General features: G+C 62.6%; 37 protein-coding genes and 1 pseudogene (1 of these 38 only partly in view). 19 read left to right on the top strand and 19 right to left on the bottom strand.

The annotated features are described in order from the left end of the window. Positions 1 to 31: 31 nt before the first annotated feature. The gene (locus CA951_RS16920) at positions 32 to 1,174 is read left to right on the top strand and encodes a DNA cytosine methyltransferase (RefSeq protein ID WP_256973843.1); all 1,143 of its coding nucleotides are present in this window, start codon (positions 32 to 34) and stop codon (positions 1,172 to 1,174) included. Between the two features lie 71 nt (positions 1,175 to 1,245). Continuing rightward, positions 1,246 to 2,319: a DNA cytosine methyltransferase gene (locus CA951_RS16915; protein ID WP_256973842.1), complete on the top strand. Its 1,074-nt coding sequence runs from the start codon at positions 1,246 to 1,248 to the stop codon at positions 2,317 to 2,319. A 37-nt stretch (positions 2,320 to 2,356) separates the two neighbouring features. On the opposite strand, the gene CA951_RS16910 is transcribed toward CA951_RS16915, so the two are convergent. The 3 genes from CA951_RS16910 to CA951_RS16900 form a co-directional block, all read right to left on the bottom strand. After that, complete coding sequence (locus CA951_RS16910) at positions 2,357 to 3,247, bottom strand: DUF6339 family protein (protein ID WP_087557939.1); 891 nt, start codon at positions 3,245 to 3,247, stop codon at positions 2,357 to 2,359. Next, complete coding sequence (locus tag CA951_RS43800; protein WP_218780501.1) at positions 3,247 to 3,864, bottom strand: hypothetical protein; 618 nt, start codon at positions 3,862 to 3,864, stop codon at positions 3,247 to 3,249. Before CA951_RS43800 ends, CA951_RS16910 begins: the two co-directional genes overlap by 1 nt. A 344-nt stretch (positions 3,865 to 4,208) precedes the next feature. Continuing rightward, positions 4,209 to 6,347: a helix-turn-helix domain-containing protein gene (locus tag CA951_RS16900; protein WP_087557937.1), complete on the bottom strand. Its 2,139-nt coding sequence runs from the start codon at positions 6,345 to 6,347 to the stop codon at positions 4,209 to 4,211. A gap of 358 nt (positions 6,348 to 6,705) precedes the next feature. Here CA951_RS16900 and CA951_RS16895 point away from each other — a divergent pair, with 358 nt between their 5' ends. From CA951_RS16895 to drmB, 4 genes are read left to right on the top strand one after another with little or no spacing between them, the layout of a single operon-like run. Beyond that, entirely contained in the window at positions 6,706 to 11,511 is a 4,806-nt protein-coding gene (locus CA951_RS16895; RefSeq protein WP_087557936.1) for a sacsin N-terminal ATP-binding-like domain-containing protein, read from the top strand. After that, positions 11,508 to 13,409, top strand: a complete 1,902-nt coding sequence (locus CA951_RS16890; RefSeq protein ID WP_087557935.1) for a UvrD-helicase domain-containing protein — start codon at positions 11,508 to 11,510, stop codon at positions 13,407 to 13,409. Before CA951_RS16895 ends, CA951_RS16890 begins: the two co-directional genes overlap by 4 nt. Further along, positions 13,406 to 16,654 carry a helicase-related protein gene (locus tag CA951_RS16885; protein WP_087557934.1) on the top strand — a complete coding sequence of 1,083 codons (3,249 nt, stop codon included), beginning with the start codon at positions 13,406 to 13,408 and terminating at the stop codon, positions 16,652 to 16,654. The genes CA951_RS16890 and CA951_RS16885 overlap by 4 nt, the downstream gene beginning before the upstream one ends. A 56-nt stretch (positions 16,655 to 16,710) precedes the next feature. Next, on the top strand, positions 16,711 to 18,501 hold the full coding sequence (drmB, locus tag CA951_RS16880) for a DUF1998 domain-containing protein (protein ID WP_256973840.1): 1,791 nt from the start codon (positions 16,711 to 16,713) through the stop codon (positions 18,499 to 18,501). A 478-nt stretch (positions 18,502 to 18,979) separates the two neighbouring features. On the opposite strand, the gene CA951_RS16875 is transcribed toward drmB, so the two are convergent. From CA951_RS16875 to CA951_RS16860, 4 genes and pseudogenes are all read right to left on the bottom strand, one after another. After that, the gene (locus tag CA951_RS16875; RefSeq protein WP_087557932.1) at positions 18,980 to 21,241 is read right to left on the bottom strand and encodes a DUF262 domain-containing protein; all 2,262 of its coding nucleotides are present in this window, start codon (positions 21,239 to 21,241) and stop codon (positions 18,980 to 18,982) included. A 41-nt stretch (positions 21,242 to 21,282) separates the two neighbouring features. Next, positions 21,283 to 23,373, bottom strand: coding sequence for a UvrD-helicase domain-containing protein (locus tag CA951_RS16870; RefSeq protein WP_087557931.1), 2,091 nt, complete (start codon positions 23,371 to 23,373; stop codon positions 21,283 to 21,285). Between the two features lie 89 nt (positions 23,374 to 23,462). After that, positions 23,463 to 25,208, bottom strand: coding sequence for an ATP-dependent endonuclease (locus CA951_RS16865; protein ID WP_087557930.1), 1,746 nt, complete (start codon positions 25,206 to 25,208; stop codon positions 23,463 to 23,465). Positions 25,209 to 25,568: 360 nt separating this feature from the next. Then, a pseudogene (locus CA951_RS16860) lies at positions 25,569 to 26,735 on the bottom strand (DUF3883 domain-containing protein); the annotation flags it as partial. A 256-nt stretch (positions 26,736 to 26,991) separates the two neighbouring features. Here CA951_RS16860 and CA951_RS44280 point away from each other — a divergent pair. Beyond that, positions 26,992 to 27,897: a C-terminal helicase domain-containing protein gene (locus tag CA951_RS44280; RefSeq protein WP_256973838.1), complete on the top strand. Its 906-nt coding sequence runs from the start codon at positions 26,992 to 26,994 to the stop codon at positions 27,895 to 27,897. Between the two features lie 818 nt (positions 27,898 to 28,715). On the opposite strand, the gene CA951_RS16845 is transcribed toward CA951_RS44280, so the two are convergent. After that, entirely contained in the window at positions 28,716 to 29,261 is a 546-nt protein-coding gene (locus CA951_RS16845; RefSeq protein ID WP_087557927.1) for a GreA/GreB family elongation factor, read from the bottom strand. Positions 29,262 to 29,528: 267 nt separating this feature from the next. Between CA951_RS16845 and CA951_RS16840 the strand changes: the two genes are divergently transcribed. From CA951_RS16840 to CA951_RS16805, 8 genes are all read left to right on the top strand, one after another. Further along, positions 29,529 to 30,236, top strand: coding sequence for a hypothetical protein (locus tag CA951_RS16840; protein ID WP_256973837.1), 708 nt, complete (start codon positions 29,529 to 29,531; stop codon positions 30,234 to 30,236). A 201-nt stretch (positions 30,237 to 30,437) separates the two neighbouring features. Further along, positions 30,438 to 31,169, top strand: a complete 732-nt coding sequence (locus tag CA951_RS42830; protein WP_143543064.1) for a hypothetical protein — start codon at positions 30,438 to 30,440, stop codon at positions 31,167 to 31,169. Between the two features lie 316 nt (positions 31,170 to 31,485). After that, a complete protein-coding gene (locus tag CA951_RS43460; RefSeq protein ID WP_179220221.1) occupies positions 31,486 to 32,046 on the top strand; it encodes a hypothetical protein in 561 nt (186 codons plus the stop codon). A gap of 14 nt (positions 32,047 to 32,060) precedes the next feature. Then, positions 32,061 to 32,258 carry a helix-turn-helix domain-containing protein gene (locus tag CA951_RS16825; RefSeq protein WP_087557924.1) on the top strand — a complete coding sequence of 66 codons (198 nt, stop codon included), beginning with the start codon at positions 32,061 to 32,063 and terminating at the stop codon, positions 32,256 to 32,258. Position 32,259: 1 nt separating this feature from the next. Further along, a complete protein-coding gene (locus tag CA951_RS16820; protein ID WP_087557923.1) occupies positions 32,260 to 35,553 on the top strand; it encodes a helicase-related protein in 3,294 nt (1,097 codons plus the stop codon). After that, positions 35,546 to 36,229 carry a DUF4391 domain-containing protein gene (locus tag CA951_RS16815; protein WP_087557922.1) on the top strand — a complete coding sequence of 228 codons (684 nt, stop codon included), beginning with the start codon at positions 35,546 to 35,548 and terminating at the stop codon, positions 36,227 to 36,229. The genes CA951_RS16820 and CA951_RS16815 overlap by 8 nt, the downstream gene beginning before the upstream one ends. 13 nt (positions 36,230 to 36,242) lie before the next feature. Next, the gene (locus CA951_RS16810) at positions 36,243 to 38,108 is read left to right on the top strand and encodes a site-specific DNA-methyltransferase (protein ID WP_087557921.1); all 1,866 of its coding nucleotides are present in this window, start codon (positions 36,243 to 36,245) and stop codon (positions 38,106 to 38,108) included. Positions 38,109 to 38,113: 5 nt separating this feature from the next. Continuing rightward, the gene (locus CA951_RS16805; protein ID WP_087557920.1) at positions 38,114 to 41,194 is read left to right on the top strand and encodes a type III restriction-modification system endonuclease; all 3,081 of its coding nucleotides are present in this window, start codon (positions 38,114 to 38,116) and stop codon (positions 41,192 to 41,194) included. Between the two features lie 347 nt (positions 41,195 to 41,541). Here the strand turns inward: CA951_RS16805 and ribB are convergent, their stop codons facing one another. From ribB to CA951_RS16785, 3 genes are all read right to left on the bottom strand, one after another. Then, positions 41,542 to 42,360 carry a 3,4-dihydroxy-2-butanone-4-phosphate synthase gene (gene ribB / locus CA951_RS16795; protein WP_373413889.1) on the bottom strand — a complete coding sequence of 273 codons (819 nt, stop codon included), beginning with the start codon at positions 42,358 to 42,360 and terminating at the stop codon, positions 41,542 to 41,544. Then, on the bottom strand, positions 42,357 to 42,884 hold the full coding sequence (locus tag CA951_RS16790) for a flavin reductase family protein (RefSeq protein WP_087557919.1): 528 nt from the start codon (positions 42,882 to 42,884) through the stop codon (positions 42,357 to 42,359). The genes ribB and CA951_RS16790 overlap by 4 nt, the downstream gene beginning before the upstream one ends. A gap of 112 nt (positions 42,885 to 42,996) precedes the next feature. Beyond that, positions 42,997 to 43,392 (bottom strand): nuclear transport factor 2 family protein, encoded by a 396-nt coding sequence (locus CA951_RS16785; protein ID WP_087557918.1) that lies wholly within the window; start codon positions 43,390 to 43,392, stop codon positions 42,997 to 42,999. Positions 43,393 to 43,714: 322 nt separating this feature from the next. Here CA951_RS16785 and CA951_RS16780 point away from each other — a divergent pair, with 322 nt between their 5' ends. Beyond that, complete coding sequence (locus CA951_RS16780) at positions 43,715 to 46,381, top strand: LuxR C-terminal-related transcriptional regulator (protein ID WP_087557917.1); 2,667 nt, start codon at positions 43,715 to 43,717, stop codon at positions 46,379 to 46,381. 34 nt (positions 46,382 to 46,415) lie between these two features. On the opposite strand, the gene CA951_RS16775 is transcribed toward CA951_RS16780, so the two are convergent. From CA951_RS16775 to CA951_RS16740, 8 genes are all read right to left on the bottom strand, one after another. After that, positions 46,416 to 47,252 (bottom strand): mycofactocin-coupled SDR family oxidoreductase, encoded by an 837-nt coding sequence (locus tag CA951_RS16775; RefSeq protein ID WP_087557916.1) that lies wholly within the window; start codon positions 47,250 to 47,252, stop codon positions 46,416 to 46,418. 35 nt (positions 47,253 to 47,287) lie between these two features. Then, positions 47,288 to 48,484 (bottom strand): acyl-CoA dehydrogenase family protein, encoded by a 1,197-nt coding sequence (locus CA951_RS16770; protein ID WP_087557915.1) that lies wholly within the window; start codon positions 48,482 to 48,484, stop codon positions 47,288 to 47,290. Between the two features lie 455 nt (positions 48,485 to 48,939). Then, positions 48,940 to 49,866, bottom strand: a complete 927-nt coding sequence (locus tag CA951_RS16765) for a 3-keto-5-aminohexanoate cleavage protein (protein WP_087557914.1) — start codon at positions 49,864 to 49,866, stop codon at positions 48,940 to 48,942. Between the two features lie 43 nt (positions 49,867 to 49,909). Then, on the bottom strand, positions 49,910 to 50,923 hold the full coding sequence (locus tag CA951_RS16760) for a ketopantoate reductase family protein (RefSeq protein WP_087557913.1): 1,014 nt from the start codon (positions 50,921 to 50,923) through the stop codon (positions 49,910 to 49,912). Next, entirely contained in the window at positions 50,920 to 52,257 is a 1,338-nt protein-coding gene (locus CA951_RS16755) for an MFS transporter (RefSeq protein WP_179220220.1), read from the bottom strand. The genes CA951_RS16760 and CA951_RS16755 overlap by 4 nt, the downstream gene beginning before the upstream one ends. 87 nt (positions 52,258 to 52,344) lie before the next feature. After that, positions 52,345 to 53,433: a LacI family DNA-binding transcriptional regulator gene (locus CA951_RS16750; RefSeq protein WP_087557912.1), complete on the bottom strand. Its 1,089-nt coding sequence runs from the start codon at positions 53,431 to 53,433 to the stop codon at positions 52,345 to 52,347. Between the two features lie 243 nt (positions 53,434 to 53,676). Beyond that, on the bottom strand, positions 53,677 to 54,243 hold the full coding sequence (locus CA951_RS16745; protein ID WP_087557911.1) for a hypothetical protein: 567 nt from the start codon (positions 54,241 to 54,243) through the stop codon (positions 53,677 to 53,679). 464 nt (positions 54,244 to 54,707) lie between these two features. Continuing rightward, positions 54,708 to 55,517, bottom strand: a complete 810-nt coding sequence (locus CA951_RS16740; protein ID WP_087557910.1) for a HugZ family protein — start codon at positions 55,515 to 55,517, stop codon at positions 54,708 to 54,710. A gap of 138 nt (positions 55,518 to 55,655) precedes the next feature. On the opposite strand from CA951_RS16740, the gene CA951_RS16735 reads away from it, so the two are divergent. The 3 genes from CA951_RS16735 to CA951_RS16725 all read left to right on the top strand — a co-directional run. Beyond that, the gene (locus CA951_RS16735; RefSeq protein WP_087557909.1) at positions 55,656 to 56,123 is read left to right on the top strand and encodes an NfeD family protein; all 468 of its coding nucleotides are present in this window, start codon (positions 55,656 to 55,658) and stop codon (positions 56,121 to 56,123) included. Then, positions 56,120 to 56,992, top strand: a complete 873-nt coding sequence (locus CA951_RS16730; protein ID WP_087557908.1) for a slipin family protein — start codon at positions 56,120 to 56,122, stop codon at positions 56,990 to 56,992. The genes CA951_RS16735 and CA951_RS16730 overlap by 4 nt, the downstream gene beginning before the upstream one ends. Positions 56,993 to 57,126: 134 nt before the next feature. Beyond that, on the top strand, positions 57,127 to 57,671 hold the 5' portion of the coding sequence (locus CA951_RS16725; protein ID WP_087557907.1) for a phosphodiesterase. 385 nt of this gene lie beyond the right edge of the window; the window shows 545 of its 930 coding nt (coding positions 1-545); the start codon lies at positions 57,127 to 57,129; its stop codon lies off the right edge, out of view.

Below are 57,671 nucleotides of genomic sequence, written 5' to 3'. Positions count from 1 at the left end.
CTTGTGCGATGGATGCTTGCGCAGCGGGGGTGTGGGTGTAGCCTGCCCCGCGCGTACGGTTGAGCTAGGGGCGGCGCCGTGGCATGGGCCGAGTGTCGGGGCGCAGGAGGAAGATCCACGATCCGCTAGCCTGGGGGAGATGGATTATGGAACGAGTGCGGCTGAGACGACCCCAGATGATGACAGTTCGCGGTTTGCGGCAGCATCGGGTCATTTCACGTCGATTGAAGTCTGTGCGGGTGCCGGCGGATTGGCGCTGGGCCTGGAACAGGCCGGATTCGATCCGGTCCTCGTCATCGAGAACCGTCCGGTTGCGTGCGACACCTTGAGATTGAATCGCCCGCACTGGGATGTTCGTGCGATCGACCTGCTGGAGTTCGACCCCGTGGACGACCAGCAGGTCTACGGAGTCGACTTACTCGCCGCGGGTCTGCCTCGGCTGCGCGGTACCGCAGCTGTCGCGAGAACCCCCGGTCCGGGGGACGAATTCGACCTGTTGAAGGCAACCGTCTGGTTGGCGCATGCGGTACGACCGCGTGCCTTGCTGATCGACAATGTTCCGGACTTGGTGACCAGTGACGCCTACGCCGGCATCCGAGCGTTCATGGAGGGCGAGCTTGCGCACCTTGGTTACGGTCTTCGGTGGTTCGTGATCAACGCCGTCGATCATGGGGTGCCGCAGGATAGGAAGCACGGGGTCCTCGTGGCGATCGAAGGAAAGGCGGCCGAGCGATTCGAGACTCCGCGCGGTTCGGGCGTCCGGCAGTCGGTCGGTGAGGCGCTACGAACTTCGATGCGTGCTCAGGGATGGTACGAGGCGGACGACTGGGCTGCCCGAGCTGATCGGCCGGCTCCGACCCTGGTCGGCGGATCGTGGGACCGGGGTGGTGCTGATCTGGGGCCGACGGGGTCGAAACGGGCGTGGGCGCGGTTGGGTGTCGATGGCGGCACTGTTGGGGACGAAGTACCGGCACACGATTTTCTGTGGGATCCCCAGGCCGGGCGGAAAGGGATGGTGCGGCTGACCGTCGAGCAGGTGGCACGGTTGCAAGGATTCCCTTCCGACTGGACCATCTCAGGTAGGAAGACCGCTCGATACCGGCAGATCGCGAATGCGATGCCGCCGCCACTCGCCTACGCGCTTGGGAGGGCGATCGGCGTTGCGTTGCGCTAGCACGGAACGTCCCGCGGTGCGACGCCACCCCTCATCGAGTTTGTCGGTGCGAGGTAATAGGCTGCTCGACCATGGCCCCACCGAAGTCTGCGAGCAAGACGATGAAGTACCATATCGTCGATCTTTTCGCGGGTCCGGGCGGACTTGACGTCGCGGCGCACTGGTTGGGGATTCCGGTGCATGGGATCGAGTGGGACGCAGATGCGTGTGCTACCCGAAGTAAAGCCGGTCTCGGTACCGATAAGGCGGATGTTCGTTCGCTCGGGCCGGCCGAGTTTCCGGACGCAACGGTCCTGGCAGGTGGGCCACCGTGCCAGACCTACACCATGGCTGGGGCCGGGTCAGGCCGAAAAGCTCTCGATGAGGTCTTGTCCCTCGTCAAGCAGATGGCTGCGGGCGTCGACGTGTCTGCTTCTATTGCAAGTCTCGACGACGAACGAACCGGATTAGTACTCGAGCCACTCCGCTGGGTGATTGAGGCAAGCGAACTCGGAATACCCTACGACGCAGTAATTCTCGAGCAGGTTCCGACTGTACTTCCGGTGTGGGAGTCGATGGGCGAAGCACTCGACGGTCTCGGCTACAAGGTTGACTGCGGTGTGCTCCGCACCGAGGAGTTCGGCGTACCGCAGACGAGACGGCGCGCAATCCTGGTCGCGCACCGTCACCGCACCCCCACTTTGCCGACTCCGACGCACCGGGCCTTTCGCAAAGGGGTCTCGCGTGATGAAGGACTGGAGGATCGGCTGCCGTGGGAAACCATGCAGGCCGCCCTCGGTCGCTCCGAGGACTTCGTGGTGGTGTCCAACTATGGCTCGGGTGGTGATCCTCGTGCGCGGGGGCGACGCACCTCGAACGAGCCCGCTGCAACTGTGACCGGAAAGATCAGCCGCAACCGCATTGTCACCGCAGAGGGCGCCGAGCTCGGGCGATTCACCGATACCGAGGCCGCTCAGCTGCAGACCTTTCCGAAGGACTATCCGTGGGGCGGTAAGGCCATCGCTCAGCAGATCGGCAACGCGATTCCGCCCCGCCTCGCTGCACACGTCATCGCATCGGCACTAGGTATCGACCTCGACGAGAACTTCTTCGAAGCCGCCCGTACCGGGTCCTGGGAGCGAAGCAAGCACGGTTTGGCGCGCTGACAGTATGCGGGACTTTCGGATCAGTCACTCATCGTGATCAGCCCAGATCTGCCTCGTCAGCTGCTGAATGACGTGAGCGTTTTCGCTTGGGCGCGTCGGCAAGCAACTCTTCGAAATGCCATACGAGGGTATTGACAGATGCCGGCGGAACGCGGCCGTCGTCGGGTCCGTCCGGAAGAATCTCCCAAAGAACCGGTGCCATGCTTTGGGCTTCGTCGATCCACCGTTCGACCGCTTCGTCATCGGTTGGAGAATCCGGTGCGAGGACGTCGTAGACGAGCGTGCTCCCCGCCGTGTTCACGGCAGACGAGAGGGCATTGACTTGGTCGCCGAGGTGCGGTGATCCGTCCGCAGCTAGCCTGCTCAGTACTCGCAGAATTGCTTGCGCTGTCGGTCTGTGGTCGATCACGTCGAGGCGCATGGTCGTATTGAGAACGTCCTGCACTCCGCACGCGACTTCGACGGGGCTATAGTCGTGGCCGTCTCGGAACAACTCGGCCGCCCACCAGAGTCTCGAGAATGCCTGGGTGTAGTGCGGTCCACTGAAGCGCGCGGGTTGGGCGACACCACCACTCTTGTGTCGCCACACGACATAGTCGGATGCGACGACCAGAGCGAGGTAGTTCCATATTCGCTCGTCGACCGCTTCGTTGCGGGACATTCGAAGTGTTGCGTGCAGGCGCGGAGCCAGCCAGCCGTCGGCTTCTGTGCGCTTGTGGTCGAAGCGTTCCATCGCTTCGTCGAGCAAGTCGCGTACCGGCCGCGGCCGCCACCGTGCGTCTCCTTCATCCTTGATGATCGAGGATTTGACCAGCGTGGAAATCGGTGGATTCTCGACGCCGGTCTGAATCCCGCGACCGAGGTGTTTCGCTACTACGGGAGAAGGTAGTAGCCCAATGGCATCTGGAATGCGGTAATCTCCAGGCATCATTTTCCTCTCTGATGCGCGGACCGCACGGCGGTTGTGAGCTTACGGGTGAGTTGGCTGCGGCGACCGGCCGCATACTGGATCCGGGTCTGAATCTCGGACCACCCCGCTCCGTCTGTCCTCTGTCGTTCAAGCTCGTACAGAGCGTCGGTGAGTTGCCGGTCCGGGAAGACGTCAGGGAGCATCGCCCTCAATACCGACTCACGCCACCCTCCGGGGATCAAGGGCGTGCCGTCCTCGTCGACGTCGAGGTCACTGATCGCCGAGTGGAACATTGCGGTCCACGCGTCCTGTGCGATTTGACCGGCGGCGAGGTCGCGGACAACTCGCTCTTCGACGCTGCCGGCAGCTCCGTTCATCAAGTCGACGAGACCCTCGACTGCAGTTGTATTGAGGTACACGCGAGGAACATTCGCCGACATGTCGACGATCCACGCCGAGCCCTTGTACGCACGAAGCCATTCCGGGCCGTCCCGGAAATCCTCCTCGAGGATGTCGACGTCGCGTTGGCGAACCGGCTTGGAGGCGGAAACGTCCACGTACCAGTCTTGCTCGATTCCGCCGATGGCGCGTCCGGGGAATTCGTCGACGGTGGCGGTGACTACCAGTGACAGCACCGCACGTCGTGAATGCCGAGCACGTGACATCTCGAGTGTCCCAATCCATGTGTCGTCCGAGTGTCGGACGAGTTGTTGGGTAGTGCGCGTGTTGGTCGCCTTCTCAGTCAACACTGCGAGGCACGACACGTCGGCCCACTCGCCCTCCGAGATCTCGCGATCCGGCAGCGTTGCCTTCAGTTCGAGGCGAGCGGTCGACCATGCTACTCGGCCTGAAGTGTGCAATGCGACGGTGCGTTCCGGACCCGAAACCATCGAATAGGGGAGTGCATCCTCGTCGATCTTCACTGAGATAACCGTCAGATCCACATCGCCGATCAGAACCGGGTAGGAGTAGACCGGTTTCACGATGAACCTCCGCGAGACTTGGGGAGCTCGACAATCAGTCGAGCGAATTTCCCCTGGACCGGGTGGGTTGCCGGATCGGTGATGCCGATGAAGGCCGCCTGCCGAATACCGGCCTCGATCATTAGGTCGCTGCCATCAACTCGGCAGTTCTCGGTTGCAGTGAGTTCGGCCCACCGAACTGTCGGACGTCCACCCGAGCGCACTTCGAATTTTGCGACGGGGGTCAGGAGCCAAGGCATTTCGGACTCGGGAACCTTGACCGTTACGGTGACCACCCAGGCGCCACTTTCATCGACCCGCCCCTGCACGTGTCGAACCGACGCGGCGCCCGCAATACTTCGAGTTCTGACTGCCGGCGGCGCATCGAGCTTGAGGAGATCTCGCAGAACCTTCGGACCCCGGTCCCGCTCAGCCTCCTGTTGTCCCACGAGCCCCCGGACGGCCTGATCGACGGCGGAGCGAAATTCCTTCAGTCGCGTGAGGGCTCCCTTCTCGTAGGACGAGGTGAGTTCTTCTGTGCGGTCCCACTTGTCGTGCTCCGGTGGTTCTGACGCGCGAAGAAACGCTTCGGCGGCCTCGACACTCTCGTCGTCGTGGCCCGTTGCGTACCCGGCCAGTAGAACAGCCTGGAACGGAGGCGTCCCGAGTGGGATCTCGCGCGGCCTGTGCTCGACGATCGTCATTCGATTCCCACGCATGCACACGACCCGGTTGGTGGTCGTCGCCGATTCGTCGGCCGGAGTCACCAGGAGCACAGCGTCATGCTGAAGCCCCTTCGCCCGACCCCGTCCTTCGTCTCTGCGGGGAGTCACGATCAATGGAACTGTGGCGCGAGCTACTTGTTCGGCGGAGGTGAGCTCGTTGACGGTGTCGTCGTCGAGATAGGCGCGCAGTGCTCGGTTGAGGGCAGGGTGGAATTCGTGTGGATCGACGCGCTGCTCGGCGATGACAACCTCGTCGTTCCGCATCGCGGTTACTCGAGCTTCCATAAACGGTCCGGACGATGCACCACAGACCATCGCCGCCCAGAACCCGTCTGCTAACGCCCGGACCAGCTTTTCGTGCATTTCATGGAGAGTTTCGGCGTCTCCCGACGCGTCGTGGGCACCGACGATCAGGAAGGAGGTACCGGGTTCGCAGGAGCGTCGATCGAGTCGCAACCGATGGACCTGTTCATCGTCAGCCCACCAGGACCGGGACACCCCGTTGTGGTCGGCGTCGGTCTCTTCCTCGCCGAACCAAGCCGGTCCTGCGTACGCGGACCCGCCGATCTCGTGCCATGGAAGATCGAGGCGACCGACCACGCGCCGGTCGGTGCGACCCTCGTGCGGTGTTGACAGGGTCGAGTTGGCTAGGACAAGCCCGAACCGGCTCGTGGCCCATAGCGTCGCCTTCCCGATGCCGTAAGACCCGCCTGCGCGGCCCGCTGATTGCTTGTGACTGTCCAACTGGCGTCGCACGACCGCCGCGAATCGTCCGTCGTCGTACTCGGGCCCGGTCAGTCCGGCAGCGTTGAAATCGTCGATGCGTAGCAGGACTATCGAGCCACGTTCTTCAAGATCGTTCAGTGCTGCACGGAGACTTCGAGCGACTTTTTGCCCGCCTGCCGCGGCGCTGTCGAAGTGGGGTGACAGCTCACTCCAGTGAATGGCCGTCAGGAAGTTCGACAGGGCATCTCCGGTCAGCTCGTGCAAGGTATAGGCGACGCGGACAGGGGCAGTGAGGTTCAGCCGCTCGTCGAGAGAGTTCTGTGTCGCCTCGCGAGCGAGGACCGAGAGGTCGGCATTGAACGCAAAGGCTGCCGCGTTTCCGTACTCCCTACCACCATCGGTATGGGCTGGACGGTGGTGCCACTGCAACGTGGGAGGGCCACTGGCCTGACCGGCCCTGACCTGCGGTTTGGCGGAGATCCCCTCGGCCGCGGCGCCGCTGCTCTCCATCGATTCCAGGTCGACGTCGAGTGCGGTTGCAATCTTTGCTCGCATCTGATCGCTGGGTTCAGATCTGCCGGAGATCCATGCGGATACTGCGGCGCGAGTGACACCGATCGCTTCGGCATGTTGGGCTTGAGTCGAGCCTGTAGCGCGGAGCTTCTGCGCGAGCCAGGGGCCGAAGTCCTCTTGTGGCGAGGTCATCGCAGTCGATACTCCTGGGCGGTCGCGTACATGTGCTCGCGCGGAGCCTATCAGCGCGGGTCCGATACGGCCCTATTGATCCAACGTATGACACGTGTCGGGGGTCGACTTGACGGATTTTGTCGGTCGGCGGGTGCAGAATGTCGGAGCAGGACAAATAGGGTGCTCTCGAATGGGCACCTGTGCGGTTTGTGGCCGCGGGGTACGAGGGGGCGGTGAACGGCATGCGCGATGCATTCGGAAGGCTGAGCATCGTCGATTTCGCAGCATTTCGGCTACCCCCGATCCGGATCGTTTCTACGTCTCTACGGGCCTCGGCGGAGTTGTTCCGCCCGCGTTGCAAGGATCGACATCGCTTATGAACAACTCTGAAAACGGCGCGGTTCTCGAGACTGTTGCTGAACTGACCCAACTTGCTCTGGGCACCTATGCCTACAACCCGGCACGGATCGAGGAGGACGCGAACGGCGAGCGCCGTATTCACCAAGGTGGCTACGGCGACCGACAACTGTTCGAACTCGTCCAAAATGCGGCCGACGAGCTGCGGGACCTCGATCGTTCTGGTGGTCGCATTCATGTGATTCTCACAGAGGAGGCGCTTTACTGCGCGAACGAAGGCACTCCGATGACACCTCAAGGGGCGGACACCATCCTCAGGATGGGGGTGTCCAAGAAGCGAGGTGGGCAGATCGGCCGCTTCGGCGTGGGAGTCAAGTCGGTACTCTCAGTTACGCGAACACCGCAGTTTTTCAGTACCACAGGATCGTTCGGATTCGACGCCGATTGGTCGGCTAAGCAGATTCTCGATGCAGTGAACGAGAGCCGCCGAAGTAAGGGAGAAGCCCCGCTGGAATCGATCGGGGAAACGCCCGTCTTGAGAATGGCACGGCCCCTCGAGTCCGCTCGCCAAAGGGCGGACGACAGCGTGCTCGATTCGCTACTCGGATGGGCCAGCACAGTGGTTCGACTGCCGCTTGTGCGAGGTGCTGCCGACCGGCTGTCGGCAGACATCCACTATGACGGCGCGCGCCACGCTCTCAATCGTGAGTTTCCGCATCTTTTCCAGCTTTTCTCGTCGCACGTCGGGACTGTTGTGCTAGAGGATCGCAGTGTAATGCCGAAGGTTCGTCGGGAAATCTCTTGTACTCAGAGAGGCGATTTACGAACAATTCATCAGGCGCGGAGCGGTGCGAAGTCCACGGCAGAGAGCTATCGGGTATTCAGTATGCCCCATGGGGTCAGCGACGAGTCCCGCCGAGGGGCGGGTGAACTGCACGACCGCGTGACGATCGACATCTCGTGGGCTGTCCCCGAGTACTCGAAAGCGCGAGAGGGTAGCTACCTCACTGTTCCTGCGGAGCGCGGCACCTTCTGGTCCCATTTTCCGACCAAGTATCCGATGCAGCTGAGCGGCGCGCTCAATGCGGCGTGGAAAACGAATGAGGATCGGCAGAACCTTCTTGGCGGAAGTGAGCTGAATGCCGAGCTGCTCGAGGTCGCAGCGAATCTCGTTGTAGGCTCGCTCGAAGAGCTCTCGCCGCCCGAGGATCCCGCGGCATACCTCCCGTTGTTGCCTGGACGTGCAAGGGATTCGGAGTCACCGAACTGGGCGTGCAAATTTCTGACAGAACACATCTGGAAGCTCGCGGCCAAGAATCCGTCTCTGCCGGATCAACGCGGCGTGCTGCAAATTCCGACTTCGTTGCGAATCCATAGCGAGAAGCTCTCGACCAAGGCGCTGGGGCTCTGGCGCGAATACGAGGGACGTCCTACGGACTGGGTGCATCACTCGATCGAAGGGCCGGGTTTCCGCCGCGGCAAAATGGTCCACATCCTGGATGCGGCATCGCACAACGATCCCGCGTCGATTCCGGAATGGCTCGAAGCGCTCGTCGCAGATGGCACGGTGGATGCGTCGAAGGCCGCGATTCGGGTGTTGGCTCACTTGTTGGCCAATGATCTGGATGGCTCCAAGACGTCTGCGGAGGCTGCAGACGCCCGCCGCGCGCGGATCGTATTGACCGATCGAGGTGAGTTTGTCGCACCCACAGCCGGTGGTGTATTCCGCCGGTCGAGCGAGGATGGACTGCGCGATGATTTGGTCTACGTCGATCAGCGCGTCGCTGACGACGACGAACTCGCTCCGTTGCTCGACCGATTGGGGATCCGCGAAGCGGACACGGAAGGGCGATTTCACAGTGTCCTCGATCAAGGCTTCGCGCGATACACAGAGGAGTCGTGGTCGCGGTTCTGGGAATTGCTTCACGTAGCCGGCGGGGCAAGTCAGGCACGCGCGATCGCCGACAGGGTTTCTGACATTTCGACGACTTTGCACGCGCGTACGATCGCCGGAAAGTTTCAGCCGCTCCATGCATGCATGCTGCCAGGGCCGGTTGTGCCTGGTGATGGGTCCAGAGACGCTGATCTGACAATCGACATGGAGTTCCACGCGAACGACCGCTCGATTCTGCGGGAGTTCGGCGTCGCGGACCGGCCTATTACCGGAATCAAACCGGAAGCTGACGGTTGGTTCGAGTCATATCGCGCGTCGATGTATGAGATGTACTGTGCCTCCCTGCCCGCGACGACTCGCCCGGTTATGCTGCACACAATGCGCCTGGAAGGAGGCGTAACAGCCGGACCACTTCATCTTTTCAAACACCTGTCTCCCGAAGGTCGAGCTGCCTTTCTCGCAGCTGCGCCGGAGGAAGGCTTCGTCGAGAACTGGACCCGGCAAATTGGGAAGGCGTCGAGTAATCGAGCCCAGGTAATTTCGCCGATACGCTGGCTTTTTCACACGCAGGGTTGGGTGAATACGTCGCAGGGGCTTGTCCGCGTTCAGGATGCGGTGGGTCCTCAGTTGGACGCCTACTCGGAGGTACTTCCGGTTGCGCACATCAGCGCAGGCAAAGCCCAACGCCTCCGACTTCCCAGTCGCGTCGAGGAGGTGGCGTCCGACCGTTGGAAGGCATTGCTCGATTCGGTGAAGTCGAGCACCGACGACGCCTTCGTGGGGCGGTCCTATGCTCTTCTGATTCGAGTCGCCATCGACTTGTTGCTCGAGGAGGACTCCGTTCGCTGCCGCGTAGGCGACAGTTGGGACCTGTTGCCGGACGAATCGATTGCAGTCGCTGTTAGTCGTGTTGAATACGACGAACTGATCCGAGAGAATCACCCTGCGCTGCTCGTTGACTCGCCTAAGGACGCTGAGCAAGTCGAGGTCATGATCAATGATTGGGGCATGAGGCGGGTCTCCGACGTGATCGAGAAGCGGATTCGCTCAGTGGCCTCGGGGGAGGCCACTGCGCTCGCTGCTGTATACCCAGCCCTTCGCCAGCGCCTCGGTTCACGGGTCAGCGGGCTCATGATGCAGCGCTGCGTTGAGCTGGAGGAAGTAGTTCGTACACCGAATGGGACCAGGCTCAGTGTGCTACCCAGCGCGCTCGACGAGTCCACCGTTTTTGTCCCGGACAATGCTTCCGCCGAGGAAGCGTTGGTCCTCGCCGATCAAGAGTTCGGATTCGGACTGGGTCCGACCGGCTGTCGGCAGGTTATCGAGGCGCATCGCCGCCAACTGGAAGACCAGGCTGTTCGGGAACGGATCAGCCTGGTTCGCACTGCGAAGTCGATTCCGGACAAGTTGGCGGCAATGCTCGATGAGACCCAGCTGCGACAGGGGCTCCCAGCGGGCCTCGTCGAGAGCGACGTCCACGAGAATGGCATCGCCCCGGGCAGCGCGAGGTTGGCGGAACTGGCGTACAACGCCCATGACGATGGCGTTCTCAAGGCATACGCGAAGGAGATCAGTTCGCGAATCCCAGGCACACCGCATCGATTCGACGGCGGTTCCTCGGCGTTGAAGTTCGTCACGGATCTCGGGTTTCCGGACTCCTTCGCCGGCGCCCGCTTGCCGTCGCTGCCTGAACGTGAGATCGCACACGGCCCAACGAACTTTCCGGTACTTCACCCGTATCAAGAGGAAATTGCGACACGCTTTGTCGACTTGCTCTGCAAACTGACACCGCAGCGCGCAATGCTCAGCCTCCCGACCGGAGCCGGCAAGACGCGCGTAGCGGCGGAAGGGGTAATTCGCTGGATTCGGAAATCCGGTCTTCCGGCAGGTCCTGTTCTTTGGATTGCTCAGACGGGCGAACTTTGTGAGCAGGCCGTGCAATCCTGGAAGTTCGTGTGGGAGAAGGTAGGTGCCGATTATCCACTTATGATCGATCGCTTATGGAGCGGAAATTCTGCCACTCCAGTTACAGGGCGGCCTCATTTGGTTGTGGCGACCGATGCGAAACTCAGGGAACGCCTCGGGACTGACGAGTATGGCTGGCTGAGAAGCCCGTCGTTGGTCATAGTTGACGAAGCGCATGAAGCCATCTCGCCCGAATACACCAAGATTCTGGAACTGCTGGGGCTTACGCACTGGATGACCTCCCGTCACCTGGTAGGACTGACGGCTACACCATTTCGAAACAACGCCGACACCACCAGACGACTTGTTCAGCGCTTCGGTAATAGTCGGCTCGACGAAGGGGTGTTTGAAGGCGAGCCGATCGCAAGCCTGCAGAAGCTTCAGATTCTGTCGTCGGTCGAACACAGGGAGCTCCCGGGCGCTGAGATTGCTTTGTACAAGGAAGAGCTGGCGGAGATCGAGAAGCTCAAGAACTTCCTCCCGAAGAGCGCGGAACGGCGGCTTGCCGAGGACGAAGGACGAAACAAGATTCTCATCGATGAGATCGTCTCGCTGCCGAACGATTGGCCGGTGTTGGTCTTTGCTACCTCGGTGGACCACGCGAAGTTGCTCGCCGCAAAGCTGAGCGATCGCGGAATTCGTTCCGTTGCCATTGATTCGGCAACGCCGATCGCCGACCGTCGTCGGTGGATCGAGGGGTTCCGCAAACGCGAGATCCGAGTTATCACCAATTACGGCGTCCTTTCCCAAGGATTTGACGCGCCTGCCACCAGGGCGGTGTTCATCGCCCGGCCGGTTTACAGTGCGAATGCCTACCAGCAGATGGTCGGGCGAGGGCTTCGAGGCCCGAAGAACGGTGGCAAGGACACCTGCTTGATCTTGGACGTGCGGGACAACATCACCAACTACGACAACAATCTCGCGTTCACGGAATTCGAGCATCTGTGGGAGAAGGAAGCGCGGTGACTACGGCGACCGACCCGACGGTCTCGCTGACCGCAGCGCAGAAAGATGTCGTCGAGCAGCCTTCAGACGCATGGGTGCTCGTCACCGCTGGTGCAGGAGCAGGCAAGACGACCACTCTGCTACACCGACTCGAGTTCCTCATCGCAGTCGAAGAACTGGAGGCGTCGGAGATTCTGGTTTTGAGCTTTTCTCGCGCGGCCGTGAGGGAACTGCGTGACCGCGTCGACCGCCATGCAGTGAGCGCTCGGCGAGTGAGGGCGCATACGTTCGACGGGTGGGCGCTGTCGCTCCTCCATCAAATGGATCCCCATCGTGAGGATCTCGCTGGCACAACCTTCGACGACAGAATCGCGATGGCGATAGAGGCAATCGATGCCGGAGTCGTCGAGTCGTTCGAGAACGGTCCGCCGGCGCACATCGTCATCGACGAGGTCCAGGACCTGGTTGGGATCCGTCGTGAACTGGTGGAGGCGTTACTGGACCGAATCGGACTAGGCTGCGGGTTCACCATGGTCGGCGACGCAGCTCAGGCGATCTACGGATTTCAGATCGACGATCTCGCTGACAGGGCCGCAGAGACGAATCGGTTCTTCGACTGGGTGCGCGTCACATTCGGGGACGACCTCGTTCATGTCTCGCTGGACGACAATTTCCGCGCCCGGACACAGGACGCGCGAGCCGCGCTGCCGCTGGGTCCGCAGTTGCAGATGCTGCCCCAGGAAGGGGAAGCTGCGCGCGTCGAGGGGATTCGGATCCACACCGCTCTGCGCGAGATTTTGGAGACGATGCCGGACTTCGGGAGTCTCGACGACCCGTTTGTGCAGAATTCGTTGCGTGAGTTCGACGGGACTGCAGCGATCCTGTGTCGTACGAACGGTCAGGTCTTGTGGTTGTCCGAGAGGCTGAAAAACTTCGATATACCTCACCGGATTCAGCGATCGCCGAGAACCCGACCTGCGCCGGCGTGGGTCGCCGAGTTGGTCAAAACTGCTCGGGGTTCGACGATGACAGAGTCGCAGTTCACAGAGGCATACGGTTCGCTCCCCAATACGGTGGATGAGCCCGGTCGAGTATGGCGATCGCTTCGCCGCGCGGCGTCGAGCCCGAACAACCGGCTCGATATCAGTGTGCTCGTGCGTGCAGTCGCTGATGGTCGGCTACCGGATGAGGTGACGGGTACACCCCCTCACGCGCTGGTGCTGTCAACTGTCCATCGGGCGAAGGGACTCGAATTCGACAGGGTCGTCGTGATCGAGCCCGACGCCATCGGTGACGAGGGGGTGAGGGAGATCGATCCTCCGGCAGAGGCGCGAGAGCTTTACGTCGCGATGACGCGTCCGCGTGACGACCTCTACTTCATGACTGTTCGAAAACTGTGGGAGATGCGGAAGGCGAAGCGCGTCGACCGTTGGTATATCGGGGGGAGAGAACGCTGGATGAGATTGGGGGTCGAAGCGTCTGAGTGGGACGTGAACAGGGACGTCCCCGCCGGCTATTCAGACGGGGGTGGCGAGGCTCCCATGACCCAGGTCTACCTACGCGATGTGGTTCAGGAAGGTGACGTTGTCGAGTTGAGCAGGTTGCACGATATGCCGATGGCATCCGACCAGACTCCGCCGTACGGGATCTATCATGACGGCCGAGCAATCGGCGAGGTGTCGGAGCGCTTCCGACGAGAGCTCCACCGGGTGCTGCAGCGGTTCCCGCGCGCGGAGGTATCGTCGTGGCCCCAACGAATCTCGGGCCTTCGAGTCGATCTCATCGAAAGCGTTGCCGGATCTGATGCTGTTGCCGAACGGGCCGGCCTCGACGTAGGACTCTGGCTTGCCCCGAGGCTGTCCGGGCTCGGGCGGTTCGACTGGCACGGAAATCCTGACGAAAGTGAATCCACCGAATGAGCAAGCTCGACCACAGCGCGCATTACGCATTGAGGGCAGATATTCGTAGTGCCCTTCGCGCCGACCTTCTCGGCCCGCACGACGGACCACATGAGGTACTGGCCAACGATGCGCCTGTGACTGCATATCTTGTCGGAGTTCTGTTTCCGCACGTTGGAAAGTCCCCTACGAAGATCGGCGGCGACGAGGTCGGCGGCGATGGCACTCCGGATGTCGTTCCCGGGGATGACATTGAACAGGGAAACGACGAGCTCGGCGTCACGCTCACCAACCAACGCAAGCCATCGTCGATGGGGCTGACGTTTGGTATCGCTACCGACATTACCGACACGATCTACGTGAGTGTTCGAACGGCTCGTTACGCACCTGAGGACGAGAACGGGGTCCCAATCGAGCCCACCCGGAGCGAAGCGCGCAGTACCGACCGTCAGCGAGAACGATGGCGGCGGATGCCACTCGAGTTTGATCCCCTCCCGGTCGTTGTCGGGCCTCCCGGCGTGCAGGCGCCACACTTGTTGGGACCTGGATTGGAACTGCGTGTCCTTGCTCGCAAGGCCGATGATCGCGGGGTGGCGACGGTGACCGTCACGATTGTCAACACGCTTCGCACCGGTGAACACGACCTCCAGGACGCGTCTTGCTTCTTCCAGTCCGAGATCGTGGTGACCGGGCCCGAAGGACTGGAACCTTTCGTCGAGCGCGCGGTGGGCTCCAGAGCGGTGGACGAGGAGCAGGCTCTGAGTCGTCTTCTGCATCGCCATGCGCCTTCCTTCGCTGTCGGACACGGATGTTCCGTCGCGTGGGAATGGATGCCCCCCGCTCTGGGAGAGCCGCTGCCTGAACGCTGTGCCGTGTCGCGAGTGCATACCGACTTCATGCCGACTCACGACGTGTTGTTGACGGACTCCAATCCTGATATCGACGATGATGCGCTTGGAATGTGGGGCCTCGGAACAGGTGACCGGGCCCACGTCATCGGAGCGCTGACGGGCCTCCTCGAGGGCTACAGGGTATGGATTGACCAACTCAGGGCCGACGCCGCAGCACTCGAATCCACTGAGTACGCAGCTGCCGCGGAGCGACAGATCAAAGAATGCTCTAAGGCCCTCGAGCGCATGAAAAGTGGGCTTGCGCTCTTATCGGATTCCGAACGTTCTGAGGTGTTTTCCGCATTCCAACTCGCTAACCAGGCGATGGCACAACAGCGCGCGCGGAGTGCCTGGATCAAGGGCGGGCGTACCGGCATTGTCGAGACCGCTTCCGGACGGTGGCGTCCGTTTCAGATTGCCTTCGTTCTGCTGTGTCTCGAAGGGATCGTCGATGCCAAGCACGACGACCGAAAGGCTGCGGATCTCTTGTGGTTTCCTACCGGCGGCGGCAAGACCGAGGCATATCTCGGTCTGATTGCGTTCACTGTCTTTCTCCGGAGGCTGCGCAACGAAGCAGAGACCGGGGCCGGTGTCACCGTGCTCATGCGGTACACCCTCAGATTGTTGACCCTGCAGCAGTTCGAGCGGGCGACCATCCTCATCTGTGCCATGGAACGCATCCGGGAGAAGCGCGACGATCTCGGCGCAATACCCATCTCCATCGGTATGTGGGTTGGACAGTCCGCGACACCGAACAGCCTGGAGGACGCCGAGGTTCAGCTCGAGGAGCTACGCAAGAACCCACAGAAGGCACTTCAGCGGAAGAACCCGGTGCAATTGAGACGCTGCCCGTGGTGCGGAGAAGGGCTGGACGCAAACAACTACGAAGTGGTGATGGACCGTAATTGCATGCTGGTGGTGTGTCCGAACTTGCAATGCGACTTCAGTCGCGGCGACGGTATACCGGCTCACCTCGTCGACCAGGCAGTATACGAGGCCCATCCAACACTGGTCATCGCGACTGTCGATAAGTTCGCGTCGATGCCATGGCGTCCTGAGACGTGTTCACTCTTCAACCGCGACCTTGTCGACACCGCCCCTCCCGAGCTCATCGTGCAGGACGAGTTGCACTTGATCTCGGGCCCGCTGGGGACGCTGACCGGTCTCTACGAGACCGCGATCGACATTCTCTCCGATCAGCCCAAGGTCATCGCCTCGACAGCGACGATTCGACGTGCGGGCGACCAGGTTGGGGCCCTTTTCGATCGGGGCGTCGCGCAGTTCCCCCCATCAGGGCTCGACTCGAGAAGCTCGTGGTTCGCGGTCGAAACGCCGCGGAATAGCAAGGCGTCCCGACGTTACGTCGGGCTGTTCACTCCAAATGGCAGTCAAGCAACCCTGCTCGTTCGTACCTATGCGGCGCTCCTAAACGCAGCGCACGTTGCTCGCGAGAGCGCCGACCCGACAGTGCTCGACGCCTACTGGACCTTGGTCGGGTATTTCAACAGTCTTCGGCTCCTGTCGGCTGCGGAACTCCAGGTGCTCGACGACGTTCAAGATCGCCTCGAGTTGCTGGCCGCCGGCAGCGGCGTCGAGGAGCCACGCTCCGCCACCGACATCATCGAGCTCAGTAGCCGCGCCGACTCGAGCGATATCCCGCAACACTTGAAAAGTCTTGACATCGCATTGCCTGACGAACGCACACTCGACGCCCTCCTGGCAACCAATATGATCTCGGTCGGTGTCGATATCGATCGTCTGGGGCTGATGGCTGTCATGGGCCAGCCGCAGACCACCGCTGAGTATATTCAGGCCACAAGTCGAGTTGGACGGCGCCATCCCGGGCTTGTCGCGATCATGTTCAACTCGGCTCGTTCACGAGATCGCTCACACTACGAGAGGTTTCCCACATTTCACTCCGCGCTCTACCGCGAGGTGGAATCGACCAGTGTCACGCCGTTCTCTGCGCGCTCCCGCGACCGTGGCCTGCACGCCGTGATCGTCGCGCTGACGCGACTGACGATCCCGAATGCCGCAGCAAACGATGCGGCCGCCCGCATAGTCGACTTCGTCGACGAGATCGAATCGCGAATCGTCCCGGACATCGTCAAACGTGTCGCTGCAATCGATGAAAAAGAAGAGGAAGCAACGCGTTTGCACTGCACGGCCTTCGTCGATTGGTGGTTACAGGAGGCACAGGATTACCCGGACCTGTGCTATGAAGCGAAGAGAGGCACCATGCGGCGAGCGCTTCTCGCCGGCTTCGACACCGGCTCCGATGACGTGACCGGCTGGGAGACACTTTGGAGTCTGAGGGACGTCGACGCCGAGTCGACGTTGTTCTTGGGGAGCAACCGGTCAGGAGCTGTGCGATGACACCACCACCCAACGCTGCGCGCCGACGCCGGGGGGCCGGTGGACCGCCTAAACCCGTGGCGCGGAAGCTCGGCGCCGTCCGTCGTTCCCAGCTGGTCACCACCTACGGCGTCGGTTCCATGATCGCGATCGATAACGAGTCGTTCATCGTTGCGGGAATCGATTCGTGGGATATTTCGCAGGCGCAGGCGGTCTACGAAAGACGACTTTCACAAATACTTGGAGTCGGATCGTTCCGGCTACCACCGGCCCCCGATCCCGACCGGGGAACAGGCGGAGTAGTCGTTCATCGCTTTCCAGAGTTCTATTCGTGCCCCAGCTGCAAAGCGCTGCAGCAGTTCTTCAGGTTCAACTCGCAGAAGGGCAAAGCGCGCTGCGATGAGTGCAGCGAGAATCTGGTTCCTTCGCGGTTCGTCGTTGCATGTGACCACGGGCATATCGACGACTTTCCGTATTGGAAGTGGGTCCATCGGGACGTCGATCGAGCTCCTGGAAAGTGCGGCGGATCTTTGTCGCTCCACACCGATGGCAGTACGGCGTCGCTGAGATCGGTGGTGATCCGGTGTGATTGTGGAGTCCCTCAGGTGTCCATGGAGGGCGCATTCCGTTCGAAAGCACTGAGAGATCTCGGCATCCGCTGTGAGGGTCGTACTCCGTGGCTGCAGAACTCCTTGCCCGAACGGTGTGATCAGCCTCCGCGCGTGATGCAACGTGGTTCGTCTTCCGCATGGCACCCGATCATGAACAGCGCCTTATCGATTCCTCCATGGGGTGAAGGTCTCTACGCGCTCGTCGAACGGGAAAAGCTTATCGGTGCATCGGAAGGCAACGTCCGCTTTTACTTCAGAGACCGCAAAGGGCTGCTCGAGAAGCTCAAGGCGAGTGTCGAAGACGTGATCGAAGTGGTCAAGGCCTTTGAAGAAAGCGAAGCACTGTCTCAGGACGGCGACGTTCCAACTATTCGAACGTCGAGCACACTTCGCCACGACGAGTACAGGGCACTGGTTCGAGGGCGGCGGGAAGAGCACGTCGCGGAGTACCAACCGTTCGTGTGCGAACCCCCCGAGGGTGATACGACCGTCATCCGAGAACTCGGGATCAGTAGCAGTATGCTGGTTAAGCGCCTTCGTGAAGTGCGCGTGTTGTCATCGTTCGTTCGAGGAGAGGCGCCGACCGAGGCGGACTCCGACAGTCGACACGCGAAGATGAGTTCGACCGCCAATGTCGACTGGCTTCCTGCAATGGAAGTGAGTGGTGAGGGTGTCTTCCTCAAACTCGACGAGTCGCGGTTGGCTCGGTGGGAGGGCGATCCTGCAGTGATGGCTCGAGCAGAACGAATCAGGGCGAACCACACGGCGCTGTTACGCGAACGCGCAGCGGGCAAGGCCGACGCGGGTAAGGCTGTGGATTCTCACGTCACGCCGCGACTTCTGCTGTTGCACACCCTTGCGCACGCGCTCATCAACGAGTTCAGCCTCGACGCGGGATACCCGGCCTCGGCGCTTCGGGAACGTCTATACGCCGACTCGGATATGGCAGGTGTCCTGATCTATACCGCAACAAGCGACTCGGCTGGCAGTCTCGGCGGAATCGTGGCGCAAGGCGAACCCCGCAAGCTGGCTTTGACACTTCGTTCGGCCTTGGCCCGGGCGGAATGGTGCTCGAACGACCCATTGTGTATGGAATCGGAGTCGAGCGGTGCGGGCAGTGTGAACTTAGCTGCGTGTCATGCATGTGCTCTGCTCCCGGAAACCAGTTGTGAGTCGATGAACAGCTTCCTGGACCGGGCGATGCTCATTGGTGACCAGATCGGTAGGGTGCCGGGTTTCTTCACGGATCTGATCTGAAGCACGGAGCCAACCGCACCAACGAACTGAGTGAACGACGGAAACATGCGTGCGCAATCGGATCAGTGCACGGGGATCCGTCGCGCACGCTGTCAAGGAAGGAGTACGCGAACTAGATTCCTGTTAGTTACATAAGGCGCTCAACGGGGACGAAAAGGTATTGGTCTAGGGAACGCATTACCTGCCTGCGATGGTGTAGCTATAATTCCGCGAATATGGACGGCCGCCTTAACTTGTTGTAAAGGTCTGTTGCGCTGCACTTAGAGAGGGCGACGAGGCGGGCCTTCAGGGCTCGATAGGGTTCCGCGCACCGGTGGGCGCTTGGAGGTGAAGCGCCTTGCGTCGGGCGGGCAACATTCTTCTTCGGATACGAAGAGATTTGTGTCCACGGCGCTGCTCCTTTCATGGTGTCCGTTGCCACAAAAGAATCAAAGTACCCACTGGTGGTCAGACCGAGGTCCCAATTTATAGAAAACACTCATCCGGTGTAACCGAATTGCTCCAGGCGCCTACGGGCAACGGAGGTCTCGTCCTCTGTGAACAAGGTTGTGAATCTGGGATCGAGCACGGCAGCTTCGACCGTTAGGTCGAGCCGGTTTCGTTCCCAAAGATCGGCGAATCCGTCGGAGACCATTGGGGAGGCGATTAGCTTGCGTGCTGTCGCGAGGGGCCCGAGGTCGGCCAGCATCGAGCGGAGCTGGGGCGATGTGTATCTTGCTTCGCCCCGCGCGCGTTCGTAGCAGGATGTCAGAGCCCGCCCTAACGCGGCGACGAGGCCGTCGGTGGAAACTCGGGAGTCGAGTGGGGGTTCTGGTTCCTGTGTGTTGCCAGCAGCAGCTTCGTTGCGGTAATTGGCGAAACCGAGCAGCGCGTCGACGGAGGTGAACACCTCGTAGCCGAGTTCTTCGAGTCGAGGGAGATCGGCTTCCTCCGGGTCCAGCTCGAGCACAACTGGATTGCCCTGACCGACTTGGAAGCCGTCAGGCCAGAATGCCTCGGCAACTGCCAGCGCGCGCCCACTGACCGGGTCCGAGATCTCCGTGTCGGTGGCTGGCTCGGTGTAACCGAGATTTCGCAGCTCCGCTATCATGTCGCGGATCTGCGTCGCGCGCGGGTCGTCTTCCTCGTCGCTGACGACGGTGACACGTTGCAGCTCCGGTTCGCCGGTGGCCGTGCCTGAACCGGAACGCAGTCCTTCGAGGAAAGATTGAGCGGCGCCAGCAAGCAGCTCGCGGCGGGCGGCAAGGAAGTCGAGGTAGTTCTCGGCCTTCCACAGCTCCGGATCACTGGGGATCCACTGGGAGGCGAGGACGCCGGGGTACTTTGCCTCGACCTCGGCCAAGTACTCCTCGGGTGCACGCTTGCCGATCTGCAGATTTGTGTTCTGGGTCAGGAAACAGAAGTTGGCGAGAGCGTTGACCTCGCCGCGATCGTATTGATCGCGCAGCAGTGCCTTCGGAAAAATGTGGTGGATCTGCAAAGACGAGAGCTTGCCAAGTAGTTCGGCTTTGAGTTCGAGTCCACTGCCGAAGTCGCGCGCGCCGCTGACACGAGTGAGCAGGTATAGCAGCGGGTAGAAACGCGCGCCCCGGGTTGATCCCTCGAAGTCGTCCGCGAGAATTTCGAGTCGGCCGCCGCGGTTGCGCTCGAGCGTAGCGATCAGACCATCGACGCCCGCCCGCCTAACGGTTTCGTAGTCCTGCTGGAGGTATGTCTCAGTAGAGCCGCTGAACCTGCCCCACAGGGCGGAATGCACGTACCAGTACAGGACTTTGTCGCGGTGTGTTGCATTGCCGAACGTGCCGCCGTGCTTGGAGAGCAGATAGGAGATGACGGGGACGGCGTAACGGCCCATCAGCACCCGGTCGTGATCGAGCCCGAGCCGCCCAGAAGCGGCATCGATGAACGTGCCCACGTGCTCGACTGACGAGGTGAGTGCTTGCTCGAATTCCTGGGCCGATACCTTGTCGAGTGCGGAGAACAAGGCGCGACCGGTGGCGACTGCAGTTGCGTTGCGCAGCAGCCAATCGAGGCTGAAGTTGTAGCCCGCCTTCTTCCACTTGTTCAAATCGTCGCGCATAACTGTGCGTGCTTCGGACCACTGTGCGCAGAGTTTCGCGAGAGCAAGATCGCCCTTGGACAGCTTCGTGCCGCCGGAGTTCACCTTGTTGAAGATGTCGACAACTTCGTCGACAGTCTTGTCTGCCCCGGTTATCTTCTCCTGGTTGAAGACACGTTCCTTGACCTGGTCCAATTGATTCAGGCGTGTCAGGTAGGTGGTCGCGTCCTCTTGCCGGTCCGCGAATCGCGTCAAATACGCCATAGGGCCGTTCTGGAACAGCTCGCTCACACTGACCCAGGTGGGATCGCCTGCCATCTTCGTCGGGGCGTAGAACTCGAAGATTTCGTCCTCGACGTTGAAATGCAGCCCGGTGAAAGCCGACGCATCACCTTCGAAGAACGGTGGCGGTGTGCCGCGCACCACGCCATACATGGAAGTGATACGCTGCTGGCCGTCAAGCAGCAGCTGCCTCACTCCGGCACCGGTCACAGAACCGCGCACTGACACGCTGTCGGACAGTGTCTCCCACATCAGCAGGCCGCCGACTGGATATCCCAGGTATAGCGACCGCATCAGCCCACGAACCTGATCGCGGTTCCAGACATAGCCACGCTGAAACTCGGGCAGCAGAACTGTGCCCGAATCGATTTCGTCGAGCAGCGTGGACAACTTAGGCATGGTGTACCTTCCGAATAGCGTGCGATGTTACTGGGTGTCTATCAGATCAGGGGGACAAGGAACGGACTCGGCTCCTCGCTCCAAGTAACAAGGAGATCTTCTCGAGCCCGGGTACACGCAACGAATAGAACGCAGCGCTCGCGTTGCATGTCTCGTTCGTGGGTTTGTTGGTCTTCGTCGGCCGGGGTGACGGCTGCGGCGGCCGGTACCTGCTTCGCGTTCACTCCCACGACTGCCATGCAGCGGAACTCCAGACCCTTCATCGCGTGCATGGTGCCTACCAGAGTGGAGTCGGTCGAGCCTTTCGAGTTCGCCAACATGCGCACTGGGATGCTGCGAGTAAACAAGGCGTCCTGAACCTTTCTACCCAGCCACTTCGCGCGCGTCGCGATTCCGATCTCGCTCGGATCAACGCCACTCTCGATCCACGCTTTCACGGTTTCCGCGACGTACGTCACCTCCTCGTTCTGCGAGGCGAATTTTTTTGTGGTGGGTGGCGCCCCATGAACATCAGAGCGGCATCCTGCGATCGAGTCTAGCTGCCCGTCCATGTCGTCGATGCGCTCGCCATGTAACAACTGGAGGCTCCAGCCGAGGATCTCGGCCGTAGTTCGGTAGTTCAGGTTCAGGCGGCTGGATCGGCCGATGACCTTGATTCCGACGTCCCGCAGACTTACTCTGCTGTCGTATATGCGTTGGTGAGTGTCGCCGGCAATGAATATGTCGTCGGCACCTTCCGGCACAGCCGCCCGGACCAGCCGCCACTGTTCGGGGCTCAAGTCCTGAGCCTCGTCCACCACGATGTGCTTGTAGGGCTTGTCGATGCGTTCGGCGAGGAGCCGGGTAGCCTCGCGACACACCGTCTCGTGCGTCCACTGGTCGCGGTCGCGCAGCGAATTCTCGAACTCCCACACTGCCTGCCACACTTGTGCCTTCTGATTTGCCCCGAGTCGGCGGCCTCGTCCGGTCCGCTTCGCGGAAAGGTACTCGGAAGCGGCCGAGACACGCTGGGCGAGAGCGACGTTCCGCCATTCTGCAGCAAGGAATGCCTCGGTGAACGGGAGTTCGAGCCGTTGGATGATCGAGGACCACAGCTCCTTCTCCTCCGCTTCCGCCAGCATCGTCGGGGCACCATGCTTGTCGCGAAAGACCTGGTGGGCCAGTTTGTCGATGTGCTGTATGTCGATGCGGTCGAGTACCTCGGGGGAGTTTGTGAGTAGCTTGACGCCGGCGCGGAGCGAATCGGTGAGTGTTGAAGTGAAGGTGGTGACCAGCACCGGACCGGTGGACTGATTTGCCAGCCGATGCGCACGGTGTAGTGCGACGACTGTTTTCCCGGTGCCGGGACCTCCGGTGACTCGGGCAGGCCCCCGGAAGGCGGTATCGACAACTGCCTGCTGAGTCGGATGCAGGTAGATCCGCCACAGTGCGAATGGGTGGGCGAAGATAGCCATAAGATCAGCCGGACCATCGACAAGGACGATCCTGTCCCCGCTTCGCGCGACTGCGGCGTCGAGGTCGTCGGTATCGTACGGTTCGTCGACGATCTTGGCGCCGAGTTCCGACCAGACTTGTTCTGGCGTCAGACCGGATGCGAGGCCTGCCAATGCGTCCCACTGAGTCTCCGGAAGGACCGGCTTCAGTGCATCAAACTGGGCGTGGTCGGTAATAGTACGGGCGAGAGGCAGGATCGTTTCATCGATGCCAAGACGGGTCAGGTCGGCGTCGTTGACGCCCTCGAACAGGCGAGTCGAGGTTGCCTCCGCCACCTTGGTCAATTCGGGTAATGCCTCGTCGATTGTGGCTGCGTCTCGAATTTCGATCCCGCCTGTCGCACGGTTGACGGTGAGATCACGGCGACGCGCCCACATGTAAGCGTCGTCATGGGGCAAGACTGTCAACAGCGTGTAGACTTCGCCCATTTCAGGGGTGAGCACGACGCCACGGTAGAACTGGTCGATGCGGATTGAACGGTAGAGAGGATTGCGCGCGTCGGCGATCTTCTCCATGTGAATGCCGGTGTGAGTGGCTGCCTCGAATTTGATCAGCGTCTCGGTGATCTTGTCCTGCAAAGGAGCGTCGAGCTTGCGAAGTTCCTTGAAGAACTGCCGTTCGATGGCGAGCTTCGGCATCAGTGGATCTCCCTACGAGTTGCGCCGGCTGTTTCGGAAGTCCGGACTGTGGATGGCACCTATTGAGTTCGTGGTCGTTGGTGATGACATCACGACGTCGCCCACTGGACGATTTCGTCGACGACCCTCCGAAGAGAAGGCAGATGGACACCCATAAGATCGAGTTCGCGGACAAGGACACGCACGCCACCTGGTGAGTCGATGGGGAGGCCGTATTCCTCGCTCGCGTACACCTTCCAGTTGACCGAATCGGATGGGCCCTTGCCGAGTGCCGTGCGACACTCGGCAACCATCTCCGGCCACCCGGGAAACTTGGTAGCGAAGATTTCACGAATCGCGTCTTCGGGAAGCGCGAACAGCAGGTCAGCCTCTGTTACACCGAATACTGTCGGCTGCGGCAGCCCTTTTCGCTCAGCGATTTCCAGGATCTTTATCAGTTTGCGCTCCTCCGACGAGCGCTTTCGTCCGGATCGCGTCGCCATCGTGACCGGATCGGTGGCGTCAGTAAAGACTCCGATCTTGATACCCAGCTCGGTCACTACCTCGGAGTCGACAATGCCTTCGAGATTCTTTGTGCCGTGAATCGGGAGAATCTTGACTCCCGCAGCCTCGAGTGCCAATCCCGCGTACTCCTCCAATACGGCCTCGTCTAGGGGACCTTCGACGAACAGCACACCGCGATGGAGGGAAAGGATCGAGGCTGGGTGCATTCCGACATCGCTGGCGAGTTCCTGCAGGCGCGTGCTTGTTGTTGTGGGCAGTGTGCGGGCGGACGTGTTGACCAAGTCCGGATCGCGTGTGACGTGAACGAGACTGGCGCCGTTACCGGCTGCTCTCAGGAACGACTCGTGGTGAGACGCTGCCACGACAGTGAAACCGTTGTCGACCATCCGATGGCACCAACGCACCATGCTCTCGGCAGCGGCGGGGTGTAGGTGTGCTTCGGGTTCGTCCAGCAGCAGGACGTGGCCGGAGAGTCCGACTGAGCCAGCGTCGCGCAGCGACGTCAGGCTCGGGTTTTCCTGCATCAGGTGAAGTGCTATCTGGACCGCAGCGGCAATCCACCGCGCTGCACCGTTGCCTGCGGCGTCGACCGGGTCGGCGCACTGCGTGAGGCCGCGCTGATCGTATTCGAGCAGCACCTTGGGTATCGAACCCCACATGCTCGGGGCTGTGACATGAGCGCTGACAGCGCCATCGACGAAGTCAGGAAGAAGGTCTGTCGCCAGCGAGGCGAGCTGTGCGACGAGGGCTTCTGTGCGCGCCGGAACGCGATAGGTGAAGGTCCCCTCTGAGCTGCGAATCGATTCGAGCCATGGCAGCTCTCCGCGGCGGGCGAGAGATGTTGTAATGGCAAGCCGCGTGATGGCATCTTCAGCCCGTTCATGCAGCTTGGCCACCTGCCAGTCGAGGAAGAGGACGCGTGGACTCGGGGTAGCAACCGCACGCTGGGCCCACTCGCTCGAGATGGTGTGGAACAACGGGTCGTCTGAGATGTAGTCCTCATGAGACCCCAGGACTAGTCCGGACTTGGTGAAGGAAACCTGCACACGCGGACCCTCAAGATCGATTCCCGCGGCAGACGCGACCTGGTCATCGAAGCCGCGCCCCGCCTCGAGCTGAACTGTCATCGAACCCTGTGGATTCGAGAAACGTTCGGCGTGGGTTCGCCGGATGACTCCCTTCGCGTTCTTGGTGAAAGCCCCGTAGATGGTCTCTAGGATGTTCGTCTTTCCGGCGTTGTTCTTTCCGAAAAGAACCGTGAACTGCCCTGCTGCGAACTCGAGATCGTCGACTGACTTGTGGCCGTGGAGGTAGAGACGCTGAAGTTGCACGCTGTGAGATTACCGGGCACCTGACCGGTCTGGGGTCAGCGGTTGCGGATCAACCTGCAGTGTATTGATCGGCCACTGAAGCTCTACGGCGTCCACTCACAGAGCGCCCCGCTCGTACTCGCAATCTTGTCCTCGATTAACCCTGTAATACCGTTATCCCGGACTAGCAACCCGAAATCTACCGTTGGGGACGCAGACCGGTTGAGAGTAGCCCCAACGGGGGTGCAGGGGTGAGGCGAGTGTCTCCGTTTGGGCCAATGAGATCGATTCTGCAAGCCGCAATACTTCGTAGGAACCGCACTTGCTGATTTGACACCCGTCCCACAACGCAGGCCCACACACGACTAGCCGTCATCGGCATCAAAACGGCCTCTTGCCCCTTGCCCACAACTTGTCCCAGTCGCCTCGAATGCCGGTCGCATCGAAGTCGCCGAGTTCGGTCGTGGCGAACGGATCGTCAAGGTAGCGAACCTCGTCGAACTGCGCACCTCGGGGGTCGACCCGGATGAGGGCAAGTCGATAGCGTGGGACCGCATTCTTGCCGGTCATTACCTCGTTGTGCGTGACGAAGAAATTCTTCGCGCCCTCGGCGCGGGCCTTTACCTCGATGCGGTAGGTGTCGCCAAAGGACGTTGTGGAGAGGATGTCGAAGCCTTTGTTGTTGAACTCTTGCTCTTCCGGTTGGCGACCGATCTCACGCTCACAGGCGAGCACGAGCTCTACGCCGCGGCGTTCGACCGCCTTGGTCTCCTTGGTGGGGATCGGCGCGGTGGCCGGCAGGGCGCCTTCGAGCATCGCGACGGGCAGCACGAGTGCCGCCGTCAGGATGAGCGGTGGCTTGGTGGACATGAGAGCCTGCTGGTCGAGCAGCTCCAGGCGACGACGCAGGCGGTGGTCGAGTTCGACGGCCTTGCCGTTCAAACTATCGGAGGACTCCTTGGGTTTGTCGCCTACTCGCTCCTTCTCGGCCGCGACCGCGGCGTCGAGCAGCAGTCGTTCGGACTCGCTTTGCAGCCGTTTGGCGACGAGATCTCGAGTCTTGTCGAGTTCGGCCTTGCGCTTGGGCTGAACTTCGGCGAGGTATACGGGCAGTTGGTTGGAGATGATCCAGCTCGTTGCCTTGTTCTCGGCGTCGGCCAGCCACGGGAGCGAGCGGACCTCTGCGACTACCGGCACTTCGGGGGCGGCCACGCAGTCGAGATAGGGAGCCGGTCCTCCAGGAGTGATGGTGCCGGAGCTGTCGACGTACGCGTAGCCGAATCGGCGGGCCACCGAGGACCCTGTTGAGTCCGCGACTTCCTCGATGACACCGACGAGAAGATGCGGCTCCTCCAATGTGGAGGAAGCCAGAACGGTACCGGAGTTGAGCATGCCACCGAACAGGCGGATCGCCTCGTCCATCACCGCGTCGTGCAGCGGGTGGCCAGGGGCGAGCAGGTCGGCGCGAGCCATATCGTCCGATTGGATGTACGGCAGGTCGAAGGCCACTCGGTCGTAGCGGCTCGAAATGGGGCCGTGCCCCGACGCGCTGCGCACCCAACGCGCAACCCGCCTACTCGACTCGGCGGACCGCGCGGTCCTACTGACCGGCACACCGCTGGAGAATCGCATCGACGAGTTCCGCAACCTTGTCGGCTACCTTCGACCCGACCTCGCAGTCGATGCCGACGAACTCACACCCCGCCGGTTCAGGAAGCAGGTCGCGCCCGACTATCTCCGCCGCAATACGGAGGACGTCTTCACCGAATTGCCGGACCTCGTCGAGGTCGAGGAATGGCTCCCGATGTCGGCCGACGACACAACCGCTTACCGGGACGCCGTGGCCGCCGGAAACTTCATGCGGATGCGTCAGGTCGCCATGCTCCAAGGCGAGCGATCGGAGAAGGTCCAGCGGTTGGTCGAGATTGTCGAGGACAACGGTCGCCGGGTGATCGTCTTTTCCCACTTCCGGGGTGTCCTCGACCAAGTGGTCCGCGCGCTGCCAGGTCAGGTGTTCGGACCATTGACAGGCTCTGTCCCAGCGGCCGCACGCCAGACGATGGTCGATCAGTTCTCCGCCGCGGGTCACGGCGCGGTTCTCGTGTCTAAGATAGTCGCCGGAGGTGTCGGCCTGAATATTCAGGCGGCGTCGGTGGTGGTGATCTGTGAGCCACAACTCAAACCGACTGCCGAATGGCAGGCAATCGCGAGAGCGCGCCGCATGGGGCAACTGGAATCCGTTCAGGTTCATCGGCTCCTATCCGAGGAGGGTGTTGATCAGCGAATCACCGCGATTCTCGCGCGCAAGCGTGAGCTATTCGACGAGTTCGCCCAAGCCACGGATCGTGTGACGGCCGGCGGACGTGACTGGCTTGCCGAGACACGGCCGGGCACACGCGCTGTGATTGACCGACGCAAGGGTTGGACATCTATTCCAACTCGCCTCACGTTCAATTCCAACTGGTATGTGACAGAAGATTACTGGCGAGAAGACGACGCGAACGTGCGGACACATGAGAACATCGAGGTCGCAGAAGCATGGGACGCTGCACCCGAAGTGGGGGAGCCTTCGGCTGCGGCCATCGCTCGCCTGACGTCTCCCGAATCGAGCGTCATGCTGAACCAGATCGACGGATTCGCAGCCGACAAGGTCTTGAGCACACGGGTCGCCCGCGCACTCGTGGAGCGTCGCCGATTTTTCGCCGAGTGAGACCGACTGTCGTAGGAGTTTGTGCGTTTGATCATCCGCGTCTCAGGTCTCACCGGTCAACCCACTGCGGTGGTGGCCATGACCGCGACGTTCTCGACATCTGCTTGCCGTACTGTAGGGCGGCGAGAATGGCCTGTCCGCTTCTCATTGCGAATCGTTCGTCACTGTAGATGGGTAGCGGCTCAACCGCGTTACCCATGGTCAACACCGTGTAGACGCCAAGTCCCTCCATCGCAAGAATTCCCGGGTATAGCTCGCAAACCAGCCTTTCCGAGCCGTGTCCGGTCGTAATGTGCGTGGCTCTCACCTCCAGGCCTGGCCGGCCATCGATGGCGTGCGCGGTCCAGGTCGGCCGTACACCGGAATCACGAGGCAGCACACCCGGAGCGCGGCACGGCGGCATGTCGAAGTAGCGGCTGAGCGCAGCAAAATCGACCATGTCACCGAATCGGTCCGCAGCTAATTGAGCTTGTTCCCCAGGAATGGTGAATCTCGGATTGACGTCACTCGGCGGGGTTCGACCCCAGTGCTGACTGACAACATCATTTCGATCCCACCCCCATCGACGACGAGGATCCCTGGGTATAGTTCGCACGCCAGTCGTCGGTTCCCGCAACGTTCGACATGAGTGGCGTTGACTTCCATCCATCCGTCGACCTCCAGGCATTCGCGTGGTGAGTAGCCGAGTTTGTATCGCATTACTTGTCCGTGGAGGGCCCGCATGTTTGGTCACCTCGACTTCAGTGCCGCTACGCGACAGTGCCAACATCGCTCGAATGACAGAGCTTTCCACATCCGCCTGGAGCGGGCGGGACGGCTCAGGCCACTAGGCCGACAACTGTTGCCCGCAGTCGCTTGCCGTTCGCGGCGTATTCCACGGTTGTGCCGAGCCTACAGCCAATCAATGCGCCGCCCAGCGGCGTATTTGGTGCGCACGGTTCAAGAGTCACGTCGTGTGACACCTCAGCCATCACGAAACGGGCAACGTCGATTTCATTATCGAATTGCACTGTGACGATCGAACCCGGCCGCACTTTTAGTCGCGGCAGTCGGGATCTCGTCGGCAGAGCGATCGAAAGATACTCCGTCAATTCCGATATCCGGCTTTCGTTGTCGAAGCGCGCCTTCATTGCAAGCCTGGAGCCTTCGCTCTCGGCGGGATCTCCACCACATCGTTCATCATTGATCGCCAATTCAATTCTTGAACGGTCAGCGGTTCGTCGACGTAGTTCCTCCGCCCAAGCATCACGTTGCTGCCGGATTTGCCGGTCCGTTCGTCGGCGTTCTTGCGCGTTGGCCGACATGCCCACGAGCTGGCTTTTTACTGCTGACAACCATGAGCCGGGGGTCGTTTGCTGCGTCATGCTTCTTCTCCTCTCGTTGCGGTGAATCGCACCGCGGAACTTGCTTCGGGATGGTGTCGACCAATCGCGACCCTGATTGGGTTGTCATGCAGTGGGTGCACGTCTACCGAGTTCATGGCAAATATTGTCGGTCGCCACGGGGCTGATCCAGTGTCCTCCATGTGAATGACATTCGCGGCCTGTCGAATGCCGCGACGTGGCGGGTGTCGGGATGGCCTGATAGAACTCTTTCATTCGCCCACCGCGGCCAGACACAGGGGTAGTGAAATGCTCGACGATCGACAGACTGAGGAACCTAGTACCGAATACTCGACTCAGAGTCGAATCGGGGATTCCGACACCACTCCGAAGGCGATGGCGATTTTCGACAAAGCCCTGGTAACCGCAGGCAGACTTGTCGACTCTCGAGTGACGAAGTTGCGACAGCGGCATCCCGATGCCACTCCGGAACAGTTGCTCAAGAAGCTTGAAACGACCTTCCTGTCGTCGGTGACAGCGACCGGAGCCGCAACTGGAGGGACTGCAGCGGTCCCGGGAGTCGGCACTGCCGCGGCTCTGGCGATGACTGCGGGCGACACGTCGTGGTTCTTGACTGCGTCGGCAGGACATGTGCTGTCGGTGTTGCGGGTACACGGCATTCACATCACGGACCTCGAGCATCAAAAGGCGATCGTGCTCACCGTCTTGGCTGGCGGCGGAGGCTCGACCTTCTTCGGAAAGGCAGCGCAGCGAACTGGTCCACACCTGGGGAAGCTGCTGACCAACGCGGTCCCTGCGACGACGATCCGGTCAATCAATCGAGTGCTCGGCTACAACTTTGTCACGCGTTATGGAGCCCGCCAGGGCATTCTGGTTATCGGCCGTGCCGCTCCGTTCGGCATCGGGATGGCCATCGGGGCCGGTGGGAATCTAGTTATGGCACAGAGCGTGGTGAAAGCTACCCGGAAAGCTGCCGATACCGCACGCAGTCTCTAATGACCGGGCCCAACAAGGAGACCCAGGAACGTTGAGCGGTCACAAGTATTGGACAAAGGGTGCCGGCGAGTCCTAATCCATCGATGAATTAGTGTGACGGCCGGACGCAGGTCGCAAGCAAAGTCGTGAAACGCCCGCTCAATTGTTGGTCAACCCATCGATCAAAACACTGTGCGTACAAACGGTTTCGTCCATATAGTAATGAACGTCGCGCGTGATGAAAGGACAGTGGGTGAAGAGACTCGTCACTCGCCGATGACGGCCACCAAGAGCCAAAAGCTGATTGACTTCCAGCCGTCCATGTCAGTGTCGGTCCCGCCTGGCCGCCAACCCAATCGCCCGGCCAATTCTCCGAAAGGCAAATCCCTGATGCCTCGCGTGTATCCCTCGGCTACTGAGGGGAACTACCTCAAGTTGAAAGAGCGGTACGACCTCGACCTTGCCGTCCGGGTGGCTCGTGACTACGTCGATGCTGCAATTCTTTCCCCGCGGGACACTGTCGTCACCGGGTGGTCCATCAGCTGCCTGCCATCAACAGGAGGCGGCGGTCGTATTTTTACCCTGAATGTGGGAGCGATCGAAGGTGCCTACATGTGGAAGATCGTTGAACACGGTGTCCTGGACGGTTACGGCGTCACGGCATATGTCGACCGCAGAACCTTGGAAACCGAATCGGGGGTGTCCATTGACGAGTTGAACTCGCGCTTCGGTGGCGAAGTGTTGATCGAAGTCGCGACGCATGCCAAGTTCAATGGTCGCGCCGTCAGTATTTCTGCCGAGGTTTTCGGCGCGGGCACCGCGCTCCTCGACGAATTGCCGTGGAAACGGGCCGCGGCCGCATTGGCTGATCAGCTCCTTGCCGAGAGCGACTGCAAGTACGCGAACTACCACAATCCGTGGTTGGCGGAGCACATTCTGGCTGACACGAAGTAGCGCGCGTTCATCATCTCTTGGAGGCCCTGTGCCACCCCGACCGGGGACGGAGAGTTTGAGTCGAGGAATCACCGGACATCACCAACTGCCAACCCAACTGCGGCAACATCGCCCGCACCGACCGCAACATCACAGACGCCGAAGCGGCAATCGAACAGGACTGCGAGGAAGTAGAGAGCCCAACAATCCCGCTACCGCTGAAGTTGCGCCTCGCGCAACGCGTCGGCAGCCTTCGCCGGATCATCGACCAACACCGCAACCCCTGGAACGCAAATGACGACGACAGACGAGGACGTGCGCGGGCGTTCGCGACGCGATGGACCGTCTCATCGCAGAGGAACCCCTGTACTCCGACGGCAAACTCACAATCAAGTCACTCGCCGAAGAAGCACGGATCAAGCGTTGGCTGCTCACGCACCGCCACACCGACCTGCAATCAGAGTTCCGAGCACGGATATCGAACACCCCACCCGCTCTGGTGGCGCTCCGCGATGAGCGCGACGACGCCCAGCGCCGCATCGAGGAACTCACCTCAGACGTCACCGCCCTGCAGGGAACTGTGCACCAACTCGAGCGGATCATTCACGTGCTGGCGCTGGAAACGATCAGCTCCGCGAAAGTCAGCGCTCAGGACGAGTTGTGCCGATCGGACCACGTCAAGGACACCAACAGTGAACGCAAACGGCACCATCATGACCACACCAAGCCACTCAGGCGGCGTGACCGAAACCCACCAGGTAGAGCAGGTCAAGACTGCCACCTGATCGTGCAGCAGCCCCGCCTGAAGCCGACTATCTTCGGATGGAACCTTCCTAACAGGGTTAAACCTGGGCTAAACCGGGTAAAGTTCCGAGAGATATATATGATCGGTCGATGATTCGGAGGGTAGCAATGACGGAGCCGTGGCTGTCCGCTGATGACATCGCCGCCCATCTCGGCGTCACCAAGGATACCGTGTACAGCTGGATCGCCGAGAAGGCCATGCCTGCCCACAAGATCGGCCGCCTGTGGAAGTTCCAGGCGAGCGAGATCGATTCCTGGGTGCGAGGCGGCGGGGCCGCCGCGCACACCGACGCGGCGGAGGACTGACGTGCGGATCATCGACAACGTCAACGATCTGCTCGGGGACGACCTCAAGGCCGAGATCACGCCGGGGGCGAAGGTGCGCATCGCGGCATCGACCTTCTCGATCTTCGCGTTCGAGGCGCTACGCAAAGAGCTCGAGCAGATCTCCGAGCTGGAGTTCGTCTTCACCTCGCCGTCCTTCGTGACGGAGAAGGTGACCGACAAACTCCGGAAGGAGCGTCGCGAGTTCTTCATCCCGGGTGGGCACGCCGAGTCGAGCCTGTACGGCTCGGAGTTCGAGATTCGGTTGCGGAACAAGCTGACCCAGCGAGCCATCGCGAAGGAATGCGCCGAGTGGGTGCATCGGAAGGTGCGGTTCCGGTCGAACTCCACAGGGAATCCGATGCAGCAGTTCGCGGTGGTGGACGATCGTGCCGCGTACATGCCGCTGCAGGGCTTCACCACCGCTGACCTCGGCTACGAGCGGGGCAATGCGGTGTCGAACATGGTGCACCGTGTCGATGACGCCCCGATGACGACGCAGTACATTCAGTTGTTCGATCAGATCTGGAACAACCCGGAGCAGCTCGACGACGTCACCGACGCAGTCTACGACCACATCGCCAGCGTCTACGCCGAGAACTCCCCGGCCCGTATCTACTTCCTGATCCTCTACAACCTGTTCGCCGAGTTCCTCGACGACATCAGCGAGGATGTCCTGCCGAACGACCGCACCGGCTACCAGGACACCCAGGTCTGGCAGAGCCTGTACAACTTCCAGCGCGACGCCGCGACCGGGATCATCAACAAGCTCGAAACCTACAACGGCTGCATCCTCGCCGACAGTGTCGGTCTCGGGAAGACGTTCACCGCGCTCGCAGTCATCAAGTACTACGAACTGCGCAACAAGTCCGTGCTCGTGCTGTGCCCGAAGAAGCTCGCCGAGAACTGGACGAACTACAACGCGAATCTGACCACCAACGTCTTCTCCGGCGACCGCTTCAACTACGACGTACTCGCCCACACCGACCTGTCCCGCACCCGGGGCGAGTCGCTGGGGCTGAAGCTGGATCGGGTCAACTGGGGCAACTACGACCTGGTGGTGATCGACGAGTCGCACAACTTCCGCAACGCCGACTACGCGGAGGAAAAGGAGTCCCGCTACCAGCGGCTCATGCGCCGGGTCATCCGGGAGGGTGTGAAGACCAAGGTGCTGATGCTCTCGGCGACCCCGGTCAACAATCGGTTCAACGATCTGAAGAACCAGCTCCAGCTCGCCTATGAGGGTGAGTCGAAAAACCTCGCCCAGCACCTGAACATGTCGTCTACGGTCGAGAAGGTCTTCAAGGATGCCCAGACGGTGTTCAACGAGTGGTCCAAGCTCGACCCGGCCGATCGCACAACCGACCGCATCCTGCAGATGCTCGACTTCGACTTCTTCGAACTGCTCGACGCGGTCACGATTGCCCGCTCCCGCAAGCACATTCAGGCTTTCTACGACACCACCGAGATCGGCGCCTTCCCCAACCGATTGCCTCCGAAATCGATCCGTGAACCGCTCACCGACCTGACCGATGCGCCCGGCTTCAACGACATTTTCGAGCAGCTCCAGGCCCTGACTCTCGCCGTCTACACCCCACTGGCGTACGTGTTTCCCAGCCGGATCGGCAAGTACGAGGACCTTTACAACGTCGGTACCACCGGCGGAAAAGCCAATCTGGGACAGCGTGGCAGGGAGCAGGGGCTCAAGCAGCTCATGACCGTCAACCTCCTCAAGCGTTTGGAGAGCTCAGTCGAGGCATTCCGCCTGACCCTCGCCAAGATCGAAGTCACCGTCGACCGAACGCTGAACCGCCTCGACACCCACAGCGGTTCGATCACCGGCCTCGGCACCGATGCATCCGGCCTCGATCTCGATGTGGACGATGAGGACGACGCGAACCTCGAAGCACTCACCTTCGGTGAGAAGATCCGAATCGACCTCGACGACATTGACATCGAGTCGTGGCGACGGGATTTGTGGAACGACCGCGAAACCCTCCACCTGCTGGTGGATGAGATGGGCAAGGTCACTCCGGAGCGGGATCGCAAACTGCAGACCCTCAGACGGCTCGTCGAGGAAAAGGCCGCCCAGCCGATCAACCCAGGCAACCGCAAGGTCCTGGTGTTCTCTGCCTTCGCCGACACCGCGAACTACCTGTACCGCGAGCTCGCACCCACCCTGGCCTCTGCCGGTCTGGAGACGGCCTTGATCACCGGTGGTGGCAATGCTGCGAAAACGACGCTCGGCACCGGGTTCGACTTCCAGCAGGTCATGTCGATGTTCTCGCCCCGCTCGAAGCAGCGTCACCTCACCATGCCCAAGGAGACACGTGAGGTCGATGTGCTCGTCGGCACCGATGTCATCAGCGAGGGCCAGAACCTGCAGGACTGCGACTATCTGATCAACTACGACATCCACTGGAATCCGGTGCGGATCGTTCAGCGATTCGGTCGCATCGACCGTATCGGCTCCACCAACACCCTGATCCAGCTGGTGAACTTCTGGCCGGACATCTCGCTCGACGAGTACATCAACCTCAAAGAGCGGGTCGAGAACCGCATGGTCATCGCCGACCTTGCCGGTACCGCAGACGACAACGTCCTCACCCTCGAAGACAGCGATGCCGCGTTTCGCAAGCAGCAGCTCCGCAAACTGCAGGACGACGTCATCGAACTCGAGGACGTCCGCACCGGTGTCTCCATCACCGACCTCGGACTCAACGATTTTCGCATGGATCTGCTCGGCTACATCAAGGAGTACGGCGACCTGGCTGCCGCACCGAAGGGCCTGCACGCCGTTGTGCCGGCCGACCCGGCCATGGGGCTCGAGCCCGGTGTGATCTTCGCGCTGCGCAACGTCAACGCCGATGAGTCCCAGCTCACCGAAAAGAGCGGCAACCGAGGTAACCGTCTGCACCCGCACTACCTGGTCTATCTTGGCGACGACGGCACCGTCATCGCCGATCACACCGAGGCGAAACACCTGCTCGACATGATCCGTGCTGGCTGCCGCCCGTACGACCAGCCCGTCACCGACGTCGTCCGCATCTTCAATGCCGCCACCGGCGAGGGCGCGGACATGGGCCGGTACTCGCAGCTGCTGACCGATGCGATCCACTCGATGATCGATGTCACCGAGGAACGCGACATCGACAGCTTGTTCACCGCCGGTCACACCACCGCCCTCACCCAGGCCATCGCCGGCCTCGACGACTTCGAGCTGATCGCGTTCATCGCCGTCGTCGACGCCGACCTATGGGCACCGTCCGATGAGTGATGTCTGCGTGAACTTGCTGTACCGGTGGCCCGCGGCCGCGAGGTTCGACCGGAGGGTACCGAAAGAGAAGTTCTACGCCCACGGCACCGTCACCGCTTCGGTACGCGAGAAGTTCGTTGCCGAGGTGCAGCGCATCACCTGGGCGTACAAGCTCGCCGAAACCACGATCAATCTGGTCGGCACCGGCGCGGTACCCGAGATTCAGGTCTTTGAAATCGACGCGAAGGGTAGTGACGTCACCGAACCGGTGTTGACCGCGATCGACAAGGCGATCCCGTTCCCGATCATCTTCGAGATTAGCCGCGACGAGGGGGAGATGAGGAGCACTCGAATGGTGGCCGCGCACAAACAACCAGGTTCCGGTACACCGAAGCTGAGCGCGTACTTCAGTACAGACTGGCAGCCGACCCGGATCGAACGGCAACCCCTTCCGACCTCGATCACCCTGCCCGCCCTCTACACCGCACTCCTCGACCCCTTGACGCCGGTGGTAATACGGCCTGGCGAAGACGTGTCAGAGGTCGCAGCCAGACTGGAGACGGTGCGCAAGCTCGAACGCGAAATCGCCACGTTGGAACGTAGACTCCGCACCGAACCCCAGTTCAACCGCAAGGTCGAATTGCGGCGCGCATTGAAGTCGAAGCAGTCAGAACTGACCGTGTTGGTCGAAAGGTAGGCAGAGAGAAACCGTGGAGAAGCTGCGCATGACGTCACCCGACCTGACCGTCAGCAACATCGACAAGCTCGCCGAACTGTTCCCCAGCGTCGTCACGGAGACCCTCGACGCCGACAGCAACCCGAAGAAGGCCATCGACTTCGACCTCCTCCGTCAGGAACTGTCTGACCATGTCGTCGAGGGACCGCAGGAGCGCTACCAGCTGGACTGGCCCGGCAAACGCGCCGCCGCGTTCGCAGCCAATGCGCCAATTGCCAAGACTCTCCGACCTGTGCGTGAAGAGTCCGTCGCCTTCAACACGACCAAGAACCTCTTCATCGAGGGCGACAACCTTGAGGCATTGAAGCTGCTCCAGGAGTCCTACCTGGGCAAAGTCAAGCTGATCTACATCGACCCGCCCTACAACACGGGTCGGGACTTCATCTATGATGACGACTTCGCCGAGTCGACGGCCGATTACCTTGTCCGTTCCGGCCAAGTCAACGGCGAGGGCACAAGGCTCGTCGCGAACACCGATGCCAACGGGCGATTTCACTCCGATTGGCTCAGCATGATATACCCGCGCCTGAAACTCGCCCGCAATCTCCTCGCCGACGACGGGGTTATCTTCATGTCGATCGACGACAATGAGGCAGACAACCTCCGAGAAGTCGCATCGGAGATCTTCGGCGCACAGAACTTCGTGGCACAGATCATCTGGCAGAAGGTGTATTCGCCGAAGAACTCCACGCAGTGGTTCTCCGAGGACCACGACTACATCCTCGTCTTTGCGCGAGACAAATCATGCTGGACACCGAACTCGCTGCCGCGAACTGACGAAATGGACGCCCGATATAGGAATCCGGACGACGATCCGCGTGGACCTTGGCAGTCAGACAACCTCACTGCACGAAACGCTTATTCGGCAGGGTTGTATCCGGTAACCACCCCGAACGGACGCGTAATAGATGGTCCACCGAGAGGGCGTTACTGGGGAATTTCCGAAGCCAAGTTCAAGGAACTTGACGCCGACCGCCGTATCTGGTGGGGAGACAGCGGCAACAATATGCCGCGGCTGAAGCGCTTTCTGTCCGAGACGACCGGAGGTCGCACTCCTCAGACCCTGTGGCCATACTCCGAGGTAGGGCACACACAGGACGCTAAGAAGACGCTACTCAAATACGTTCCGTTCGAACACACCGAGAACGTGCTGAACTCGGTGAAGCCGGTCGAGTTGATTCAACGGATCCTGCAACTTGCGACCTCTCCGAATTCGGAGGATATAGTCCTGGACTTTTTCGGTGGCAGCGGTACCACACCGCACGCAGTGCTGGCACAGAACGCCGCCGACGGCGGCAACCGCCGATTCATCACCGTGCAGATCCGGGAACCGCTCACCACGCCGGAACCTACCTTCGACTCCATCCTCGGCATGAGCCTCGAACGACTCCGGAACGTAGCGGCAGAACTCACCGGACGCATCGAAGTGCCGGACATTGGCTACCGGCTCGTCCGGATCGACACCACCAACATGACCGATGTGCTGCGTTCGCCAGATGAGACCGATCAGCTGTCGCTGTCGGAACTGGAGGGCAGTGTGAAGCAGGGACGATCTGGCGAAGACTTGCTGTTCCAGGTGATGCTCGACTGGGGCCTTGAACTCACGATGGCCATCGTTATCGAGCAGATCGACGGTCAGGAGGTCTTCGTGGTCGAGGACGGCGCCCTGATCGCGTGCTTCGAATCGAAGGTTAGCCCCGAGCTGCTGCGCACCATCGCTGAGCGTGAACCCTTGCGCGCAGTGTTCCGTGATTCGTCCTTCGCCTCGGATGATGCCCGCATCAACGCAGAGCAGTTCTTCCGTGAGGTATCGCCGGCCACGGACGTGAAGGCGATCTGACCGAGATGAAGCTCCAATTCAAGGTTCAGCAGTACCAAACCGATGCGGTCGACTCCGTCGTCGAAGTGTTCGCCGGTCAGCCCAAGCACGACGGGATCTCGTACCGAATCGATCCTGGTAACGTGAAGCAGGCCGCGAACCCCTCCCTGTTTGAAGCTGCGGAGACGCCCGATTCTGGTTTGCGGAACGCCGAGATTGCGCTGACCGGTGCTCAGTCGCTGGAGAATGTACAGATGGTGCAGCGATCGCGGAATCTTCCGCTGTCACCGAAGCTGGTGGACAGCAAGGCCGCGCCGGGTGCCCCCAATCTGGATATCGAGATGGAGACTGGTACCGGCAAGACGTACGTCTACATCAAGACGATCATGGAGTTGCACAAGCGGTACGGCTGGTCGAAGTACATCATCGTCGTCCCGTCGGTTGCGATCCGTGAGGGTGTGAAGAAGTCCTTCGATGTGACTGCCGAGCATTTCCAGCAGCTCTATGGAACGAAGCCGCGCTCGTTCATCTACAACTCGTCGCAGCTGCACGAGCTGGAGCGGTTCAGTTCCGTTGCCGGTGTGCAGGTGATGATCATCAACATTCAGGCATTCAACTCGTCCGGCAAGGACAATCGTCGCATCTACGATGTGCTCGACGATTTCCAGTCTCGCCGGCCGATCGACGTGATCAAGGCCAACCGGCCGATCGTGATCATCGACGAGCCACAGAAGATCGGCGCGGACAAGTCACTCGCTTCTCTGGCCGAGTTCAACGCGCTGATGATGTTGCGCTACTCAGCCACCCACAAGGTCGAGCACACCAAAGTCCATCGCCTCGACGCCCTGGACGCCTACAACCAGAAGCTGGTCAAGAAGATCGCCGTCCGCGGCATCACCGTCAAGGGACTCGCCGGCTCGACCGCGTACCTGTATCTCGATGCGATCGAGATCGCGAAGGGCGCCAAACCCCGTGCCCGGGTCGAGATTGAAGTTCAGGCGAAGACCGGCATCAAGCGACAGGTCAAGCGTCTCGACAAGGGCGACAACCTGCACGACGTCTCCGGCGGTATCGAGGCCTACAAGGGCCTGTTCATCACCAACATCGACGCCAACCGTGACGTGATCGAACTGAGCAACGGTGACGTGGTCATCGCCGGGCAGGTCACCGACCGTGATGTGACCGAGGAAACCAAGCGGCGCATCCAGATCCGGGAAGTCATCCGCGCCCACCTCGACAAGGAACGCGAACTGTTCAGCCGGGGCATCAAGGTGCTCTCACTGTTCTTCATCGACGAGGTCGCCAAGTACCGCGACTACGACCGCGAGGACACGCTCGGCGACTACGCACGCATCTTCGAGGAAGAATACGAGACGATCCGCGACGACGTGCTCGGTGAACTCGCCCTTGACGACTCGACTGCCGCACACCAGGAGTACCTTCTCCGCGACGAAATCGGAAAGGTGCACGAGGGCTACTTCTCCATCGACAAGAAGACCAAGCGGCAGGTCGACGGGAAGGTCAGTGGACGGGGCGACGATAAGGGCCAGTCCACCGACACCGACGCGTACGATCTGATCCTCAAGGACAAGGAACGCCTGCTGTCGTTCGAGGAGCCGGTGCGGTTCATCTTCTCGCACTCCGCGCTGCGCGAGGGCTGGGACAACCCCAATGTGTTCGTGATGGGGATGCTCAAGAAGAGCGACAACACGGTCTCCCGCCGTCAGGAGATCGGACGAGGTCTGCGCCTGGCGGTCGACCAGCACGGCGAGCGCATGGACAACCCGGTCGTCGTGCACGACATCAACGAACTGACCGTCGTCACCGACGAGTCCTACACCGACTTCGTGACCGGACTCCAGAAGGAGATCGCCGACTCGTTGGCGGCGCGGCCACGCAAGGCGAGCGTGAAGGTCTTCGCCGGCAAGACCATCCAGACTCCCAGCGGCGAATCCGTTGTGGAGGAAGCGCTCGCGCAGGCGCTGTACAAGTATCTGATCAAGCACGACTACCTCAACGACGACGACACGGTCTCCGAGACTTACAAGCAGGCCAAGGAAACCGGGACCCTCGCCGAACCCACTTCGGAGGTGCTGCGGCCGGTCATCGATTTCGTGTGGCCGCTCGTGGATGCTTTGTATCTCGATGTGAAGGTGATCGGCGAGGACGGCCGCAAGTCGAAGAAGATCCCGCTAAACGAGGCCAACTTCGCGAAGAAGGAGTTCCAGGCACTCTGGGGCCGAATCAACCACAAGGCGGTCTACCAGGTTGAGTTCGACTCGAACGAGTTGATCCGCAAGTGCATTCAGGCTCTCGACACCCACCTCAACGTGGCCGCGATGCAGTACGTCCTCATCGAAGGACAGCAGAAGGACGCCCTCGACGCCGAGGACCTCACCAACACAGCCGGATTCGACCAAACGCGCACGCGGACTCACACCGAGACGGTCACCGCCGGCTCACAGGTGAAGTACGACCTGCTCGGCGAGATCACCGAGAAAACCCAGCTCACCCGACGCACCGTTGCCGCCATCCTGGGCGGGGTCACGCCGGCGACATTCGCGAAGTTCCGGCTCAACCCGGAACAGTTCATCGCCGAAGCCGCCCGGCTAATCAACGAGCAGAAGGCCACTGTGATCGTCGAGCACCTGACCTACGACACGCTGGAAGACCGGTTCGACTCGGCGATCTTCACCGAGAATCAGACCAAGCAGGACTTCGCAGAGGCCGGCGACAAGCTGCGGAAGCACATCTACGACTACGTCGTCACCGACTCCAAGGTCGAACGCGACTTCGTCAACGAGATCGACACCAGCAACGAGGTCGCGGTCTACGCGAAACTCCCGCGGGGCTTCTTCATCCCGACCCCGGTCGGTGACTATAACCCCGACTGGGCGATCGCGTTCACCGACGGAAGCGTCAAACACGTGTACTTCGTCGCTGAGACGAAAGGCTCACTTTCGACGATGCAACTCAAGGGGGTCGAAAACGCCAAGATCGAGTGCGCCCGGAAGTTCTTCGACTCGCTCAACAAGAAGAACGGGCAGGACGTCACATACAACGTCGTCACGGACTACACGGAGTTGATGCAGCTCGTGACCACGTAGCCGACATGAGCGGCCTTCTCGTCTCCTTGAAGCGAGAAGGCCTATCCTCGCCGACCGCCGGGGGCGATAGCTGGACCTTCCCGGTAGCTACGGATTGGGCTTCGGCCGACAACACGATTAAACAATGCACGGAACCCCCGTTCGGTGTCGAGTGGAAGACCCAGCAGAAGCAAGTCCCAGACGACACGCTCAGCAAGGCCACGCCAGCCGCTTCGGCCCCGGTCTGCCCCGCGTCTCCGACGGCTCGCTTCTGTTCCTGCTGCACCTGATCAAGAAGATGCGTCCCGTCCTAAACCCTGAGGACAAGGGCTCCCGGCTGGCAATGGTCCTCAACGGCTCCCCGCTGTTCACCCGCGGCCCGGCTCCGGCGAGTCGAACATTCGGCAGTGGATCATCAAGGTTGACGGGTGGTCGCTGTGGACGCGCGTAAGGGCAGTGGTGCCGGTGGGGTCGCCGAAGACCATGGCGAGGTGTTCGGTTCCGGTGGGCGATCGGTACGCGATGGCGGTGAACGTGCCCTGGTCGGTGGGGATGACAGCCTCGGCGCAGCGTTCGATGCTCAGGGTGCGGCGCCGGTAGTCCACCAGCTGCTCGATGGTGACGACCGGGAGGTCCTCGCGGACCGCGAACGCGCGCACGGCGTCTCCGCGGAGCATGTCGCGTTTGTCTGCGGTGGTGACCTCACAGATCAGCCCGACAGGGGAGAGTCCGGCAAGGGTGCAGAGGTCGACGGCGGCTTCGGTGTGGCCGGGTCGAGTGAGGACTCCGCCGTCGCGGGCGCGCAGCGGCAGGACGTGGCCGGGCCGGGTGAGGTCGGTGTCGACCGTCTCGCGGTCGGCGAGGAGGCGGATGGTGCGCGCCCGGTCGGCGGCGCTGATGCCGGTGGAGGTGCCGGTCGCGGCGTCGACGCTGACGGTGAAGGCGGTGCCCAGCGGGTCGGTGGGGTCGTCGACCATCTGAGGGAGACCGAGGGTGCGGGTTCGTTCGGCGGGCATCGCGACGCAGAAGAATCCGGAGGTGTGCCGGAGGAAGTAGGCGGCATCCCGGGTGGTGACGAACTGGGCGGCCATGACGAGATCGGCTTCGTTCTCGCGGGTTTCGTCGTCGACGACGAGGATCGGTTTGCCGGCGCGCAACTGGTCGAGGCACTGCTCGATGGTGTTCATGCCGGGCTCGCCGGGCTGAGCTGGTGAAAGGTGGACGTGTAGAACAGCAGCGGGTCTCGCGCGTCGGTTGCTCCGAGCTCGACCACCCGGCCCACGACGAGATCGTGGTCGCCGACGGGTTGGACAAGGTCGATGGCGCAGTCGATCCACGCATGGGCACCGGTGAGCCTCGGTGACCCGGCGGTCGTCGGCGTCCAGTCGATCCCGCGGAACTTGTCGGCGCCGCTGCGGGCGAAGGCGCGGCCGAGGTCGTGCTGGTCGGCGGCGAGGATGTTGGCGCAGAATCGGCCGTGGGCAGCGACTTTCGGGAAGGTCGTGGAGCCCTGGCCGACGAAGAACGCGACGAGGGCGGGGTCGAGGGAGACCGAGCTGAAGGAACCGACGGTCAGTCCGACGGGGTTGCCGGTGTCGTCGAGGGCGGTGACGGCGACGACGCCGGTGCAGAACTTTCCGAGGACGGTGCGGTAGGCGTCCCGGATCTCGTCGGGTGTCGTGGCGCTGATGTGCGGGGTGGTGGTTCGCATCGGTACCTTCTTCGGGCTGCGGGGTGGAGAGTCGCCCTGTCGGGCGGTCGTGCTGAATGGGCCGGCGAGCCGAACTTCCAGCCGCCGCGCTGCCGCGGCGGCCGGGAAGCCGCTAGACCGACAGTCCTGTCTTGGCCCAGAACTCCTCGAACGTCGCCGAGCACATATCGGTGCCGCGGGTGACCTTGCCGTCCTCGAAGCGGTGCGTCATCACGATCGTGGTGTCGAGTTCGAGTTCCCCGAGGCGGCGGTAGGCCCGGACGTTGGCGACCACCAGGTCGTCACCGACGACGTCGACCGAGACGACCTCGTTGCGGGACTCATCGAGCTTCGCCAGGACGCCGAAGGCCTCGAGGAACTCGCCCTTGGTGTAGAGGCGCAGGGTTCCGTCGAGCGTGAAACCGGCCCACGTCATCTCGTCCGAGTACAGCTCCACGAGCGGAACGGGGTTCCCCTCGTCTGCGGCGGCGAAAGCTGCCTTCAGGGCGGCGGCATTGCTGTTGGTCATGCGGACTCCATCGTCGCTTCGGAAATGTCGGCACCACGAGTGCTTCTGTGGTGCGCATCACCCTGCCCGTGCGGGGAGTCCGGCGGAACCGTCCAGCTACGTGGTTCGCTACGGTCACGCGCGGCCGAACCCAGCGCCACGCATCCGTGCAGGAAGACGGTACTTTCGGCGACGCGTGCGGGAGTCGAATGCGTAGAGCGCACGGTCGAGGTGACACATCTTGACCCCCGAAAGTTGACAGGCGCATGACCAGCGACCACAGTGATCCAAATCTCAATTGCCGGTCCGGTGGCCGACCGGTCTCGAGTCCAGAAGGGACCTTGTGAACGCTGACGAGTGGGACGAGATTCGCCGACTCCACAGGCAGGGATCGCCCATCAAGCACATCGCCGTGCAACTCGGAATGTCGCGCAACACGGTGCGCCGCGCGCTGACGCTCGACCAACCTCCCACAGACCACCGCAGTCGACGCGGCTCCGTCGCGGACCCCGTCGACTCGGCCATCCGGGAGTTGATCGCCGACAATCCCGACATCGCGATCGCCGAGATCGCGCGAAGGATCCAGTGGACCAAGTCGAGGACCACGCTGGCTCGCAGGGTCACGAGCATCCGGGGAGAGCTGTCGACCGGCGAGCCCCACGACAACCCCGTCGACACGGTGTCCGCGATCCCGTCGATCCCGGTCTACGGCACGAGCTTCGTCGGGCGTCGGACCGAACTGCTCGAGCTGCGCAGACTGCTGGGCGACCATCGTCTCGTGACCATCACCGGCCCGGGCGGAATGGGCAAGACCCGCTTGGCGATCCACGCCGCGGGCGAATACCGCCGGGCCTTTCCGGACGGTGTTCGCGTGATCGAACTCGCGGCCCTGCGCAGCCCCGACCTCCTGACCCAGACCGTGGTGGACGGGCTCGCCCTCGCGAACCGCGACATGCATGCCAGCCCGACGGAGAACACCATCATCGAGTATCTCCGCACGCGGCGGATGCTCCTGATCCTCGACAACTGCGAGCACCTCCTCGACGAGTGCGCGCAACTCGTGTCGGTGCTGCTGCGCTCCACGACGGAGCTGCGCATCATCACGACCAGCCGGGAGATACTCTCGGTTCCCGACGAATTCGTCTTCCCGCTGTCCCCGCTGCCCATGGTCAACGGAACGGAGTCGCCGTCACCGGCCCGCGGGACGGGAAGCGCGGTCGAACTGTTCGTGAACCGGGCCGCCGCCGTCCTGTCGAAGTTCGAGTTGACCGAGGAGAACCGCGACGCGGTGATGCGTGTCTGCGATCGTCTCGACGGCCTCCCTCTCGCCATCGAATTGGCCTGCGCGCGACTACCCGTGCTGTCGGTGCACGAACTGGCGGACCGTCTCGATCACCGACTCAATCTCCTCACTACCGGCAACCGCACCGGGCCGCAGCGTCATCGCAGCCTGCAGGCGACCATGGACTGGAGCTACGAACTCTGCACCCGCGAACAGCAACTCCTCTGGTCACGGGTTTCGGTCTTCGCGGGTGGATTCGACCTCGGCATGGCCGAGGAGGTCTGCAGCGACGACGACGTCCCGGCGGACACCGTGCTCGACGGGATCTCGGCGCTGGTCGGCAAGTCGATCGTGCACCGCGAGGAGGGCGGCACACACGTGCGTTTCCGGATGCTCGAGTCGATCCGCGAATACGGGAACAGCAAGCTGACCGCCCCCGAGGTGGACACCCTGACGCTGCGGCACCTGCGCTGGTGTACGCGGTTGGTGACGACGACGGCGGACAACTGGTTCAGTGCCGATCAACGCGCCGGAAGCGAGAAGCTGCGTCGCAACCATGCCAATATCCGATCGGCTCTCCACGCGGCCCTGCTGGATTCGTCGAATGACGAGGAAGTGCAGATGGCGGCGGACATGGTCTCGCGCGCCTGGTTTCTCTGGTCGTGTGGGTTCTCGGTGCGCGAGCATCGGATGTGGCTGAACCGCATCCTCGAACGGGAGACGGCGCCGACCGCCACCCGGGGGAGGATGCTCGTCAATCTCGGTCTCGTCCAGACTCTGCAGGGTGACCGCGAGTCCGCCGAGTCGGCGCTGGCGGAGGCCGGCGCCGTCAATCTCACCGCGGAGGATGCGATCACCGGCGCGTTCACCGCCGATGTCATGGGGTTGAAGGCATTCTTCGCCGGCGATTTCGGGGAGGCGGAGAGCCGACTGACCGCGTCGCTCGCGATGTATGACGCGACCCCGGACCGCGAGGATCTCGCCCACACGCTGCGTATCCACCTGGGCATGCTCTACTGCTTCACCGACGAGACAGCGCGTGCCGCAGATCTCTTCGAGACGGTGAACCAACGCGCCATCGCGGTGGGGGAGTCGTGGCTGCGGTCCTACGCCGTCTACGGACTCGGGCTGGTGGCATTGATGAACGCCGACTTCGAGGACGCCCTCCGGCTCGGATCCGAAAGCCTGCGCCTGCGACGTGACTTCGACGACGTCGTCGGAACCACCCTGGTCACCGATCTTCTGGGGTGGGCCGAAGCCGAGGCGGGCTCGGCGGAACGGTCTGCCGTGCTCCTCGGCGCCGCCTCCTCGATGTGGGAATCTTTCGGAATGCAGCTGTACGGCTCCAGCCATTGGATCGAGCAGCGCGCGCGATTCGAGAAGCAGGCGCGAAAAGATCTGGGAGAAGACCGCTTCGAGACGTGTCACACCAGGGGAGCCGCGATGTCGGTCTCCGAGATCACCGGATTCGTGCTGGGCGAGCCCGTACCGTCCGGTGATCCGACTCCGCCGGGTGTGCGCCCGGACGACCTTCTCTCCCCGCGAGAACAAGAAGTGGCCGCGCACGTCGCGTCCGGCATGACCAACAAGGAGATCGCCGCCAAACTGGTGCTGTCGCCGCGCACCGTGGAAGGCCACGTCGAACACATTCTGGAAAAGCTGGGCATGAGCAGGCGACACGAGATCGCCGCAGCCTTCGCGCACGCGGAGCGGGGCACGCCGGGCTAGATTCGCGTGCCCCGCAGCCGCGTGGATGTGCTGGTCAGACCTTGTTGAGAGCTCCCGCATCGACGGGCATCGCGATGCCGGTGACGTAGCGGGCCGCGTCCGACGCCAGCCACACCACGGCGTTGCTGACGTCGACCGGCTCGATCCACGGCGTCGGAAGCACGTTCATCGCCGTCTCGCACGCCTCACGGAAGTCCTCGTGCGTCGGAGTCTCCAGGTCCGGGCGGAACAGGCGGTACATGTCCTCGTTGTCGATCATGTCCGTCAGCACCGACGTGGGATGGATCGAATTGCACCGAATCCGATGGGCGCCCAGCTCATTGGCCGCGGTCCGCGCGAGTCCGGTGACACCGTGCTTCGCGGCGACGTAATGGGCGAAGTTGGGGAACCCCTGCAAACCGCCGGTGGAGCTGATCAGGACGATCGACCCGCCCTCGCCCCGCTCGATCAGGAAGGGGACGGTCGCCCGCATGGTCTTCCACACGCCCGACAGGTTGATGTCGACCATTTCGTCCCACTGCTCTTCGGTGAGCTCGTGTAGCGGAGCGGACGAGAAGATGCCGGCGTTCGCGACCACGGTGTCGAGACGTCCGAGCTTCGAGACGCCCTCGGCGACCACATCCTGGAGCTGAGTCAGTGACCGGACGTCGGCGACCGCGACGTGGGCGCGCTGCCCGAACTTCTCGATGTGCCGGGCTGTTTCCTGAAGCTCGTCCTCCGTCGCGCCGCGGTACTTCGTCGTCGCCGGCTTTGTGCAGATGTCGACGATGATGACGTCGGCGCCCTCCTCCGCCAGCCGGATGGCATGCGAGCGTCCCTGCCCGCGTGCGGCTCCCGTCACCAGCGCGACCTTGCCTTCAAGCTGTCCCATCGGGGGTCCTTCCGTAGTGAATGAACTGGGGGTCTTCAGACGGCGTATGCGCGCATGATCGGAGTGGCGGCGTCGACGAGGGTGATCTGATCGACCAGCATGTGCTGCGTTGCGACGGCCGCGTCACGGACGCACCGGCCGAGCGCGCTGGGGTTGCGGATCGACTGGCTGCCGGCCCAGCGGTGCGCGAAGCCGACGATCTCACCGGCAACCTCCTGCGACCAGGTGATCACCTGACGTAGCCGTGCCCGCTGCTCCTCGGTGATCTCCACGCCGGCGCGCGCGCTGGCCTCGGCGTCCTCGTGGGCGGCGTACACGTACAGGCGAGTCGCCTGGTACAGCGCCTCGTACTTGCTGAACTCGCGGCGGAACAGTTCCGACTCGCCGACGACGGTGGCATAGCCGGGGCGTGCCTTGTTCGCGACGATCCGGACGATCTCCTCGAGCGCCCTCTTCGCCAGACCGAGCGCCACGGGTGCGTGCCCGCCGACGCCGATGCCGAGCAGTCCCAGGCGGTACACGGCCTCGGGGCGAACGGGGGTGGTCGAGAACGTCTCCATCGTGAACTTGTCCGGGATGAAGCGGTCGTGGACGGCGTAGTCGTAGCTGCCGGTGCCGACCAACCCCATCACGTTCCAGTTGCCGAGGAACTCGACGTCGGCCCGCGGCAGGAAGCCGACGCGGCAGTCGGGAGTCCCGGCCTCGTCCACGATGGGATTTCCGTCCTCGTCGTGGACGACGAATCCCGCACCGATCCACGTGGCGTGCGCGGATCCGCTCGCGAACTGATAGCGGCCGGTGACGCGATAGCCGCCGTCGACTCGGATGGCCTTCCCGGTTGGCATGATCATGCCGGCCGTGATTCCCCGGTCCGGCCCGCCGAACATCTCACGAGCGCCCTCGTCGTTCATGAATCCCGCGGCGATGCCGGTGCTGAAGGAGTTGGCCATCAACGCCCAGCCCGTCGACGCGTCGGCCCGCGAGATCTCCTCGATCACCTCGAGAGCCTGCACGATGCCCAGCCCACCGCCACCGAACTCCGTCGGAACGAGGGTCCAGAACAGCTCCGCCTCGGCCAGAGCTTCGTAGACCGGCCTGGTGATCGTCGCGTCACGCTCGATCGCATCCGCCTCCTGCTCGACGACGAGGGCGACCGCCTTCGCCCGGGCGAGATAGTCGACAGGCTCCCGATCGACGAGGGCAGACACTGATCGATCAACGGTTTGCGTCATGGAAATGACCTTCCTGGTATGCAACTCGGCTCATCGCCCACCGCACCTTTCGGCGGGGTGGCGATCGCGGTATGACCTGAATCACAATGGTCGGTCCGCGCGCTGCACACAGGCGGGTGGCCACGTGGTCCGCTACGTGGTCACCCGTTCGGGTAATGCACGAGAGCGGCGAGCACGAAGCTCGCCGCTGTCATCCAGGCAGGTCGGTCGGGGTGCAAAGCGTCCGGGCGTCACGCGGTCACCGACCGGTCAGCGCCTGGGCCGTCGCGAGGTGGGCGTCGGCGTGGTCGGCGTTGAGGTGTTCGATCGCCCGGCCGGCGGCCTGGGTGACGGGATTCGCGGTGGCGGCGGCGTAGGCCTCGGCGATGGGCCGAATCCATCCACCCCAGCCATATGGCGGCAGCAGTCCCTGATGATCGGCTACTCATGAACTCACTAGAGGGTGGGACGCCGACTCAGAAGGCCACCGCGGCCGAACCCTTCAGGCCCAGGTGTGCACGTGCCTCCTCCGGTGTCGCGGGGGTGCGGTCGAACATCGCGGCCAGGTCGGCCACCTTCCGCACGAGCTGCGCGTTGGACGTGGCCTCTTCGCGGCGGCTGATACGGAGATTGTCCTCGAGGCCTACGCGCACGTTGCCACCGAGCATCAATGACAGTGCGGCGAGGTTGAACTCGCCCCGATATCCCACGCCGGCGGCCGACCAGGTGAACGAGTCCTTGCCGAGAACACGCTCGGCGGTGCGCAGCATATGGATGAGCTGGTCGGGTTCGGCAGCGTTCGCCCCCAGAACCCCGAGCACGAACTGCAGGTTGAACGGTGCCTCCAGCACGCCGTCCTTGACCAGCTGTTCGAGGTTGTAGATCTGCCCGACGTCGTAGACCTCGATCTCGGGCTGGGTGTCCGACTCGCGCATTTGCTGCGCCATGTAGGTCATGTCCTCGAAGGTGTTCTTGAAGATGTAGTCGGTGGTGCCCTCGAGGTAGTCGCGTTCCCAGTCGGCGAACGGCAGGTCGCGGGAGGCAACGGGGAAGAGACCGAAGTTGAAGCTGCCGGCGTTGAAGGTGGCCATCTCGGGGCGGAACTTCAGCACCGAGGCACGCTCTTGGACGGTCATGCCGCGCCCGCCTCCGGTGGTGGGCTGGAGGACGGCGTCGGTGTGTGTCCGCAGTTCGGACAGGGCGCGTTCGAACAGGTCGAGGTCGGCGACGGGTCGTCCGGTCTCCTCCTCGCGCACGTGTACATGCAGGACGGAGGCGCCGGCCTCGGCCGCCTTCACGCCTTCCTCGACGATCTGGTCGACGGTGATCGGGATGGCCTTGCTCTGGGCGGGCACGGTCATGCCGCCGGTAAGCGCGCAGGTGATGATGACGGTGTCGTTCATGGTTTCGAATCCTTCGGTGGGGGAGAGGTTTTCCGGGGCGTCGTCAGGCGGGGACGGTGGCCAGCGCGGCCAGGATGTCGCGGCCCGGTGCGCGGAGCCCGCGTTCGCAGTCGTGGACGAGTTCGACGATGCGGGAGTTCAGCGGACTCAGCACGCCGGCGGTCGCCGCGGCCGAGGAGACGCCGCCGTTGATGACGTCGACCTCGGTGACGGCACCACGTTCGAGGTCCTGCAGCATCGAGGCCTTGGTGGCGCCGAGCCGAGTCATCAGCATGCTCAATGCGGCGTCCGCGCGTTCGAGATCGTCGTCGCTTCGGACGGCGAGGTGATCGGGCTGCACGCCGACGATCGCGTCGAGGGTGACACCGACCGCACGGGCGACGTCGTAGGCCTCGGTCCACAACCGGTACGCGACCTCCCGGCCGACCGGGTCGGCCGCAATGTCCCGGTACAGGAGCCCGCTGATCGCGCCGAGCCCGGAGAAGGTGCTGTTGAGGAGCAACTTCGACCAGATCTGGCCGACGATCTGCTCGGAGACGTGCACGTCGGCCACCGCGGTGAGGACGCGGGCGAGTCGTTCGATGCGGTCGGTCCGGGTGCCGTCGATCTCGCCGATCACGAACGGTGCCTCGGTGGTCTGGGCGAGGTGCCCGGGACCGAGGTTCGTGGCGCCCCATTCGGTGATTCCGATGACCAGACGGTCGACGCCGACAAGCTCCTGAACGGTGTTCTGCACCAGCCCGTTTCCGAGGGAGACATAGGTGTCGACCAGGTTTCCACGGACCAGCGGTGTGAGTGCCACCTCCAAGAAGGGTGCCTTGAGCGTGACGAGTGCGAAGTCGAAGCGGCCGTCGAGGTCGGTGGCACTGTCAACGGCAGTGATCCTGACATGTGAGGTGGTGCCGAGTTCGTCGAACCGCAGGCCCGGAGAGTTCATCAACCGGACGTGCTCGGGGTTGGCGTCGAGGACGACGACGTCGTGGCCAGCGCGAGCGAGGTGGGCGGCAGTTACTCCGCCGATCGCCCCTGCGCCCACGACGAGGATCCGTTCGTTCATGCCTGTACCTGACTTTCGTTCTTGCTGGCTGCTGTCTTCTGCGGGTTGCGGATGTCGAGTGCGAGACTGGTTACCGCTCCGAGCGCAACGAGGGCGATGACGAACCATAAACCGGCGGAGGGGTTGTCGGTCGCCGTCTCGATCAGCCCCATCGCGAACGGCCCGACGAAACCACCGAGGATTCCGAGGGTGTTGACCAGAGCCAGTCCGCCGGCCAACGCAGCGCCGGCCAGTCGTGCGGCCGGAACGGCGAAGAGGATGGACTGGACGACGAAGAAGGTGGAGGCCGCGATGCAGAACCCGACCAGGGCCAGCGCCGGGCTCGACACCGCGCCGATCGTGAACCCGACGACCATCGACGACATTCCGCCGAACAGCATCTTGCGCGAGCGGCGGCCGTCGGTGGCGTACCGCGGCAGGACCAGTGTGCCGATCGCTGCCGCCACCCACGGCAGGGCCGTGAGCAACCCGATCGTCAGGTCCGACATCTCGCCCCACTCACCGATGATGCTCGGCAGGAAGTAGGTGAGGCTGTAGACCGCGATCTGATGAGTGAAGTACACGGCGATGACCAACAGAATCTGCCTGTCCTTGAACACTCCAGCGAACGAATGGGTGCCGGACGCGTCGGCGCCGTCCTGTTGCTCCTTGGCCAGCCGCTCGGTAAGGTCGCGGGCCTGCTTCGGGTCCAGCCACTTGGCGTCGAGCGGGCCGTTGGGCAAGTACTTGAACACCACGACGGCGAGGACCACGGCGGGCAGCCCCTCCAGGACGAACATCCATTGCCACCCGTGCCAGCCGAGCAGACCGTCCATCCCCAGGAGCGCACCGCCGATGGGGGCGCCCATGATGTTCGCCAGGCACACCGCGACGAGGAACGATCCGTTGGCGCGGGCCCGCTGTTCGCGGCCGAACCAGTAGGTGAGGTAGAGCATCACTCCGGGGAACAGGCCGGCCTCGGCCACCCCGAGGAGCACCCGCAGGATGTAGAACGACACCGGCCCTTCGACGAACGCCATCGCGGCCGAGAGCAGACCCCAGGTGACCATGATCCGAGTGATCCACAGCCGGGCGCCGACCCGGTACATGATGAGGTTGCTCGGAACCTCACACAGTGAGTAGGCGAGGAAGAACAGTCCCGCGCCCAAACCGTATGCCGCTGCGGAAATTCCCAGATCGGCTTCCAAGTGGTGCTTGGCCAGGCCGATGTTGGTGCGGTCGATGAACGCGATGATGTACGCGGCGATCAGCAGCGGCATCAGCTTGCGAAAGATCAGCCTGTTCAGTTCTTCACCGGGCGGCACGGAGGCAGCGCGGGTGTGGTTGTCAGACATGGCAGTGCCCTTCTCAGGGTGTCGAGAGGTGGTCCCCGTGCGCGGAGTGCGCAGGAGAAGTGGTGATGAAGTTGTGTGGGCGCATGCTCACGGCGCACGTTCGGCCGCCGCCGGGGCGGCCGTGTGCTCCCTCCGTGGGCATCCGCAGGTAGTGCCGATGCGGAGTTCGTGGGCGCGAAGTACCGACTGAAATGAGCCTCCGGCCCCGTCGATGCGACGGGTGAGGAGTTCGAGTGCCTGTTCGGCCATCTCTCGGCGCGGTTGATTGACGGTGGTCAGTTCGACGAGGGGGGATGCGCCGGGAAAGAGGCCGTCGAAGCCGGTGACGGCGACGTCGTCCGGAACTGTGATCGAGTGCGCACGCAGCGCACTGATCGCTCCGAGTGCGATGGCGTCGCTACCGCAGACGATCGCTCGCGGAAGGGCTTTTCGGGCGAGGAGTCCTTCGACGGCCGCGTACCCTCCCTGCTCGCTGAGATAGGTGCTGAGGTGGTGCGAAGCGATGCTTCGAATGCCGTGTGACTCGGCGGTGCGAGTGAACCCGTCCTCTCTGGCAGCGGATGCGCTCGACACTCGGGGGCCGACGATGGTCACGATGTCTCGATATCCGTGCTCCAGAACGTGTTCCATCATTTCCGCTGCGGCCGCCCGGTCGTCGATCCCGACGAAATCGGCCTCGATTCTTTCGATCCGCCGTGACAGCTGGATCAGCGGTATGTGCGCACTACGAAGGGAGCGGATCACGTCGCCGTCGTCGGGGTGCAGCACGGTGAACACGACACCGTCGACCTGCCGGGCGATCATCGCGTCCACCACCGACCGGAGCGTTGCGGGATCCTCCTGGGTATGGGCGAGAAACACCTCGTATCCGCGGGCCCGGGCAGCGTCGATCGTGCCCGCCGCGATCTCGGTGTAGAACGGATTGGCGATATCGGTCAGGACGAGGCCGATTACGCGCGTCTGGTGCGATCGGAGGCGGTTCGCCCGTGCGCTGGACGTGTGCCCCAGTTCCTCGGCTACCTCCAGAACCCGCTCTCGGGTTTCTTCTGACACCCCGGATCTCCCGTTCATCACGTAGGAAACGGTGGCCGGCGAGACGCCCACCGCTCGTGCGACGTCGGCAGCGGACACGCGCTGCGGGCGCTGTGCGCCAGTTCGTGCGGTGGTCGTTCTCATGGGGTTCACCTCCTCGGTCCGATCTGATGCACCGACGTTAAGTGTGACCCAAATCATTAAGCAACGTTAAGTTGGCGACAAGACCGAGTCCGTCGGCGGACCTGCGGTGACGGGTGCTCCGCAGCGCAAGAGGCGGCGTCGACCCTCACCGCTGTTGACGAGTGGCTCGGCTCACAACTTAACGTTGTTGAACACGTACGATCGGTTCAGGCGGTCTGCACAGCCGCTCCACCAGCGCCGTCGTCACGGCTCTTTTCCCGTCTCAACGCCCGTCTGCCGAGCGAGTTCGTTCATGAGCTCGGTATATCGAGCTCGCAGCTCGTCGCGATCGGCAGCGCGGTCTGTAAGCATGCCGTCCCAATCGGAGTTCCATGCGGTAGCGCCTCGGTAGTCAGCACGACGGTTTCCCCAGATGGAGGTAAGCGTGGTTCGGAGCTTCGCGTCCTGTCCTGCGCTGGCATAGGTCGCAAAAATGGTGCTCATGAATTTGTCATATGCGACGGTGCATGCCGGGCTCATAAACGGCAGATTGACATGTACCGTGCGATCGAGGCGACGCTTGCGGTCGATGACTTCGGTCGGGGAGAGGTCTTTCCATCCACCAACCCAGCGAAAGTAGCAATACAAGTCGTTCAGCATGGGCGCAAGTTCCTCGGCTATCTCGATGCGCTTCTCTACTAGCTTCTGATTGACCCACTGGGAGTGTTCGAGCCGTTTTGTCAGCAGTGTGATCCACCATCCCAGTCCGATGACGGCTAATGGAATGGAGGCTGCGACGGTAAGTTTCGCGATCTCGAGACTGCTCCACATCGGTTGGGTGCTACCTCTCGTGAAAACATAGGATGTTCAGGTCGACCCGCGGGCTGCCGTCCCTGTTTGCGGCTGGAGAACACCTCCAGCGTGCACCTCAACAAAGACAGTGGAGTCGGAATTGGTCGATTATCTATCGCGATCTGCCACGGATCTCTTGAGCTGCACGATTGACGCTGACGGCACGTATCCGAGGTGCGTGTGCGTGGAGAACGGATGACGCATGCCGCACGGGCTCGATTAGCCGGTGCTCGCCGTGCTCAATCTCCCATGCGCGCTGAAGGATTCGATCCAACATGGGAATTGGTCCGTCAGGCGACGTTTTCAAGCGTCGAAGCTGGGTGAGTAACGTTCTAGTTTCGTGGTCACCCGTTCGGGTAATGCACGAGAGCGGCGAGCACGAAGCTCGCCGCTCTCATTCAGGCAGGTCGTCCGGGGCGGAATGCGCCCCGGTTGTCACGTGGTCACCGACCGGTCAGTGCCTGGGCCTTCTGTGTCAAAGCGACTGTCGCCGCGCGCAATTGGTCGGCGGATTGGAGTGGCTCTGCGTACCCGACGCGGGTGAAGGCCTCGCCGCGGGGTGTGGTGACGCGCAGGTCCAACCCGTAGCGGTCGGCTCCCTCGCAGGTGGCCGACTTCGCGTCGGGGAAGCCGCCGAGCGCCTGGGCCATCGCGCGTAGGGCGTCGGCGTGGTCGGCGTTGAGGTGCTCGATCGCCCGCCCGGCATGCGGGGTGATGGGGTCTGCCGTCGCGGCGGCGTAGGACTCTTCGGTCGCGGAGTCCATCCGCCCGTAGCCGCCGACCCACCGGACGCGCTGGACTCGCAGCACCCAGAGCGAGAAGTCGCTGAAATCGATGTAGACGTGCGCCGCCGGGATGGCCGCGAGGTGTGCCTCGCGGGCGGCGGCGAGTTCGTCGCCTTCCGGGCGATAGACGTACCCGGCGAGGGTGATGCGGGTGCTGGCCAGCGGATCGGACGGCGGGTTCGGTGCGACGATCGCGATGCTGGCGCGGGGGTCGTGCGCGAGGTTGCGGCCGTGCTCGGCCATCTGCGACACACACAGCACGGGGGAGCCGTCGAGGAGGCCGTAGGTGACGAACGACGCCCACGGCTCGCCGTCCCTGGTCAGGCTCGCGAGGGTGCCCACATTGGTGGTGGCCGCGACCGTCCGGGCCTCCTCGGCAGCGGACGGGCGGGCGGGGTTGTCGACCTCCGACAGCGGCGGCGGCACGGTCGGGGCGTCACCGGGATCTCCGTGATCTAAGTTCGTCATTGACTGAACGGTACCCGCCGCGAATTGCCGGTGGCATTGCCGCCCACCTGCGCTTACCGTTGAACTGAGGGCTCGATCGCCGAGTGGCTATGCGAGCGCGACCGGGTCCTCGCGAAGCGTGATCGTGGGTGATGCGAAATGACCGCGTTGGGCGTACTGGCGCTGGTGCTGGGTGTGCTGTTGATCGTCGTCGAGGCACACGCACCGACCGCGGGTGTGCTCGGCGGGATCGGGGCCCTGTTCGTCGGCGCCGGGGTGTGGCTGCTCTTCACGTCGAGTGACACCGCACAGATGATCGCCATCCCGGCCGCCGCGGGAGTGGCGGTGGTCGGAGTCGGTCTCGCCGTGGTGGGCGGCCGGAAGGCGCTCGCCGCCGGGCACGCGCCCGTGCGCACCGGAATGCAATCCCTCATCGGATCCGACGCCACCGTCCGCAACTGGAAAGGCCGGCAGGGTCAAGTCGAGGCCGCCGGCAGCCTGTGGCGGGCACAAACCCTGTTCGGGGACGACGAGACACCGACCGCGGGCGATTCCGTCGTCGTCGAGCAGATCCGCGGACTCACCCTCACCGTGCGCCGCCGAGAACCGTGGGAGATGCCGCTATGACCACCATCATCATCATCCTGTGCGTCGTCATCACCCTCCTCGCCGTCGTGGCGAGCAGCTCGATCCGGGTGCTCCGCGAATACGAGCGGGCCGTCGTGTTCCGGCTGGGCCGGCTGGTCGACCTGAAGGGTCCGGGACTGGTACTGCTGATCCCGGCGATCGACCGGATGGAACGGGTCAGCCTGCGGACCGTGACCCTGAAGATTCCCGTCCAGGAAGTGATCACCCACGACAACGTGCCGGCCAAGGTCACCGCCGTCGCCTACTTCCGGGTGGTCGACGCCGACCGGGCGATCGTCGAGGTCGAGGACTTCCTCGCCGCCACCCTGCAGATCGCCCAGACGACCCTGCGTTCGATCCTCGGCAAGGCCGACCTCGACTCTCTCCTCGGCGAGCGGGAACGTCTCAACGAAGACCTGCAGAAGGTGATCGATCAGCAGACCGAACCGTGGGGCGTGAAGGTCACCACCGTCGAGATCAAGGACGTCGAGATCCCCGCCAACATGCAACGGGCCATCGCCCGGCAGGCCGAGGCGGAACGCGAGCGCCGCGCCAAGATCATCAACGCCGAGGCCGAGTTCCAGGCGTCCGCGAAACTCGTCGAGGCCGCCGACGTCATCAGCCGCAACCCCACCACCCTGCAGCTGCGCTACCTGCAGACCCTGAGCGCGATGGGCGGCGAGAACAACTCGACCGTCGTCTTCCCGATGCCCCTCGACCTGGTCCGGCCGTTCCTCACCGCGGCCAAGGACGCGGCAGCCACCGACGACGGCGACGAGCGCGCCCGGTTCGAGGCGCAGGCCAACCTCGCCGCGATGATCCCGCCCGCCGGGCCGGAGACACGCACCCCGCACCACGCACGAAACTGACGTGCCCCACCGTTCACCGTCCGGCCACCACGCGTACCCCGGGCGGTGACCGCAGTGCGCTTGGCTAGGGTTGGACAACCAGCAGGAGTCCACCCGGGCACCTCCCCGTCGGGGCGAGCGGAAGCGAGAGACCGATGAGCGGCACCGAGGCAGCCGACATACGGACGGCCGAGTATCCGCGACCGTCGCACTTCGTGCTGCACCTCAGCGACACCCATCTCGTCGACGACGACCTGCTGTACGGGGCCGTCGACAGCGAGGCCACGCTGCGGCAGATCTTCACCGAGATCGAGGCGTCGCACGCCCGCCCGGACGCCCTGGTGTTCACCGGCGACCTCACCGACCGCGGCCAGCCCGGCGCCTACGAGAAGCTGCGGGGGATCGTCGAACCGGTGGCCGCGTCGCTCGGTGCGCAGGTGATATGGGCGATGGGCAACCACGACGACCGCGGCAACTTCCGGACCGAACTGCTCGGGCAGGAACCGTCGTACGAGCCGATCGACCTCGTCCACGACGTCGACGGGCTGCGCATCATCACGCTCGACACGACCGTCCCCGGGCGCCACCACGGCGAGATCTCCGAGAGCCAATTGATCTGGCTGGCACAGCAGCTCGCGGTCCCGGCGCCGCACGGGACCATCCTGGCGCTGCATCACCCGCCGGTGCCGTGCGTCCTCGA

This window comes from Rhodococcus sp. NCIMB 12038 (assembly GCF_002165735.1).
Taxonomy (GTDB): Bacteria; Actinomycetota; Actinomycetes; order Mycobacteriales; family Mycobacteriaceae; genus Rhodococcus_F.
The sequence above is the reverse complement of the archived record's forward strand: the minus strand, read 5'-3'. Positions and strand labels throughout refer to the sequence as shown.

What these genes read in the sequence shown, in the direction of transcription:
- CA951_RS16750 (WP_087557912.1), bottom strand. Translation starts at nt 53,433, where the DNA reads ATGAGAACGACCACCGCACGAACTGGCGCACAGCGCCCGCAGCGCGTG.
- CA951_RS16915 (WP_256973842.1), top strand. Translation starts at nt 1,246, where the DNA reads ATGGCCCCACCGAAGTCTGCGAGCAAGACGATGAAGTACCATATCGTC.
- CA951_RS44280 (WP_256973838.1), top strand. Translation starts at nt 26,992, where the DNA reads ATGTCGGCCGACGACACAACCGCTTACCGGGACGCCGTGGCCGCCGGA.
- CA951_RS42830 (WP_143543064.1), top strand. Translation starts at nt 30,438, where the DNA reads ATGAACGTCGCGCGTGATGAAAGGACAGTGGGTGAAGAGACTCGTCAC.
- CA951_RS16870 (WP_087557931.1), bottom strand. Translation starts at nt 23,373, where the DNA reads ATGCCGAAGCTCGCCATCGAACGGCAGTTCTTCAAGGAACTTCGCAAG.
- CA951_RS16895 (WP_087557936.1), top strand. Translation starts at nt 6,706, where the DNA reads ATGAACAACTCTGAAAACGGCGCGGTTCTCGAGACTGTTGCTGAACTG.
- CA951_RS16770 (WP_087557915.1), bottom strand. Translation starts at nt 48,484, where the DNA reads ATGACGCAAACCGTTGATCGATCAGTGTCTGCCCTCGTCGATCGGGAG.
- CA951_RS16790 (WP_087557919.1), bottom strand. Translation starts at nt 42,884, where the DNA reads ATGCGAACCACCACCCCGCACATCAGCGCCACGACACCCGACGAGATC.
- CA951_RS16910 (WP_087557939.1), bottom strand. Translation starts at nt 3,247, where the DNA reads ATGCCTGGAGATTACCGCATTCCAGATGCCATTGGGCTACTACCTTCT.
- CA951_RS16775 (WP_087557916.1), bottom strand. Translation starts at nt 47,252, where the DNA reads ATGGGACAGCTTGAAGGCAAGGTCGCGCTGGTGACGGGAGCCGCACGC.
- CA951_RS16815 (WP_087557922.1), top strand. Translation starts at nt 35,546, where the DNA reads ATGAGTGATGTCTGCGTGAACTTGCTGTACCGGTGGCCCGCGGCCGCG.
- CA951_RS16735 (WP_087557909.1), top strand. Translation starts at nt 55,656, where the DNA reads ATGACCGCGTTGGGCGTACTGGCGCTGGTGCTGGGTGTGCTGTTGATC.
- CA951_RS16730 (WP_087557908.1), top strand. Translation starts at nt 56,120, where the DNA reads ATGACCACCATCATCATCATCCTGTGCGTCGTCATCACCCTCCTCGCC.
- ribB (WP_373413889.1), bottom strand. Translation starts at nt 42,360, where the DNA reads ATGAACACCATCGAGCAGTGCCTCGACCAGTTGCGCGCCGGCAAACCG.
- CA951_RS43460 (WP_179220221.1), top strand. Translation starts at nt 31,486, where the DNA reads ATGGACCGTCTCATCGCAGAGGAACCCCTGTACTCCGACGGCAAACTC.
- CA951_RS16740 (WP_087557910.1), bottom strand. Translation starts at nt 55,517, where the DNA reads ATGACGAACTTAGATCACGGAGATCCCGGTGACGCCCCGACCGTGCCG.
- CA951_RS16765 (WP_087557914.1), bottom strand. Translation starts at nt 49,866, where the DNA reads ATGAACGACACCGTCATCATCACCTGCGCGCTTACCGGCGGCATGACC.
- CA951_RS16885 (WP_087557934.1), top strand. Translation starts at nt 13,406, where the DNA reads ATGAGCAAGCTCGACCACAGCGCGCATTACGCATTGAGGGCAGATATT.
- CA951_RS16755 (WP_179220220.1), bottom strand. Translation starts at nt 52,257, where the DNA reads ATGTCTGACAACCACACCCGCGCTGCCTCCGTGCCGCCCGGTGAAGAA.
- CA951_RS16785 (WP_087557918.1), bottom strand. Translation starts at nt 43,392, where the DNA reads ATGACCAACAGCAATGCCGCCGCCCTGAAGGCAGCTTTCGCCGCCGCA.
- CA951_RS16745 (WP_087557911.1), bottom strand. Translation starts at nt 54,243, where the DNA reads ATGTGGAGCAGTCTCGAGATCGCGAAACTTACCGTCGCAGCCTCCATT.
- CA951_RS16825 (WP_087557924.1), top strand. Translation starts at nt 32,061, where the DNA reads ATGACGGAGCCGTGGCTGTCCGCTGATGACATCGCCGCCCATCTCGGC.
- CA951_RS16875 (WP_087557932.1), bottom strand. Translation starts at nt 21,241, where the DNA reads ATGCCTAAGTTGTCCACGCTGCTCGACGAAATCGATTCGGGCACAGTT.
- CA951_RS16840 (WP_256973837.1), top strand. Translation starts at nt 29,529, where the DNA reads ATGCTCGACGATCGACAGACTGAGGAACCTAGTACCGAATACTCGACT.
- CA951_RS16845 (WP_087557927.1), bottom strand. Translation starts at nt 29,261, where the DNA reads ATGACGCAGCAAACGACCCCCGGCTCATGGTTGTCAGCAGTAAAAAGC.
- CA951_RS16805 (WP_087557920.1), top strand. Translation starts at nt 38,114, where the DNA reads ATGAAGCTCCAATTCAAGGTTCAGCAGTACCAAACCGATGCGGTCGAC.
- CA951_RS16900 (WP_087557937.1), bottom strand. Translation starts at nt 6,347, where the DNA reads ATGACCTCGCCACAAGAGGACTTCGGCCCCTGGCTCGCGCAGAAGCTC.
- CA951_RS16760 (WP_087557913.1), bottom strand. Translation starts at nt 50,923, where the DNA reads ATGAACGAACGGATCCTCGTCGTGGGCGCAGGGGCGATCGGCGGAGTA.